At 37.1% G+C, this 52,710-nt stretch carries 30 protein-coding genes; 26 read left to right on the top strand and 4 right to left on the bottom strand.

Features of this window, described 5'->3' with window-relative positions; translation table 11 throughout:
* The 6 genes from ACY651_RS19285 to uxaC all read left to right on the top strand — a co-directional run.
* Positions 1-1,060: glycoside hydrolase family 28 protein (locus ACY651_RS19285; RefSeq protein WP_462255141.1), on the top strand; the 1,060-nt coding region annotated here is incomplete at its 5' end.
* 250 nt (positions 1,061-1,310) lie between these two features.
* On the top strand, positions 1,311-3,209 hold the full coding sequence (locus ACY651_RS19280; protein WP_462255140.1) for a glycoside hydrolase family 88 protein: 1,899 nt from the start codon (positions 1,311-1,313) through the stop codon (positions 3,207-3,209).
* Positions 3,210-3,211: 2 nt separating this feature from the next.
* A complete protein-coding gene (gene pelA, locus ACY651_RS19275) occupies positions 3,212-5,266 on the top strand; it encodes a pectate lyase (protein WP_462255139.1) in 2,055 nt (684 codons plus the stop codon).
* 115 nt (positions 5,267-5,381) lie between these two features.
* Entirely contained in the window at positions 5,382-6,902 is a 1,521-nt protein-coding gene (locus ACY651_RS19270; RefSeq protein WP_462255138.1) for a tagaturonate reductase, read from the top strand.
* A 49-nt stretch (positions 6,903-6,951) separates the two neighbouring features.
* Positions 6,952-8,595 (top strand): UxaA family hydrolase, encoded by a 1,644-nt coding sequence (locus ACY651_RS19265; protein WP_462255137.1) that lies wholly within the window; start codon positions 6,952-6,954, stop codon positions 8,593-8,595.
* A 217-nt stretch (positions 8,596-8,812) separates the two neighbouring features.
* Entirely contained in the window at positions 8,813-10,213 is a 1,401-nt protein-coding gene (gene uxaC, locus ACY651_RS19260; protein WP_462255136.1) for a glucuronate isomerase, read from the top strand.
* An 11-nt stretch (positions 10,214-10,224) separates the two neighbouring features.
* Here uxaC and ACY651_RS19255 read toward each other — a convergent pair whose 3' ends face one another.
* Both ACY651_RS19255 and ACY651_RS19250 read right to left on the bottom strand, forming a co-directional pair.
* A complete protein-coding gene (locus tag ACY651_RS19255; protein ID WP_462255135.1) occupies positions 10,225-10,596 on the bottom strand; it encodes a response regulator in 372 nt (123 codons plus the stop codon).
* Positions 10,586-14,875, bottom strand: coding sequence for a PAS domain S-box protein (locus ACY651_RS19250; protein WP_462255134.1), 4,290 nt, complete (start codon positions 14,873-14,875; stop codon positions 10,586-10,588). The genes ACY651_RS19255 and ACY651_RS19250 overlap by 11 nt, the downstream gene beginning before the upstream one ends.
* Before the next feature lie 255 nt (positions 14,876-15,130).
* Here ACY651_RS19250 and ACY651_RS19245 point away from each other — a divergent pair, with 255 nt between their 5' ends.
* The 5 genes from ACY651_RS19245 (at position 15,131) to ACY651_RS19225 (ending at position 19,600) form a co-directional block, all read left to right on the top strand.
* Positions 15,131-15,691 (top strand): ferritin-like domain-containing protein, encoded by a 561-nt coding sequence (locus ACY651_RS19245; protein ID WP_462255133.1) that lies wholly within the window; start codon positions 15,131-15,133, stop codon positions 15,689-15,691.
* Between the two features lie 150 nt (positions 15,692-15,841).
* Positions 15,842-16,201 (top strand): pyridoxamine 5'-phosphate oxidase family protein, encoded by a 360-nt coding sequence (locus ACY651_RS19240; RefSeq protein WP_462255132.1) that lies wholly within the window; start codon positions 15,842-15,844, stop codon positions 16,199-16,201.
* A gap of 209 nt (positions 16,202-16,410) precedes the next feature.
* Positions 16,411-16,908, top strand: coding sequence for a low affinity iron permease family protein (locus ACY651_RS19235; RefSeq protein WP_462255131.1), 498 nt, complete (start codon positions 16,411-16,413; stop codon positions 16,906-16,908).
* 76 nt (positions 16,909-16,984) lie between these two features.
* On the top strand, positions 16,985-18,004 hold the full coding sequence (locus ACY651_RS19230; RefSeq protein WP_462255130.1) for a ligase-associated DNA damage response exonuclease: 1,020 nt from the start codon (positions 16,985-16,987) through the stop codon (positions 18,002-18,004).
* A 3-nt stretch (positions 18,005-18,007) separates the two neighbouring features.
* Positions 18,008-19,600, top strand: coding sequence for an ATP-dependent DNA ligase (locus ACY651_RS19225; protein ID WP_462255129.1), 1,593 nt, complete (start codon positions 18,008-18,010; stop codon positions 19,598-19,600).
* A gap of 108 nt (positions 19,601-19,708) precedes the next feature.
* Here ACY651_RS19225 and lpdA read toward each other — a convergent pair whose 3' ends face one another.
* A complete protein-coding gene (gene lpdA / locus ACY651_RS19220; RefSeq protein ID WP_462255128.1) occupies positions 19,709-21,097 on the bottom strand; it encodes a dihydrolipoyl dehydrogenase in 1,389 nt (462 codons plus the stop codon).
* Positions 21,098-21,360: 263 nt separating this feature from the next.
* On the opposite strand from lpdA, the gene ACY651_RS19215 reads away from it, so the two are divergent.
* Positions 21,361-22,290 (top strand): redoxin domain-containing protein, encoded by a 930-nt coding sequence (locus ACY651_RS19215; RefSeq protein ID WP_462255127.1) that lies wholly within the window; start codon positions 21,361-21,363, stop codon positions 22,288-22,290.
* A 799-nt stretch (positions 22,291-23,089) separates the two neighbouring features.
* On the opposite strand, the gene ACY651_RS19210 is transcribed toward ACY651_RS19215, so the two are convergent.
* Positions 23,090-24,643 (bottom strand): hypothetical protein, encoded by a 1,554-nt coding sequence (locus tag ACY651_RS19210; RefSeq protein WP_462255126.1) that lies wholly within the window; start codon positions 24,641-24,643, stop codon positions 23,090-23,092.
* Positions 24,644-24,820: 177 nt separating this feature from the next.
* Between ACY651_RS19210 and ACY651_RS19205 the strand changes: the two genes are divergently transcribed.
* The 14 genes from ACY651_RS19205 to ACY651_RS19140 all read left to right on the top strand — a co-directional run.
* Complete coding sequence (locus ACY651_RS19205; protein WP_462255125.1) at positions 24,821-25,993, top strand: 2-isopropylmalate synthase; 1,173 nt, start codon at positions 24,821-24,823, stop codon at positions 25,991-25,993.
* A 72-nt stretch (positions 25,994-26,065) separates the two neighbouring features.
* Positions 26,066-27,466 (top strand): 3-isopropylmalate dehydratase large subunit, encoded by a 1,401-nt coding sequence (gene leuC / locus ACY651_RS19200; RefSeq protein ID WP_462255124.1) that lies wholly within the window; start codon positions 26,066-26,068, stop codon positions 27,464-27,466.
* 96 nt (positions 27,467-27,562) lie between these two features.
* Complete coding sequence (gene leuD, locus ACY651_RS19195) at positions 27,563-28,150, top strand: 3-isopropylmalate dehydratase small subunit (protein ID WP_462255123.1); 588 nt, start codon at positions 27,563-27,565, stop codon at positions 28,148-28,150.
* A gap of 7 nt (positions 28,151-28,157) precedes the next feature.
* Positions 28,158-29,333, top strand: a complete 1,176-nt coding sequence (gene leuB / locus ACY651_RS19190) for a 3-isopropylmalate dehydrogenase (protein ID WP_462255122.1) — start codon at positions 28,158-28,160, stop codon at positions 29,331-29,333.
* A gap of 586 nt (positions 29,334-29,919) precedes the next feature.
* On the top strand, positions 29,920-31,599 hold the full coding sequence (gene ilvD / locus ACY651_RS19185) for a dihydroxy-acid dehydratase (RefSeq protein ID WP_462255121.1): 1,680 nt from the start codon (positions 29,920-29,922) through the stop codon (positions 31,597-31,599).
* 81 nt (positions 31,600-31,680) lie between these two features.
* Positions 31,681-33,462, top strand: coding sequence for a biosynthetic-type acetolactate synthase large subunit (ilvB, locus tag ACY651_RS19180; protein ID WP_462255120.1), 1,782 nt, complete (start codon positions 31,681-31,683; stop codon positions 33,460-33,462).
* 187 nt (positions 33,463-33,649) lie between these two features.
* Positions 33,650-34,297: an acetolactate synthase small subunit gene (ilvN, locus tag ACY651_RS19175; RefSeq protein ID WP_462255119.1), complete on the top strand. Its 648-nt coding sequence runs from the start codon at positions 33,650-33,652 to the stop codon at positions 34,295-34,297.
* Positions 34,298-34,427: 130 nt separating this feature from the next.
* Positions 34,428-35,912: a ketol-acid reductoisomerase gene (gene ilvC / locus ACY651_RS19170; RefSeq protein ID WP_462255118.1), complete on the top strand. Its 1,485-nt coding sequence runs from the start codon at positions 34,428-34,430 to the stop codon at positions 35,910-35,912.
* Between the two features lie 4 nt (positions 35,913-35,916).
* The gene (ilvA, locus tag ACY651_RS19165) at positions 35,917-37,239 is read left to right on the top strand and encodes a threonine ammonia-lyase IlvA (protein ID WP_462255117.1); all 1,323 of its coding nucleotides are present in this window, start codon (positions 35,917-35,919) and stop codon (positions 37,237-37,239) included.
* 268 nt (positions 37,240-37,507) lie between these two features.
* A complete protein-coding gene (gene gltB / locus ACY651_RS19160; protein WP_462255116.1) occupies positions 37,508-42,088 on the top strand; it encodes a glutamate synthase large subunit in 4,581 nt (1,526 codons plus the stop codon).
* A gap of 401 nt (positions 42,089-42,489) precedes the next feature.
* Positions 42,490-43,980 (top strand): glutamate synthase subunit beta, encoded by a 1,491-nt coding sequence (locus tag ACY651_RS19155; protein WP_462255115.1) that lies wholly within the window; start codon positions 42,490-42,492, stop codon positions 43,978-43,980.
* Positions 43,981-44,255: 275 nt separating this feature from the next.
* Positions 44,256-45,650, top strand: a complete 1,395-nt coding sequence (locus ACY651_RS19150; protein ID WP_462255114.1) for an ammonium transporter — start codon at positions 44,256-44,258, stop codon at positions 45,648-45,650.
* A 189-nt stretch (positions 45,651-45,839) separates the two neighbouring features.
* Positions 45,840-46,925 carry an outer membrane beta-barrel protein gene (locus ACY651_RS19145; RefSeq protein ID WP_462255113.1) on the top strand — a complete coding sequence of 362 codons (1,086 nt, stop codon included), beginning with the start codon at positions 45,840-45,842 and terminating at the stop codon, positions 46,923-46,925.
* A 475-nt stretch (positions 46,926-47,400) separates the two neighbouring features.
* Positions 47,401-52,710: glucoamylase family protein (locus tag ACY651_RS19140; RefSeq protein ID WP_462255112.1), on the top strand; the 5,310-nt coding region annotated here is incomplete at its 3' end.

Genomic DNA, 52,710 nt, shown 5'->3' with positions numbered 1-52,710 from the left:
AAAGGATTTCCTCCGTCCCAATATGATCCGTATTAACCAGTGTAAGAATATCCTGATCGAAGATGTGACATTCGAAAATTCGCCCGCCTGGACAACACACCTGATGATGAGTGAGCACATCACTCTAAAAAATTTAAGGGTTAAAAATCCCTGGTATGGTACCAATACAGATGCGCTTGATTTGGAAAGCTGTAAAAATGCGTTGGTAGAAGATTGTAATTTTGATACCGGCGATGATGGCATTACAATTAAAAGCGGCAGAGATGCTGATGGCCGCAAGCGAGGCATGCCAACTAAAGATGTGATTGTAAGAAACTGTGTTGTTTATCATGCACACGGCGGTTTTGTGGTGGGCAGCGAAATGAGTGGTGGTGTAAATAATATGTTTGTAAGCAACTGTACTTTTATTGGCAGCGATATTGGCTTGCGTTTTAAAACTACCCGTGGCCGTGGCGGCATGGTAGAAAATATTTATGTAAACAATATCAACATGAAAGATATACCTGCCGAGGCTATTTTGTTTGATATGTATTACATGGCAAAAGACCCCGTGGTTTTAGCTGGAGAAAAAAGAGAGCCACCTGTTGTAGAAACAAAACCGGTAGATGAAACCACACCGCAATTTCAAAATTTTTATTTTAGAAATATTACCTGCAATGGTGCAGCAAAAGGAATTTTAGTAAGAGGCATTCCTGAAATGCACATTAAAAATATCCTTATAGAAAATGCAGTTATACAGGCCGATGAAGGAATAGATATACAGGAGGCCAGTAACATTACATTGAACAACGTTACTATGCTGAGCAAAAATACCAACCCGGTATTGTATGTTTTAAACAGCAATAATATTACCCTCAATAATTTTAAATACACCGACAGTGCAGATGTGCTTGCAATGGTGCAGGGAGAAAGAACAAAAGCGGTTAATATTTTAAATACTGATATTACAAAAGCAAAACAAAAATTGAAAGCTGGGTTTGGTGTAACAGCAGCACAAGTAAGTTGGGTAGTGCCGCAACCGGTAATGGAGAAGAAGAAAACTAAAGTAAAAAAGAAGTGAGCCCGTAGGGTGGGTGGGTCACTCTTTAAGAGTGGCTCAACCGGCAAAGAAAATAAAAGAAGCATCAAATTGAATGAACACAAAAAATAAAAAATCTGTACTGCTCAATTATGATGTAAAGAACAAGAGTACGACGCCAATGAAGACCAGTAAAGAAAAAATGCTTGTATCACAAACTTATATAAAACAATCTTCTCCGTTTCCCCTTTAGGGGATAGGGGCTAAAAATTTCCCGAAGGGGAATTATAATATGAAAAAGATAATTCTGATTGTACTAATTGCTGTTTGTGCAAATGCTATTGCACAAACACCTGGCGAAAAACTTGCCGCCACAGTAATGAACATTTGGAAAGATACCATACCTATTGGCAGTACTACCAAATGGAGCTACGATATGGGAGTAATTTTAAAAGGCTTTGAAGGTTTATGGATGAACACTGGAAATGCGGATTACTTTAATGCCATTCAAAAGAAGATGGATTATTTTGTAAAAGATGATGGCAGTATTAAAGGCTACGAAAAAGAAGAATACAATATCGATCATGTAAATAATGGCAAGCTGGTATTACTGTTGTATCGTGTTACCGGAAAAGAAAAATATAAAAAAGCGGCAGATTTGTTACGCAGTCAGTTAGCTACACACCCACGCACAAACGAAGGAGGCTTTTGGCATAAGAAAATTTATACCAATCAAATGTGGCTGGATGGTTTGTATATGGGAGCACCGTTTTATGCAGAGTACGCCATGTTGTTTCACGAAGACAGTGCGTTTAATGATATTGCCAATCAATTTATATGGATGGAGCAGCATGCACGGGATACTAAGACAGGATTAATTTACCATGCCTGGGACGAAAGCAAACAACAGCAATGGGCCAATAAAGAAACAGGTACATCACCCTTATTTTGGGCAAGGGCCATGGGTTGGTACAGCGATGCGTTGGTAGATGCACTGGATTATTTTCCTGCCACACACCCAAAAAGAAAAGCGCTGATAGATATTTTAAATCGGTTGGTAAATGCAATAGAAAAGCAACAAGATAAAACAACAGGCTTGTGGTATGATGTAATAAATTATAATGGCCCCGGTAAAGAAAAAAATTATTTTGAAGCCAGTGCAAGCTGCCAGTTTACTTACGCTATTGCAAAAGGCGTTCGCAAAGGATATTTACCGGCAGCAAAAATTGCCATTGCAAAAAAAGCTTATGAGGGTATTTTAAAACAATTTGTAAAGGAAGAAAACGGCCAAACCAATTTACACGGCACGGTAAAAGTGAGCGGACTTGGGGGCAAGCCTTACCGTGATGGCAGCTTTACTTATTACATGAGTGAGCCGGTAATTGTAAACGATCCTAAAGGTATGGGAGCTTTTTTACTGGCCAGTTACGAAATGGAAAATGTAAAAACACAAGCGGTTGGTAAAGGCAAAACCGTTTTGCTGGATCGTTATTTCAACAGCGAAAAAAAGAAAGATGCTACAGGTGCAAGTATATACTGGCATTATGCGTGGGAAGAAAGAAGCCATGGCGGTTTTTATACCTTAGGAAATATTTTTGAAAATAATGGTGCAAAATTAGCATCGCTGGATGTGGCGCCAACTGCAGCTAATTTAAAAGCTGCGTCGGTATATGTAATTGTAGATGCCGATCATAAAAGAGACAATCCTAATCCAAATTATGTAGCTGCAAATGATGTGAAAGCGATTACTGATTGGGTAAAAGCAGGTGGCACATTATTGGTAATGGCTAATGATAGTAACAATTGTGATTTAGTTCACTTGAATTTACTGGCGGAAAAGTTTGGCGTAAAGTTTACCGATAAAAGTTTGAACATGGTGAAGAATGATGTGTATGAACAAGGCGCTGTTTTACCGGGGGCTAACAACCCTGTTTTTAAATCAACAAAAAAAATGTATTTAAAAGAAGTAAGCGCTTTGGAAATAAAAGCACCCGCCGTAGCTAATGCTGTAAAAGAGGGTGATGTAATTATTGCTACGGCTGTTTATGGTAAAGGAAAAGTATTGATTGTTGGAGACCCATGGTTGTATAATGAATATGTTGATAACAGAAAATTATTGCCGGCCGATTTTCAAAATTATAAAGCGGCAGAAGATTTAGTAAAATGGTTATTAACTGCAACAAAAAAATGATCTTGAAAAAATATAAAAATATAGTCTTTCTTTTTTGTTCACTTTTTGCATGGCAATATAGTGTTGCACAAAACGATATTGTGGTGGCACAGGATGGCAGTGGTAATTTTAAAACCATACAGGAAGCCATTAATAGTTTGCCCAGCGATGACAGTAAGGGGCAACGCATTATCCTTATAAAAAAAGGCATTTACAAAGAAAAAATTTTTATTGATAAAAATTCTATTACCCTTCGTGGTGAAGATCCTAAAAATACCTGCGTGACTATTTCGCTGGCAAGAGAAGAGTGGCGCTGCAATAATAAAGATGATTATGGCACTGCTGCAATCAATTTACAGGGCAATGATATTACACTGGAAAATTTATCTTTCATCAATAGCTATGGCAAAGATGCCAAAGCAGATAAAGAAATAGTTTGCCCTAAAGAAGCCGGCAATATGAAAACCATAAAACCCGGTGGCCATCAAATGGCATTGCGTTCTTTTAAAAGTACCCGGCTGATTGTTAAAAATTGCATCTTCCGTGCTTATGGTGGCGATACGGTTAGTCCATGGAATACCTGGGAAGGCATGTATTATTTTAAAGATTGTGTAATGGAAGGTGGCGTGGATTTTTATTGTCCACGAGGCTGGGCTTTGGCCGATAACTGCACTTTTATTTGCCATAATAATAACGCTGCTATCTGGCACGATGGTAGTGATGTACAATCTTCAAAAACGGTATTGATCAATTGTAAATTTACCGGTGATGATGGATTTAAATTAGGCCGGTATCACAGGGATGCACAGTTTTATTTACTCAATTGCAGTTTTGCCAAAAATATGGCCGATGCAGAAATTTATTGGGTACCATCAAAAGAAAAAAGAGATTCTTTAAAATGGGGCAAAAGAATTTATTATTACAATTGCAAAACAAAAGGTGGCGATTATGCCTGGCATAAAAATAATTTGCCAGCCGATTTTGGCATCAACGAGTATAATGTGCCTTGGGTGTTTGATTACAAATGGAATCCGATCAAAGTAGAAGAAAATAGTAATTCTAAAGCTGAAGAGAGTGTATTGGTGCAGGAAGTAATTACCATAAAAGATACAACAGACCCTGTCGCAGATAATATGTTATTGTACCAGCGCAGCAATGGCGGCTGGCCCAAACATTTTCAGGGCGGTAACAAAGTAGATTATAACAAAACACTTACGGCTGATGAATTAAAACAATTAAAAGCCGGTTATGCAGAAGGTATTGATGCTACCATTGATAACGAAGCCACCACCAAAGAAATTAAATACTTAGTAAAATCTTATAAGGCTCATAAGGACGAAAGATATTTAAAAGCGGCAACAAAAGGCATTGATTATTTATTAAAAGCGCAATATACCAATGGCGGTTGGCCGCAGTTTTATCCCGATTTTAGCAGCTACCGCAGCCAGATCACTTACAACGATAATGCCATGATGAATGTGGTAACTGTACTGGAAGATATTGTTGCAGGGAAGAATGATTTTGAGGTAATAGACAGGGCCTATGTTGCAAAATGTAGTGGCGCTGTAAAGAAAGCTATTGATTGTGTATTGAAAACACAAATCAAACAAAAGGATAAACTAACAGTATGGTGTGCACAATACAACGCTAAAACTTTAGTACCCGAAATGGCAAGAAAGTTTGAACTGGCTTCTTTAAGCGGAAGTGAATCGGTGGCCATTGTACGTTTTTTAATGCGCCAGCCCAATCCATCAACAGAAATAATTACTGCTGTAACCAGCGCTGTGGAATGGTTTGAAAAAGTAAAGATTGTTGGTTATGCTGTTAAAGATATAAAAGCACCACAGGAAACCAGTGGCAGAGACAGGGTGCTTGTAAAGGAAAGCAACTCGGTGATATGGGCAAGGTTTTATACTTTACATACTAACGAACCAATATTTGTTGGCCGTGATAGTGAACCTAAAACGAGCCTGGCAGAAATAGAAAATGAACGCCGTGTTGGCTACGCTTACTATGGTATTTGGCCGGCTAAATTAATTAATGAAGAATATCCAAAATGGGCTGCAAAGTGGAAGTGAATTAATAAGTTATAAAAATGAAAGATAAAGTAAATTGTATAATATAAAACCAATCGTCACATTTCCTCTTTAAACAGTACGCTGTGCAGCAGGATAGGGACACAAAACTTTTAAAATGACATTATCAAAATTTACATTAAAAAATATTCAAGCCGGTAAGGTTGAAAATGTGCCTGATGGTATTTTTGAATTGCCGGAAAAAGTTTTGCAATTTGGTACCGGCGTTCTACTGCGTGGGTTACCCGATTATTTTATTGATAAAGCCAACCGCCAGGGAATTTTTAATGGAAGGATAGTAGTGGTAAAGTCCACTGCTGGCGGTGATGCGACTGCATTTGAAAAACAGGATGGGTTATATACTTTATGCATTCGTGGATTGGAGGATGGCGAAGCGGTTAGTAAAAATATTATTTGTTCTGCTATAAGCCGTGTGTTATCTGCAAAGGAAGAGTGGAGTACAATTTCAAAATGTGCACACAACCCCGAAATGCAAATTATTATTTCCAACACTACAGAAGTAGGAATAGAATTAGTGAAGGATGATATTCATCATCATCCGCCGGTTTCATATCCCGGAAAATTGCTGGCTTTTTTATACGAACGTTATAAAGCTTTTGATGGCAGTGCTCAATGCGGAATGGTAATTGTACCAACAGAATTAATAAGCGATAACGGAAAAAAATTAGAAGCCATTGTTTTAGAACTGGCACATTTAAATGGCTTGGAAGAAAATTTTATTGAGTGGCTGGAAAAATATAATCACTTCTGCAGTTCATTAGTAGATAGAATTGTACCGGGTAAACCTGATGCTGCTGCTCAAAAAATATTGCAGGATGAATTGGGTTACAGCGATGACCTGATAACGATGAGTGAAGTGTACAGTTTATGGGCTATTGAAGGCGATGAAAAAATTGCTGACGTATTATCATTTGCCAAAGCAGATAAAGGCGTTGTAATTACACAGGATATTAATTTATTTAAAGAATTAAAATTGCGGTTGTTAAATGGTACCCATTCATTAACCTGCGGTGTAGCATTTTTATCCGGTATTGTATCTGTAAAAGAAGCGATGGACAATCGGGTAATTTCTAATTTTGTAAACGATTTAATGTGCAATGAAATTGCAAAAGCGATCCCATATAATTTATCCGGAGAAGATGCCATAATTTTTGCCGGTAAAGTTTTAGACAGGTTTCGCAACCCGAGTATAGAACATCACTGGATAAATATCAGCCTTAACTTTACTTCTAAATTAGAAATGCGGATTGTGCCAGTTTTATTGCGTTATGCCGAATTGCATAAAACTTATCCGGAGAATGTAACACTCGGGTTTGCTGCGTATTTGGTTTTTATGAAAGCAGTAAAGCAGGAAGATGATATTTTTTATGGTAACTTTAATAACAGCAATTATCCAATAAAAGATCCCAAAGCAAAATATTTTTATGAGCAGTGGAAAAACTATTCCACACAGCAGGTAGTAAAAAATGTATTAACTAACATTTCTTTGTGGAATACAGATTTAACAACTATTCCCGGCTTTGCCGAAAAAGTAACACGAAATGTGGAAGATATTTTGAAGCATGGTATGAAAGAAGTTTTAAATGGAGCAACTATCGCAACTATCGAAAGCGCTTAATTAATAACATCCTAAGTCCCCCTTTAGGGGATAGGGGCAATTACAGATTATGAAGCAACAGGTTTTAAAAGTGCACCCAAAAGATAATGTGCTGGTGGCTTTGGCAGATTTAAAAAAAGGACAAGCTGTTGAGTTTGGCGGAGAAAATTTTATTTTACAAGATGATGTAAAAGCAAAACATAAATTTTTTACCACCGATTTGCAACAGGGCGATAAAGTAGTGATGTATGGCGTATTAGTGGGCACTGCACAAAAATTTATTTCAAAAGCAAGCTGGATGAGTACAGAAAATATTAAGCATGCAGCCGAACCATATTTTTTCCGCCATACTAATTACACATGGGCAGCACCTGATGTTTCAAAATACGCCAACCAAACTTTTAATGGTTATCACCGCAGCAATGGTGATGTGGGCACAGCCAATTACTGGTTGTTCATCCCTACCGTTTTTTGTGAGAACAGAAATTTAGATGTAATTAAAGAAGCCCTGCACAATGAATTAGGTTATGCGGTTGCAGATAAATACAAACAATACACTCACCAGTTAATAGAAGCATTTAAAAAAGGCCAGGCTATTGAAAGTGTAAATATTTTTGATACGCCGCCATCAGCTGTGGTAAACAGGCCATTTAAAAATGTTGACGGCATAAAATTTTTAAATCACCAGGGTGGTTGCGGCGGCACAAGACAGGACGCAGGTATTTTAGGAAAACTATTAGCGTCATATGCTAATCATCCAAACGTTGCCGGCGTAACGGTTTTAAGTTTGGGCTGCCAAAATTTACAGGTAGAAGATTTTAAAAATGATCTGCAAAATTTGAATCCGAATTTTGATAAGCCATTATATATTTTTGAGCAACAGCAATCGCAAAGCGAAGAACAGTTGATTGCACTGGCAATCAAAAAAACATTCGAAGGCTTAATAGAAATAAATAAAATAGAAAGACAGCCTGCACCATTGTCAAAATTATGCATTGGCGTAAAGTGCGGTGGCAGTGATGGTTTCAGTGGTATCAGTGCAAACCCGGCTGTTGGTTACTGCAGCGATTTAATGGTAGCGTTAGGTGGTAAAGTTTTACTGGCCGAGTTTCCTGAATTATGTGGAGCCGAACAAAATTTAATTGACAGGACAATAGATGAAACTGCAGCAAAAAAATTCATTCACTTAATGACTACTTATAACGATCAGGCATTAAGTGTAGGCAGCGGTTTTCACATGAACCCTTCTCCCGGTAATATTAAAGACGGATTAATTACCGATGCCATAAAAAGTAATGGTGCTGCATTAAAAGGCGGCACATCGCCGGTGGTGGATGTATTGGACTATACCGAACCTGCAACAAAACCAGGCTTAAGTTTAGTGTGTACACCGGGTAACGATGTAGAAGCAACAACAGGTAAAGCAGCAAGCGGCGCCACATTAATTTTGTTTACAACGGGCCTGGGTACCCCAACAGGAAACCCGGTTTGCCCTGTAATAAAAGTGAGTACCAACAGCAACCTTACAAAAAGAATGAACGACATTATTGATATAGATTGCGGCCCGGTGGTAGAAGGCGAAAAAACAATTGAGCAAATGGGCGAAATTATTTTAGACTACTGCATTAAAGCAGCCAGTGGAGAGATAATACCCAAAGCAGTATTGCTAAACCAGGATGATTTTATTCCGTGGAAGAGAGGGGTAAGTCTATAATTTTTATAATTTGTGCTTTTGATTATGGAGAATATAAATATTCAATATACAATGTTCAATTCTCAATATTCAAGGTAAGTACAATGCAGCTTTGGCTTTGTTTGTTTTCAGGAAATTATTTGAAATTTAACGCTATGCGTTTCTATTGAACATTGAATATTGAGAATTGATTATTGAACATTTATTTAAAAGAGCATTAATTTAATAGAAAGATATAATGAAAAAATTCTTAGACGAAAATTTTTTACTGCAAAGCAAAACTGCACAAACTTTATATCATGAGTTTGCAAAAGCAATGCCTATTGTTGATTACCATAATCATTTACCTCCCGATCAAATAGCAAATGATGTAAACTTTACAAACCTTACGCAGGTGTGGTTGTATGGCGATCATTACAAATGGCGGGCAATGCGTACCAATGGCATCAACGAAAAATATTGTACCGGTACTGCAAGTGATTTCGAAAAATTTCAGCAATGGGCTGCAACAGTTCCTTATACTTTACGCAATCCATTATATCATTGGACGCATTTAGAATTGCAACGTTATTTCAATATCAATAAAATTTTAAATGCAGATAGTGCAAAAGAAATTTATGACGAAGCAACGGCTTTATTGCAAACAAAAGAATACAGTGTAAGAGGATTGCTTGCAAAAATGAATGTAAAAAATTTATGCACCACCGACGATCCTACCGATACACTGGAACATCATAAAAAAATTATTGCTGATAATTGTGCTGTAAAAGTTTTACCGGCTTTCCGGCCTGATAAAGCCATGAATGTAGATGATGCTGCAACATTTAATGCTTATGTGCTTAAAGTAGAAGCTGCCAGTAATATTTCAGTAAGCAGTTATGGAGATTATTTAACGGCGTTAAAAAACCGCCACGATTTTTTTGCAACAATGGGAGCTGCTGTTTCCGACCATGGCTTAGAACAAATTTATGCCGAAGATTTTACCGATGCCGAAATTGATAGCATCTTTGATAAAGTAAGAAAAGGATCTACCTTAAGCCATACCGAAAATCATAAAATAAAATCAGCCATGCTGATCGAGTTTGCAAAATGGGATCACGAAAAAGGATGGGTGCAGCAATTTCATTTAGGCGCATTGCGTAATAACAATGCAAGAATGTTATCGCAGCTTGGCCCCGATACAGGGTGGGACAGTATTGGCGATTTTTCTCAATCAAAAGCATTGGCTAAATTTTTAAATACATTAGATAGTACAGATCAACTTGCAAAAACAATTTTGTATAATTTAAATCCTGCAGATAATGAATTGATGGCAACTATGGCAGGCAATTATAATGATGGCAGCGTTGCAGGCAAAGTGCAATACGGCAGCAGCTGGTGGTTTTTAGATCAAAAAGATGGTATGACCAAACAAATGAATGCTTTAAGCAACATGGGCTTGCTCAGTAAATTTGTAGGTATGTTAACCGACAGCAGAAGTTTTCTGTCTTTTCCACGCCACGAATATTTTCGCCGCTTACTCTGCAATATGTTTGGCGAAGAAATTGAAAATGGGGAGTTACCTAACGATATAGCATGGACAGGAAAAGTGATTGAAGATATTTGCTATAATAATGCCAAACAATATTTTGGATTTTAACGCAGTAAAAATTATTTTTTCAATGCCTGTTCAACAATTTTTATAAGGCTGTTCATGTCAAAAGGCTTTTCCATAAAATAATCGGCACCGGCTTTAATACATTCTTCCTCTACATGGGAGTGTGCCGATATCATTACAATGGGAATATGAGCAAAGGCGGTATTTTTTCTTAGCTCTTTACATACTTCCCTTCCATCTGCACCTGATAAAAGCATGTCCATTAAAATAACATCAGGCTTTAATTCTTTAATAGAAAATTGCAGCTCTTTAATATTATCTCTTACAGTAACATTGTATCCTTTAATGGTGAGCATAGTTTTCAACATTAAAAGAATATCCTGGTTATCATCAATAACTAAAATATGTGCGCCTTTAACTGACATTTTTTTCGTTTAAATTTTTTGTGCAGGGAAGTGAAAAAGAAAAAATAGAACCTTTGCCGGGTTCGCTTACTACTCCTATATCTCCACCGTGATTACGTATAATTTCCGAAGCAATAAATAAACCAATACCAAACCCTGGAAAAGTTTTTTCATTTTTTCCTTCTACCCTGTAAAAGCGTTCAAATATTTTTTTCTGATCAGTTTTGTTTATGCCAATTCCGGAATCCTCAACAGAAATTATTGCAATATCTTTTTCCACCATACTTTTTATTTTTATGGTACCCGTGCCGGGAGAATACTTTACTGCATTAGAAAGAAAATTGATTAATACCTGTCCAATTCGGCTTCTGTCTGCAAAAACAACAGGCTCATCTTCATGCGAAAAAATTATAGTTGCAGTAGGGTTAATATGCCTTATCTCTTCTGTAATTTCTACAACAAGTTCATTAATTTTAAAACTTTCTTTGTTTAAAGAAAGGCTGCCGGTTTTAATTTTAGAAAGGTCCAGCATGTCGGCAATTAAATCGGTAAGGTTTACAATTTGCTTATCAATAATGCCCAGCGATTTTTTTAAAAAGTCATCTTCGCTGTCGGTATGCATACTTTGTAGTATCTGTACATATCCTTTAATGGAGGTAACCGGAGTTTTTAATTCATGGCTGGCCATGCTTATGAAAAGATCTTTTTGTGCATCCATTTCTTTCATTTCCTGTATATCTGTACTGGTGCCCACCCACATCTGAATATTTCCTGCTGAATCTTTTTGCGGCGTGGCACGGCTAAGTTGCCAACGGTATTCGCCATCGTAACGTTTAAAACGGTGTTCAAATAAAAAATCTTTTCCAGTACTAATAGCGTTTAGCCATAGCCGGGTGTTTTCTTCCCTGTCATCTGGATGAACTATTTGCAGCCATCCGTCTTTATCAATTTCTTCGGCGGTAAGTCCGGTGTAATCATAAACCGATTGATTGAAGTAATTTAAATTTCCTTCTGTATCTCCGGTCCATACAAATTCCGGCATCGAATCTGCCAGTAACCGGAATTTTTGTTCTCTGCCAAGTAACTGCTGCTGATAATTTTTTTCTTCAGTAATGTCCCTCATTGTACCAATTAACTTGTCCGGTTGATTGTTTTCATCGTAAAAAACTTTACCTTTTCCTTCCATCCAGTGAATACTTTTATCGTTCCAGATTAGCCTGGCTTCGTAATGTAAAATTCCTGTAGATAGCGCTTTTTTGAATGCCCTTTCCCTGATACCAAAGTCATCAGGATGAAGATGTTTTATTAATTCATGATGATTTAATTCCACCCTGTTTTTATAACCAAAAATTTCAAGATACCTGTCAGAATAAATTACTTCTCTTGTTTTTACATTTAATTCCCATGTACCTAATTCGCTTGCATTAATTATTATGCTAAGCCTTTCTTCATCCTCCTTTAATTTTTTCTGATAAATTACACGTTCGTGAATATCCATACATGCACCTGTAAAACCATCAAAAATTCCTTCTGATGTAAAACGGGGAACTCCTTTAGCAGATACCCATCGGTAGTCTCCATCATGTCTTTTAAGGCGGTATTCAGAATAAAATTGTACTTTTTTTTCAAAAGCAGTTAGGTATTTATTCAGGTAGGTTTTAAAATCGTCAGGATGAATTCCGGCGGCCCATCCATTACCTTTTTCCTGCTCTAAAGTGCGGCCCGTAAATTCTAACCATGCAGTGTTAAAAAAATATCTCAATTTATCCGTACCGGCCATCCAAATAAATACAGGCGCACTGTTGGCAACATTTCTAAAACGCTGTTCACTTTCCAAAACAGAATTTTCATAATTTTTTTTCTCAGTTATATCTCTGAAGATCCAGGCCCAGGCATAAAATGTTCCATCCAGTCCTTTTACGGGGTAGCCAAAGCGCTCAATAATTTTTCCATTTTTAAATTCAAGTTCATCAATACTAGTTTCTGCAGGGTGGTCATAAAGATAGTTTACACGTTCAATAAATTGTTGTGGATTTACCAATTGATTCATCGCATAATTTAAGGCAGCAACATCATCTTTTTCTTCTACAATGTGTTGCGGCATATTCCAGGCTTCAACAAAGCGTTGATTGTAATTTATAATTTTGCCTTTGGCATCCACTAGCAATATCCCATCAAAACTTGCATGTTGATAAGCTTCCAGCAATGCAGTACGGTAGGCAAGATTTTCTTCAATATTTTTTTGCGTTGTAATGTTGGTGTTGGTACCAAACCAGTGCAATATTTTACCTTCTGCATCTCTTATAGCCGATGCACGGGATAAAAACCAATTATACTCCCCGGTTTTACTTTTAAGTGGAAAAGTATCTTCCCAGTATTCTCCTGTATCAAATGAATGTTGAATTTTTTTAACTACCCTTTCCACATAATCTGGGTGATGAACTTTTTGCCATCCCCAGCCCTGCATTTCTTCTAAGGATGTTCCTGTGTATTCGTACCATCGTTTATTATACCAGTATATCCACCCTTTATCATCAGCCATCCAGGCAAACTGCGACATATTATCTGCAAGAGTACGGAACTGCTCTTCACTTTTTTCAATTTGATACAGAGCATTCACAAGTTCTGCTTCTGCAATCTTTTGATCATTAAAATTTGTAAAAGATCCTATCCACTTTTCAATATTGCCGTTAGCATCCTTTATGGCTTCGCCATGTACATAAAACCATTCGTAATCGCCATTTTTACTTTTTAATCTAAGTTGTGTTCTGTATATATTTCCTGCAGTTAAACATTCAGTCCATGCGTTCACCACATTTTGTAAATCTTCCGGATGAACCATTTTTTCAAAGGAAGTTATATCATAAGGGTCTAAACCTGTATATTCTTTCCATCTTTTTGAAGCAAAAGTTTGATTACCATCTTTATCGGTTGTCCATACCAGTTCGGGTAAGGAATCAGCCAACTGCCTGAATTCTTTTTCGCTTTTTTCAATTTTTTTTCTTGCTTCAACTTTTTCTGTTACATCTATTGCGGTAATTTTTATTCCAGAAATATTATCATCTGCTTCAAATAACGGGGCATATTCAAAATCAACATAAAAATTTTCGGTTACTCCATTGTTTGTAAAGGATATGAATGCTTCAGATTCTGCATGTGCTTTACCAGTTTTATACACCTTATCCAAAAGTGCCGGAAATTTTTGGTTCTTTAATCCAGGAAAGACCTCTAAAATATTTTTACCTGTAACTTCACTCTCTTCTTTTCTCCAGATATTTTGAAGCAATGCCCTGTTAGCCATTTCCACAATAAAATCCGGCCCCTTTAATATTGCCTTAGGCACAGGAGATTGCATAACCAGGTCACGAAATTTTTTTTCGCTTTCTGTTATTTTTTTTGCAGATAATACCTGCGCTGTTATATCCTCCATCGTTCCATTAAAGCGGTAAGCAACCTTTTCATTATTAAACCATGCTTTGCCTCTTGCCAGAACAATTATTTCTTTTTTTGTTACAGGGTTAACTATTCTGTATTCAGCTTCGTAATTACCACCAGAAGAGTAGTCTAATGCTTTTTGTATAGCTGCAATTATTCGCTGCTGGTCTTTTTCGGCAATCACATTTATTGCTTGCCCTAATTCAATTTCCCCTTCAGGTTGTAAACCAAACCATTTCTTTAAGCGTTGGTTACCGGTAAATTTATTTGTAGCAGGATTATAGTCCCAGGTGCCCAATTCTGCAGCTTCAATTGCAAATTCCAATTGATCTTTATTTTCTTTTAATTTTTGCAATGTTTCTACTTTATCAGTAGTTTCATTACAGGTAACAAAAACACCTGCAGGTTTCCCCGATTCATCATTTACCGGGCTGTAACTAAATGTCCAGTAAACATCTTCTATTTTATTGTTTCTGTATATAGGTATTAGCTGGTCTTCGTTCCAGCTTGCTTCTCCGCCGGCAAGTACCTGATCTATTAGTGGTTTTATAATATGCCATATTTCGGTCCAGTGTTCTTCACCACGTTCTCCTAATATATAAGGATGTTTGCCTTCTTTTCCCAGGCTGGGGCGGTAGGCATCATTGTAAAAGCAAATTAAATCGGTTCCCCAAAATAAAAACATGGGAAATTTTGAATTGAGCAGAATGCTTAAAGTGGTACGTAAACTTTGGGGCCATGTTTCAGGATTACCAACACCGGTTTTACTCCAGTCTTTTTCACGGATAAGTGCGCCCATTTCGCCTCCGCCGGAGAGAAAGGAAAATTTGTCTTTTGAGGTAGATTTATTACCGGGGCTTATCATTCGAATTTTAATGCTTTACCAGCTTTCAAAAATAACATATATTTTCTAAAAGTAATTATCTTTTAAAACAGATAAAACAATGCGTTAGCAGGCATTTAACATAGTGGGAATACAGGAGTAAATGCTTACCCTGCAAATTTTAAACTTGTAGAGAAATGTACACAAAAAATTATTGTATAAAGCCAAAAAACAATTGGCATCTATATTGTTCAATATTTTTTGTAAATAAATTATTTTAATCAAAAAAATACTCACATGAAAAGTACAGAAAAAACTAATTCTCCTGCTAAAAGCAATGGGAATAGCACAAAAATGAAAACAATAAAAAGTGATCATGAGCAGTTGCTTAAATTTTTTGAAGATGGCTTAAAGGATATTTACTGGGCAGAAAAAGCATTGGTAAAAGCAATTCCGAAAATGATTAAAAATGCAACAGCCGAAGAGTTGAAAGAGGGTTTAACTAACCACCTTGCAGAAACAGAAGAGCAGGTTAAAAGAGTAGAAGAAGCTTTTGCGGCTGCTAACTTAAATGCGGTAGCTAAAAAATGCGAAGCTATGGCTGGCTTAATTAAAGAAGCAGAAGAAATTATGGCCGAATGTGAAGAAGGTGTAATGCGTGACGCAGGTATTATTGCTGCAGCACAAAAAGTAGAGCATTATGAAATTGCCACTTATGGTACTTTAACCGCTTACGCCCAAATACTGGGCATGCATGATGTTGCAGATCTTTTGCATCAAAACTTAGCCGAGGAAAAAGCTGCTGATGAAAAGTTAACAGAAATAACTTCGGATGTAGTGGCTATGCAGGAAGCATAATAAGTTACTGCCTGAAATATTTAAGCAGTGCCTTATAGTTTTGTAATTAAAAATATACTGTTTAAATATTTCAGGCTTTTTTAACAATCGAAAAATGTATCATGAAAACTAAAATAAATCCCCAAATGAAAATTATAATCCCCTTGCAGTATGAAAACCGGAATTCTTATAACTAAAGAAGGCAATGGAAAATTAAAAGAACATACTATTGTACCAACCCATGTCGATAACGATGGTAATCTTTGGTTTTTTACTAATGAGTGCAGCGATAAAGTAAATCCCATACCTGTAAATGGTAAAGTAAAGATTAGTTATGGTAACCCGAAAGACAATGATTATGTAGTAATACACGGAAATGCAATAATTGTAAAGGATAAAAAGAAAATGCTGGAACTATGGTCGGCTGTTGGTAAAGTATGGTTTGGTAATGGGTTGCATGAAAATGAATTGGCATTATTAAAAATAGTACCACTTAAAATAGAATACACTAAGGAAAATGGAAGGCATTAAGTTAATGCTTAAGTGATACCCCTCCTTATCCAAAAGGTTTATACCAGAAATCAAACGTAAAAAATATTTTACTTTTCATTTTTTTCGGGCTTTGGCGGCAATGGCATTATGTTTAGCCGGGTGAATGCAAATATTATGTGTATTAAATTATAGAGAAGAAAGGTAGAAACACAATATTTTTTTCTTTTAACCATATATAAATATTTGCCATGGAAAAAAAATCTTCGCTTCAAAAAAATAAGAAAAATTATTTCGATAAATTTTCTGCAGTTATAACCCATGCAACCGGCTCACCTGCTGCATTTATAAGTGCTTTAGCTGTCATAATTGTTTGGGCAGTTACTGGCCCGTTATTTAAATTTTCGGATACCTGGCAACTGGTAATAAATACCGGAACTACCATTATTACTTTTTTAATGGTATTCGTTATTCAGCAATCTCAAAACAAAGATACATTAGCCATACAGTTAAAACTAAATGAGCTTATTGCCAGCAGCGAAAAAGCAAGCAACCGCTTAATTGATGTTGAAGATTTAACAGACGAAGAATTAAAATTGCTGAAGAAATTTTATATAAAGCTTGCAGATCTTGCCGAACAAGAAAATGATATCCATATCAGCCATTCCTTAGACGAAGCGTCAGAAATAAGCAAACAAAAAAATAAATCAGTAAATAAAATAAGACCTGCTGAAAAAAAAGACAAATAATTTTTCGTACATTTTAATATGAACAAAACCGGCTTACTGCTGTTACAATATTTGCATTTACGCTATAATTTTAAAGTTGCAACTTATCACATTTACAAACAGGGGAATATTTTGTGCTAAAGGGAATTTTTATATTGATCCCTGGTTGCCTGTTGACCATGCAGTAATAACGCATGGCCATGCCGACCATGCAAGACGGGGAAGTAAACATTATTTGTGTCATAAATTTACTGCTCCAATTTTGCGCCTGCGTATAGATGCCAATTTAAGCATAAGCACTGTGGATTATAATGAAACTGTTTTTATTAACGGTGTAAAACTAAGCATGCATCCTGCCGGGCATATTATTGGCTCAGCGCAAATACGTTTGGAATATGAAGGATATGTTGCAGTAATTTCCGGGGATTACAAAACTGAGTATGATGGATTAAGCACTGCTTTTGAACCGGTGCGTTGTAATGAATTTGTTACTGAAAGTACATTTGGTTTACCCATATACAATTGGCTGCCGCAGCAAAAATTATTTGATGATATTAAAAAATGGATCGCCGGTAACCAGGCACAAAATAAAACCAGCGTTTTTATTGCCTACAGTTTGGGTAAAGCCCAGCGCCTGATGAAAGGGTTAGAAGGTGATGCAAAAATATTTGTACATAATGCTATTAATAATTTAAATACTGCTATTGAAAGTTGTGGTATTATATTGCCTGCAACACAAATTATAAATATGGAGATGAATAAAGCTGATGTGCAAAATAATATAGTGATTTTGCCACCAGCATTATTGGGTACCAACCTGATAAAAAAAATCCCCAATGCTGCTGTTGCAATTTGCAGTGGATGGATGCAGGTAAGGGGTAGCCGAAGATGGCAGGCTGCTGATGCAGGTTTTGCAGTTAGTGATCATGCAGACTGGAATGGTTTATTATCGGCAATTAAAGCTACGGGTGCACAAAAAGTTTTTGTAACACATGGCAGTACTGCCACTTTTAGTAAATATTTAAATGAAATTGGAATTGAAGCTGCAGAAGTTGCAACACAATATGGTAAGGAAGATGAGGAAATGATTGCAGAACCTGAAAAAACTGATGGATAAATTATGGAAAAATTTACAGCTTTTATTCAGCAGTTAGAAATAAGTAATAAAACCAACGATAAGATTGATGCTATTGTACATTATTTAAACGAAGCATCCGATGAAGATAAAATTTGGCTGGTTGCTTTATTTACAGGTAAGCGGCCAAAGAGAAGTATTAATACAGCACTGTTAAAAGAGTGGGCTGTAGAAATTGCAAATATTCCGGTATGGTTATTTACAGAATGCTATCATACAGTGGGAGATTTAGGAGAAACTATTGCACTGATATTACCTAAGCCCACTCAAAGAATTAAAAAAAATATTGCAGCCTGGATTAGTGAACTAGCGGCACTTACAAAACAAAGCGACGAAACAAAAAAACAATATGTGCTTAATGCATGGAGTGGCCTGGAGGTGCAGGAAAAATTAATTTTCAATAAATTAATTGGTGGAAGTTTCAGGGTAGGAGTATCGCATAAATTATTAGTAAATGCCATTGCAAAACAAACCGGTATTGAAGCCAATAAATTAATGCATAGTTTAATGGGCAAGTGGTTGCCCGGCCAAACAAATTATACAGATTTAATTAAAGGAGCTGATAGCGCAACTAATATTTCTCAACCTTATCCTTTTTGTTTGGCTTACCCAATTGAACAGGATATTAATACCATTGGTGCTGCTGAACAATGGCAGGCAGAGTGGAAATGGGATGGCATACGTGGACAAATTATAAAACGTAAAAATGAATTATTTATATGGAGCAGAGGAGAAGAATTGATTACACATCAATTTCCCGAATTGGAAAAATTAATTGATATTTTACCAGATGGGTGTGTAATAGACGGAGAAGTTTTAGCTTTTAATAACGGTCAGGTGCAATCTTTTAACAGCCTGCAAAAAAGGCTTAACCGAAAAACAGTTAGTAAAAAGCAACAGGAAGAAATACCCATCGGTTTTTATTGTTACGATCTGCTAGAATATGAGTATGAAGATTTTCGGGAAAAAAATTTAGCGGAAAGAAGAAGTACCTTAGAAAAATTAATTAACGCTTTACCCGAAAACAAGACAATTTTTTTATCACCTGTGATATCGTTTAATAGCTGGCAAGATCTGCAAATTAAAAGAGAACAATCAAGGGCAATGAACAGCGAAGGGTTAATGCTTAAAAAATTATCTTCTGTTTATAATACCGGCCGTAAAAGGGGCGACTGGTGGAAATGGAAGATTGAACCTTACAGTATTGATGCCGTAATGATTTACGCACAAAAAGGTGCAGGCCGCCGCAGTAATTTTTATACCGATTATACTTTTGCAGTAAAAGATGGCCATAAGTTGGTAAGTATTGCCAAAGCTTACTCTGGCCTTACTGATAAAGAAATAAAAGAAGTAGATAATTTTGTTAAGAGAAATGCTGTTGAAAAATTTGGCCCTGTACGAACTGTAAAACCTGAGCTGGTTTTCGAAATTGCTTTTGAAGGAATTGCAGAAAGCAGCCGTCATAAAGCAGGCATCGCTTTACGCTTTCCCCGTATAAAACGCTGGCGAAAAGATAAAGTTGCCGCTGAGATAAATACCATTGAAGATCTGCGGTTGTTATTAAAAAATTCGAAGTGATTACAATTGAAAACAACCGTCTGATAATGCAAAATAATTCCTCTGGGAACAAAAAAAAAGGATTACATTTTTTGTGTAATCCTTTTTTATAAAATCATTTTTTATTGCTTAAATATCTATCGCTTCCCCGTAAGCCGCAGCAGTTGCTTCTTTCAAACCTTCACTCATAGTAGGGTGAGGGTGAACAGCATTTAATATTTCATGTGCAGTAGTTTCTAATTTACGGGCCACAACAGCTTCAGCAATTATTTCGGTTACGTTCATGCCTATCATGTGACAGCCTAAAAATTCGCCGTACTTAGCATCGTAAATAACTTTTACAAAACCTTCTGTCGCACTTGAAGCAACAGCTTTACCGCTGGCAATAAATGGAAATTTACCTACTTTAACTTCATAACCGGCATCCTTGGCCGCTTTTTCTGTATAACCCACGCTTGCAATTTCGGGTGAGCAATAGGTACAACCAGGGATATTATTATAATCTAAAGGTTCAGGATGATGACCGCTTAAATGTTCTGCTGCATTAATACCTTCTTTGCTTGCAACGTGTGCCAAAGCCTGGCCGGGTGTGCAATCTCCAATGGCGTAAATTCCTTTTACTGCAGTCTGCTGATTGGCATCAACAACAATTTTTCCTTTTTCTGTTTTAATGCCTAATGCTTCCAGTCCAATATTTTCAATATTGGCAACAACACCTACAGCACTTAATAAAACATCGGCTTCTAAAATTACTTCGCCTGTTGCAGTTTTTACTTTCGCTTTTACGCCTGCACCACTGGTATCCACACTCAGCACTTCACTGCTGGTCATAATCGTCATGCCCTGTTTTTTAAATTGCTTTTCCAGTTCTTTACTAATGTCTTCATCTTCTACAGGTACAAGGCGTGGCATAAATTCTACCATTGTAATTTTTGTACCCATGCTGTTATAAAAATAAGCAAACTCACTTCCTATTGCACCGCTGCCGCAAATGATCATGCTTTTGGGTTGCGTAGGTAAGCTCATTGCTTTACGGTATTCAATTATTTTTGTACCATCAATCGGCAGGCTTGGTAATTCTCTTGCCCTGCCGCCGGTAGCGATGATAATATTTTTTGCTTCCTCCACTTTTTTTGTACCATCGGCTGCAGTAATTTCTAATTTGCCGGGAGCAATCAGTTTACCAAAACCCATTATCACATCAATCTTATTTTTCTTCATTAAAAATTGAATGCCTTTGCTCATTTTATCAGCCACACCACGGCTGCGGCCAATTACGCCGCCAAAGTCTGCCGAAGGGTCAGTAATATTAATACCATAATCTTTTGAATGTTTGGCATATTCAAATACCTGGGCGCTTTTTAATAAGGCTTTGGTAGGAATGCAACCCCAGTTGAGGCAAATGCCGCCGAGACTTTCTTTTTCCACAATTGCTACTTTTTTACCTAACTGACTTGCTCTTATTGCTGCCGGATAACCGCCGGGGCCACTGCCCAGCACTATTACATCGTATGCCATTGGTTCGTTAATTTGTTTATTAGTTAATTAGTTAAAACGTTTGCCGCATTAACTGTTTTTATGGAGTGGCAAAATTAACCTGAAATGTGTGATTAGCCAAAAGCTATTTGGAACCCTTTTTCAAAGACTTTTTCAACACTAATTACACGAATTAGCACAAATTAATCCGTGTAAATCCGTGTAATCCGTGGCTAAATTTTATTTAAGGCTTATTTTAACAGGCTGTGTAAACCCAATCAGCTAATTGTATGTATTTTTAAACCATGATTAAAAAGGCTGCTATTGTAATTGCATTTTTTTGTTTTGCTATTGCTGCTGAGGCGCAGCAAATTCCTATATTAAAGATGGCTGATGTAGTAAAAAATTTCAGCAATAAAAATGATACGGTATATGTGATAAACTTTTGGGCTACATTTTGCAAACCCTGTGTGGCAGAAATTCCCGGGTTTATAAAAATCACCGATAAATATAAAAACCAAAAAGTAAAATTATTGCTGGTGAGTTTAGACCTGCCATCTTTTTACCCTAAAAAAATTGCAAGTTTTGCTGCTAAAAATAATTTTAAAACCAATATCGCCTGGCTTGATGAAACCGATGCCGATTATTTTTGCCCGATGATTGATGAAAAATGGAGCGGCGCTATACCTGCAACTATTATTGTAAATACTAAAAAAGGTTATAAGAAATTTTTTGAGGCAGAGTTGAATGGGGAGGAATTTGAGATGGAGTTGAAGAAGGCGATGGAGGAAGTGAAAAAAGATGCTGCAGTAAATAAATTTATAAGCCCAATGAATGATGCAAAAATTATTGAACATAATAAGAAAGTTATGGATGCAGATTTCCTTTCTTATGGAGTTACTTTTAAAGCTAAGGATAGCACCGTCTATTCAATTAATGAAGGAGTAGTTGGTAATTGTTTAATTTTCGAGAATTCACAAGTTGTTATAATTGAGCAGCAAGGTTTTTCTTATTTCTACAATAACTTGAAGAACACGTTGGTAAAAAACGGCGATATAGTTAAGAAAGATCAGGTAATTGGTTTTGCTGCTACCGAATTTAATGAATCTTTGTATACATTAAATTTTAATCTTTTCAAACGAAGCAAACAGTTTCAAATTACAAAAGACGATTTTGTTATGCGTTCAAGTAATTCTAAAGATCACTCATTTGATCCAGTGAATGAGCCGGAGTGATTTTACTAAATCACTCATTTCTCTATCCGGTTAGTAAACCGCTTGTTCTTTTCTAAATTCATTAAATAATTGAATAGGAAGTGTTCCTGAGCCCAAAATAAGTAACAACCTTTACTGACAATAGTTTTATTGTTGAAGCTTATTTCAAAATTACTGTAAGAAGGGTGTGAACCGCAATGTCTTTTTTCAGAAAGTTGTGAAGGCATAGCATAAGATAAAGTGTCCAAAAATTGCTGGAACTCAATTTCCGATAATGTGCCTCTGATACTTTTCTTAGATTTTGTTTTTTGTCTTAGTCCTGAAGTAGTTTCAAGTATTATTTTACCAGAGCTGTCTATCCATACCTTCAGTTTATCGTTGTAATACCCGGTAAAACTGAATTTCTAATATTTGAACCTGGTGATGGTTTCTTTAAGGTGGTCTATGTTGGTAAAAAAGAAGTTGTACTTTTTTAGTAGAGAATATGAAGGTCTTTTGTAGTTGGTTTGAAGTATCAAAGAGTCGTTGTTCCGAAAAAGTATTTTGTACGACTTCCATTTTTCTACATATGTGTCAGGCCCGTTGAAATTCATCAGGGAGTAGCTACTTAAAATACAAATACTGTCCTGTTTAAATGAATATTTTGTAGGCCCATTAAAAGCTGTAATTGAACTGGAAAGCAGGGAGTCATTCATTAAATGCAAATATGCTGAAGGTTTTGTAATAGTATCGATATAGACCAATTCTTTTGATGTTGAATATTGACCAAATATATTGAGTTTGGACAAGATAACTAACGGGATCAAAGCGATTAAGCATTTCATAAATCTTTTTTGTTTTTCAAAAAATACTTTTTCTGCGTAACCTCCTGCACCGGCACATTATTAATCTTACTTTCCAGCCACGATATCACATCTAAATACATAAATGCCCTGGTTTCAAAACGCTTGTTTTCAAACTGCTTTAATTTGTGCAACAGCTTTTCAAATTCGGGTTTTAATTTATTAGCTGATACAGTTAATGCCTTGCGTAAAAATTTAAACATTTCTTCTTCCACCACACTAAGGTTATGCATTTTGGCCATAAAACGGTACACAGATTTGGCCAAATATTCCAGCAGTTGCAGGTTGCCTAATTCGTAATGAGCAATAAGGTGTAATAAACGGGCATAGCATTGCAGGTCGTTGCGTAAATCAACTTTCCAGTTTATTATTTTATTAAGATAATCTATCGTGGTTTCAAAATCGCCGGCACCAAAATACATGCAGGCAATTTTATAATAAATTACTAAAATGCGGTGGCGGTCAATATACAATTCGTAGGCAGTTAATTTTTCTTCAATGCCTTCAATCAGTAATAATCCGTCGGAAAAATTGCCGCTTAAAAAGTATTTGTTTAAAAGAGAAATAGAGTGGTACAAAAAACACTGAATAATATTATTTTGATTTTGCAATACAGTTTTGCTCTTGCAAAATTTTTCAAACTGTTTTAATGTTTCTGTTAATTTTTTATAATTACCTAAATTAAAATGCGATCCCATCAGGTTGTGCATGCCTTTAATATAGTGGCCACTTTCTATAGGAATCATATAAGGTTCTTCCTCAAAAAGATCTACCCATTTTTGTGTGTAACGGTAGTATTGTAAAAAATCCTGGCGAATAAAAGCCTTCCAGCAATAGCATTGGTACAGGTAAAGTTTTTCGTAAAAACTGTTAAGTTGCTGCACATTTTCCGGCAGGTTTGCATTCAAAAAAACTTTTACTGATTCTTCTTCTTCATCATCACGTGCAAAACCATTCTTAATATACCAGCCATACAATTGCAGCGCAAGGTTACTCAGTTTAGATATGTTGGATAAACTTTTATTTACATCATCAGCCTCTATGCTTAATTCCTCGGCCCGGTTTTTAAGGCTACGGGTAATGTATAGTCCTTCAATTTTTTTTTCAAAAAAAAGAGCTTGCTGCAGATAAGTGAGCTGGTTAAAACTCTTTGCCTGTTCTTTTAATTTGTCCAGCACTTTCAGGCTTTGCAGGTACAATCCCTTGTTGTATAAAATCCGGGCATAATCCATCTGTTCGTGCAGTTGAATATCAATATTGCTTTCATCCGTTATCAACCTCAGGCTCGATAAAATTTCTTTGTATAAATGGGCTTTTAAATTGCTGAGCTGTTGTTTTTTTATACTTTTACTTTTCTTTAATATAACAGCTTCATCATAGTCGTCCATTTTATCTAAAGCATCAAAAAGCTGTACAATTTTTAATTCTTCCGACGAAGTGTTTCTTTTAATATAAAGCTTAAAATTGCGCTTTTCACTTTTGCCAAGTGATTTTATTAACTGAAATAAGGTATCTGTATTGCGGTTGGGCATCGTAATTGAAAATCTTTAAAAGTCAATACAGGTAAGCATTTTGGCGAAAATTGCGGGTGTTATAAAACGTAAAAACCTTTCCCTTTTGATTTTCTGCTTAACTGCTGTTGAAGTAAATTTAGGGCAAGTTATTATATAAAATAAATAACCGGTTGTTTTAATAAATTTTTTTAAGCTATGCCAGGCAACAAAATTCATATTTTCGATACTACTTTAAGGGACGGCGAACAAGTACCCGGATGCAAATTAGTTACCAGTGAAAAGTTGGAGCTGGCTCTTCAATTAGAAGATTTGGGAGTGGATATTATTGAAGCTGGTTTCCCTATCAGCAGCCCCGGCGATTTTGCATCGGTTACCGAAATTTCTAAAGTAATTACTAAAGCAACTGTATGTGCATTAAGCCGTGCGGTACAAAAAGATATTGAAGCCGCAGGCGAAGCCATTAAACATGCTAAACGTCCACGGATACACACTGGTATCGGTACTTCCGATTCTCACATCAAAGCAAAATTCAACGCCACACAGAACGAGATTTTAGAAAGAGCTGTTCAGGCGGTTAAGTGGGCAAGAAAATATACCGATGATATAGAATTTTATGCCGAAGATGCAGGCAGGACCGGCAATGAATATTTAGCAAGAGTGATTGAAGCGGTTATTAAAGCAGGTGCAACTGTTGTAAATATTCCTGACACAACCGGTTATTGTTTGCCACACCAGTACGGCGAAAAAATTGCTTACTTAGTAAACAATGTTCCCAATATTGATAAAGCAATTATCAGTTGCCATTGCCATAATGATTTAGGATTGGCAACTGCCAACAGTATTGCAGGTGTAATTGCCGGAGCAAGACAAATTGAATGTACCATTAATGGTTTGGGCGAAAGGGCAGGCAATACATCGCTGGAAGAAGTGGTGATGGTAATTAAGCAGCATAAAGAATTAGGTTTATATACAGATATCAATGCAAAACAATTAAATCCACTTAGCCGCCTTGTAAGTGATATTATGCGTATGCCGGTTCAGCCTAACAAGGCTATTGTTGGTTCCAATGCATTTTCTCACTCTTCGGGTATTCACCAGGATGGGTTTTTAAAAGACACTACCACTTACGAAATTATTGCACCGGAAGAAGTAGGGGCCGACAGCAGCAAGATTGTACTAACGGCACGTAGTGGCCGCAGTGCTTTGGCGCACCGTTTTCAAAAATTAAATTTTCAGTTCGACAGGAATGATATTGATGCTTTATACGAATATTTTTTACAGGTAGCCGACAGTAAAAAGGTGGTGGAAGATGCCGACCTTACTGCAATGGCTTTACAGCATCAAAACAAAATATTAGCTACGGCTTAAAGTTTCTCATGCGTTTTAGTTTAGTTTTAGTTTAGTGGTGGGGGTTTGGCCCCCACTTTTTAAAAAAGAAAAATGGGGAAATCATTATTTGATAAAATTTGGGAAACACACATCGTTAAAAATATTGACGGAGGCCCTGCTGTTTTATATATCGATAAACATTTTATTCATGAAGTAACCAGTCCGCAGGCTTTTACTGGTTTAAATAAAAGAGGGATAAAAGTTTTTCGTCCCCAACAAACCATTGCCACTGCCGATCATAATGTGCCTACATTAAATCAGCATCTTCCTATTAAAGAAGAATTAGGAAGATTACAAGTGGAGGCTTTAATTAAAAATTGCGCTGAGCATAGTGTAGAATTATATGGATTGGGCCATCCTTTCCAGGGCATTGTACATGTAATTGGTCCGGAGCTGGGCATTACACAACCGGGTAACACAATTGTATGCGGCGACTCACACACAAGCACACACGGCGCATTTGGAGCAATTGCATTTGGTATTGGTACCAGCGAAGTGGAAATGGTGTTATCTACCCAATGTTTAATGCAAACCAAACCAAAATTAATGCGCATTAACATTGAAGGCGAGTTAAAAAATGGGGTAGTGTCGAAAGATATTGTGTTATATATATTAAGTAAGATAACAGCCAGCGGTGCAACAGGCCATGCGGTTGAATTTGCAGGCAGCGCTATTACCAGTTTAAGTATGGAAGCAAGAATGACCATTTGCAATATGAGTATTGAAATGGGTGCAAGGTGTGGTATGATTGCTCCTGATGAAACAACTTTCAATTATATAAAGGGCAGAAAATTTGCACCGGCAGCGGCGGAGTGGGATAAAAAATTAGCCTACTGGAAAACATTGTTTACAGACGCTGATGCAAACTTTGATAAAGAAATTACTTTAGATGCCGCCGACATTACACCAATGATAACTTACGGCACTAACCCGGGGATGGGCATTGGGGTAAATGAAAATATTCCAACACTTGCAGAGGTAAATGAAAATGATAAATCGGGCTTGGAAAAATCATTAGCTTATATGGGTTTGCAGCAAGGCTTGCCCATTAAAGGGCAAAAAATTGATTACGTTTTTATTGGCAGTTGTACCAATTCAAGAATAGAAGATCTGCGTTTGGTAGCAAATTTTGTACAGGGAAAAAAGAAAGCTGATAATGTGGAAGTATGGATTGTTCCCGGAAGTAAGCAGGTAGAAAAGCAGGCAATAGAAGAAGGTATTGATAAAATTTTTGAAGCAGCAGGTTTTCAATTACGTCAACCGGGTTGCTCTGCATGTTTAGGTATGAATGAAGATAAAATACCTGCAGGCAAATATTGCATCAGTACCAGCAACAGAAATTTTGAAGGAAGACAGGGTGCTGGAGCCAGAACTTTATTGGCAAGTCCTTTATCTGCAGCAGCAGCTGCGGTTACAGGTTTTGTAAGTGATGTACGAGAAATGCTTGCATAGTCTTGCATAAAACCCTTGGAGGGTTTGCTGGCACTAAAAATATTTGAATTGTTACAAAACCCTCCAAGGGTTTTAGAAAATTGATAAAGATTAATAATGAAAGAAGGTTTCAAAAATATAACCAGCACATTTGTTCCGTTGAAAAACGAAAATGTAGATACGGATCAAATTATTCCTGCAAGGTTTTTAAAAGCCACTACTAAAGATGGCTTTGGTAAAAATCTATTCAGAGACTGGCGTTATGAAAATGATAATGAGGCAACACCTAAAGCAGCTTTTGTTTTAAATCAACCGCAATACAAAGGTGATATTTTGGTTGCAGGAAAAAATTTTGGCTGCGGTTCTTCAAGAGAACATGCGGCATGGTCGATTGTTGATTATGGATTTAAAGTAGTGATATCAAGTTTTTTTGCAGATATTTTTAAAAATAATGCATTAAATAATGGCTTGTTGCCCATAACTGTTTCTGAAGATTTTGTACAAAAAATATTTGCGCAAGAAAACGATGCAACACTTTCTGTTGACCTGGAAGCACAAACCATTACTATTGACGCAACTGGAGAAAAAGAAAGTTTTGAAATAAACAGTTATAAAAAAACCTGTATGATCAATGGGTATGATGATATTGATTATTTATTGAACAGCATAACTGAAATAGAAAATTTTGAAAAACAATCCCTATAAATAATTTATGATTAATAGAGAAACCAAAATAAAAAATGGTAGTTCCTCCCCTTCGGGGAGGCTAGGAGGGGCTAAGATAATTGCAGTAATCGAAGGTGACGGCATCGGGCCGGAAGTAACTAAACAGTCAGTAAAAGTATTGAATGCTATTGCTGAACAATTTGGCCATGAGTTTGAATACAAATATTGTTTGTTGGGTGCAGATGCGATTGATAAAACAGGAACACCGCTACCAACAGAAACTATTGATATTTGTTTAGACAGCGATGCAATTTTATTTGGTGCTATCGGTCATCCAAAATACGACAATGACCCAACGGCAAAGGTTAGACCGGAACAAGGTTTACTTGGAATAAGGAAAGCATTGCAGTTATTCGCCAACATTCGCCCTATTACAACTTATTCTTCGTTGCATCATTTATCTCCGCTAAAAACAAAAAATATTGAAGGGGTAGATTTTATCATTTTCAGAGAATTAACCGGCGGTATATATTTTGGTAAAAAGGAAACCAATGAAGAACAAACTTATGCGTATGACGAATGTGCATACAGCAAAGAAGAAATAGAAAGGGTTGCACATTTGGCTTTTCAATCGGCGCAAACGAGAAGAAAAAAATTAACACTGGTTGATAAAGCCAATGTATTAGAAACATCCCGGCTTTGGAGAAAAGTAGTAAAAGAATTAGCGGTACAATATCCTGATGTAGTATTAGATTTTTTATTTGTTGATAATGCAGCAATGCAGATCATTCTTAATCCAAAACAATTTGATGTAATACTTACCGAAAATATGTTTGGTGATATTATCAGTGATGAGGCAAGTGTGATAAGTGGTTCATTAGGTTTATTGCCTTCAGCCTCTGTTGGAAATAAAACAGCTTTGTTTGAACCAATTCATGGTTCTTATCCGCAGGCCACAGGAAAAGATATTGCTAATCCAATTGGTTCAATTCTTTCTGCAGCCATGTTGCTGGATTATTTTGAATTAAGAGAAGAAGCGGCTTTGGTTAGAGAAGCAGTAGAGTGGACATTGGCGAATCAATTTGTTACTAAAGATATTGAACCCATCAATTTTTATTTTACAACTACTATAGGCGAATTGATCAGTGATTATATTGGTAATAAAATTCCGGGAAGATTGAATAAAGAAAATATTGAGTTGAGAAAATCAACTATTATATAAATATCCACTTTTACAGGAAGGGACAACATTACGAATTGGGCTTTAACGATTGCTTGCTGTTTGAAAAATAAATAATTAACTAGTTCTTTGGTTTTTATTTTTAGTGTAGGTATATTTGTGTAATAACATTCCTTTATGTTGAGCAACAAATTAAATAATGTCATTACCAAAATCGCAGTAATTATTATTGCGGTTGTCATTATTATACCTGCACTGCATGGAGGAGGAGCAAGCTTATAAAATAAAATTAAAATTATACAGCGACCCGCCTCCAAAAAGGCGGGTCGTTTTTTTTACCTCACCTATCCTCTCCTGCAGGAGAGGGAAATGAAGAAGATCATTGCGAAGAATGAAAATGAGGTTATGGTTTAGAATAGTTCCTTAGGAACTTAAGGTGGGTAGAAAATTAGGATATTTTTTTTCAACATCCCGTAGGAACGACAGGTGCTTTTGCAAAACATAATTAAAGCTCAATAAAGAGATACAGTTGAAGAGTGCGACGCCAATGAAGATGAATAAAGAACAAATGATTGTAACAAAATTATTTTAATAAAACACAATTTATTCCCCTTTAGGGGATAGGGGTATGGAATTAAATAAATATTCAAAAACATTAACTCAAGACGAAACACAACCGGCTGCACAAGCCATGTTGTACGGCATTGGTTTAACAGAAAATGATTTAAAAAAACCACAGGTAGGTGTATGCAGTATGGGTTACGATGGTAATACCTGCAATATGCATTTAAACGATTTGGCAAAAATCGCAAAACAAGGCGTGTGGGATAATGATTTGGTAGGATTAATTTTTAATACCATTGGCATCAGCGATGGTATCAGTAATGGAACAGACGGTATGCGGTACAGTTTGGTAAGCCGTGATTTAATTGCAGACAGTATTGAAGCAGTGTGTGGTGGATTTTATTACGATGGATTAATTGCATTACCGGGTTGCGATAAAAATATGCCCGGCGCAATTATGGCCATGGGAAGATTGAACCGTCCATCGATTATGGTGTACGGCGGAACTATTGCTGCAGGGCATTACAAAGGCGAAGAGTTAAATATCATTTCTTCTTTTGAAGCGCTGGGAAAAAAAATTGCAGGCACCATTACGCCGGAAGATTTTAAAGAAATAGTAAAACACAGTTGCCCCGGCGCTGGTGCATGCGGTGGCATGTACACTGCCAATACTATGGCCAGTGCGATTGAAGCATTGGGTATGAGTTTGCCTTATTCTTCCAGTAACCCTGCATTGAGTGAAGAAAAAAAACAAGAATGTTTAGATGCAGGTAAAGCTATAAAAATTTTATTGGAGAAAGATGTGAAGCCAAAAGATATTATGACGAAGAAAGCATTTGAAAATGCGATCACACTCATTATGATTTTTGGTGGAAGTACTAATGCCGTGTTGCATTTAATTGCAATGGCAAAAGCTGTGGATGTGGATGTAACGTTAAATGATTTTCAAATCATCAGTGATAAAACACCGGTGCTGGCCGATTTTAAACCCAGCGGAAAATATTTAATGCAGGAGTTACATACACATGGTGGCGTACCCGCTGTAATGAAATATTTACTGGATAAAGGTTTGTTGCATGGCGATTGTTTAACGGTAACAGGAAAAACTGTAGCAGAAAATTTAAAAAATACTGAGCCAATAAATTTTGAAACACAAAAAATAATTTATCCATTAGAGCAACCTTTAAAAGCAACAGGCCATTTACAAATTTTATTTGGCAACCTTGCCGAAAAAGGAAGTGTTGCAAAAATAAGTGGTAAAGAAGGCGAACGTTTTGTTGGGCCTGCTAGAGTATTTGATGGAGAAAAAGATTTGGTTGCAGGTATTGCCAATGGCAGAGTAAAAAAAGGTGATGTTGTAGTAATAAAAAATGAAGGCCCCAAAGGTGCACCTGGCATGCCTGAAATGTTGAAACCAACAAGTGCCATTACAGGCGCAGGTTTAGGAAAAGATGTGGCATTAATTACAGATGGAAGATTCAGCGGCGGCAGTCATGGTTTTGTGGTGGGCCATATTACACCCGAAGCATTCAATGGTGGTTTAATTGCATTGGTGCATGACGATGATGAAATTGAAATTGATGTGGCTACAAAAAAAATGACGTTGAAAGTGAGCGAAGCAATTATTGCCGAACGCCGAAAAAAATGGCAACAACCAGCTTTAAAAGTTACCAAAGGAGTTTTGTATAAATACGCACAATGCGTAAAAGATGCAAGTTTGGGTTGTGTAACTGACGAAGCTTAGCCTCTCCGCTCCTAAAGGGAAACATTGGAGTCTCAAAATTTTGGAAGTATTAATATAGTTGAAGAGAATTAAATATTTTTTATGGAAGCAGTTCAAGAAATAAAAGAGGTAACGAAAAAACAGAGTGCTGCCAAGTTCCCCCTTCAGGGGGCGGAGGGGGCTCTGGCTATTTCCGGTTCCATTGCCGTCTTAGAAGCTTTGATCGCCGAAGGCCTAGAAACAATTTTTGGTTATCCGGGTGGCGCTATAATGCCCATCTACGATGCATTGTATGACTATAAAGAAAAGTTAGAACATATTTTAGTTCGTCACGAACAGGGAGCCATACACGCCGCACAGGGTTATGCAAGAGTGAGTGGAAAAACGGGTGTGGTGTTTGCAACAAGCGGCCCCGGTGCAACCAATTTAGTTACTGGGCTGGCTGATGCCATGATTGACAGTACACCTGTGGTTTGCATTACCGGACAGGTGTTTGCACATTTATTAGGAACCGATGCTTTCCAGGAAACAGATGTTATAAATATAACTACACCAGTTACCAAATGGAATTACCAGGTAACGGATGCCACAGAAATTCCTGCGGTATTGGCAAAAGCATTTTACATTGCTGGTAGCGGAAGGCCGGGACCAGTGTTGATTGACATTACTAAAAATGCTCAGCTGCAAAAATTCGATTATGAAGGCTATAAAAAATGCGATCATATCCGCAGCTATCGCCCTGCACCAATTGTACGTGCAGCATATATTGAACAAGCTGCCGAATTAATTAATAAAGCAGAAAGGCCATTTATAATTTTTGGACAAGGCGTTATTTTAGGTAAAGCAGAAAATGAATTTATAAATTTTATTGAGAAGAGTGGTATTCCATCTGCGTGGACAATTATGGGTATGAGTGCTATACCAACTTATCATCCGCTGGCCGTTGGTATGTTAGGTATGCATGGTAATTACGGTCCCAATGTTTTAACTAATGAGTGCGATGTGTTGATTGCAATCGGCATGCGTTTCGATGATCGTGTAACCGGCCGCTTAGATAAATATGCCAAGCAGGCAAAAGTTATTCATTTAGATATTGATCCGTCAGAGATTGATAAAAATGTAAAAACAACAGTACCGGTTTGGGGCGATTGCAAAGAAACTTTACCCATGCTTACAGCAATGGTGCAACAAAAAACACATACAGCATGGCTGAATAAATTCAATGAATATAAAAAGAAGGAAGAAGAAAAATGTATTAATGATGAATTAAACCCGGTTACTGATGAGTTGACCATGGGTGAAGTTATTAATCTATTAAATGAATTAACTAACGGCGACGCAGTTATTGTAACCGATGTTGGCCAGCACCAGATGGTGGCCTGCCGTTATGCAAAATACAATCACAGTAAAAGTAATATTACCAGCGGTGGATTGGGTACAATGGGTTTTGCATTGCCCACTGCAATTGGTGCAAAATATGGTGCACCAGAAAGAACAGTTATTGCTATTGCAGGCGATGGTGGTATTCAAATGACTATCCAGGAATTAGGTACTATCATGCAATTTAAAACTGCTGTAAAAATTATTATTCTTAATAATCAATTTTTAGGAATGGTGCGCCAGTGGCAACAATTGTTTCACGAAAAAAGATATTCTTTTGTTGATATCACCAGTCCCGACTTTGTTGCGGTAGCAAAAGGATATTATATTGATGGGCAAAAAGTTAGTGAAAGGCAACATTTAAAAACTGCATTACAAACCATGTTAAATCATAACGGAAGTTATTTATTAGAAGTAATGGTAGGTAAAGAAAATAATGTATTCCCGATGGTGCCGCAGGGCAGGGGAGTATCAGAAATAATTTTGAGTAAAGAAGAACTGTAGGCCCCTGTCCCCTAAAGGGGAACTTGGATTGAAAACTATTTAAAAAAAGGAAAGCTCTTTAATTGTAACTGATAATTATGTAACCGGCGATAGAACTGCTATTTAGCATAGTTGCGTCGCACTCTTGTACTTTTTGTTCTTTATTCAACATTTAATGCAGGCAGTATTAAAAATATAATTAAGTATTATGTCCGAAGAAAAAAATAAAGTAATAACTCAAACTTCCTCTCACATGGAAAAGGCTGTAGGTAAGTTGGAATATACTGTAACCGTATACACCGAAAATCAGATTGGTTTATTAAACCGTATTGCTATTATTTTTTCAAGAAGAAAAATTAATATAGATAGTTTGAATACATCGCCGAGTGAAATTGATAGCGTACATCGTTTTACAATTGTTATCAACGAGTCGGAAGAAGTAGTACGTAAGGTTTGTCGCCAGATAGAAAAGCAGGTGGAAGTTTTAAAAGTTTATTATAATACTAACGAGGAAATTATCTGGCAGGAACTAGCCTTATACAAAGTGCCTACAGAAATTATTGCAGAAGAAGTTAAAGTAGAAAGATTATTAAGTCAGCATGGCGCAAAAGCAGTTGTAATAAGAAAAGATTATACAGTATTTGAAGTGTCCGGACAAAGAGAAGAAACCGATAATTTAATAAAAGTATTAGAACCATTTGGCTTGATCGAATTTGTACGCAGTGCAAGAATTGCGATCATAAAAAACAGCGAAGGCTTTCATAAAAAATTAAGTGAGTTTGAATATAAAGAACCGGGCGAAGAAGCAGTAGAAAACGAATTTTTAAATCAGAACGAAGAAGTGTTTTCGATGTAATTTTCTGGGTGAGTTACCCCCGCAGGGTGACTCACCTAGAAAATTACATGCTTTAGTAAATTAAAAATAATAAATTAAAAACAACTCCATTCACCCCTTTAGGGGATGGGGGTAAAACAATCAACAAAAGATGGGAAATTATTTTAACACATTGCCATTAAGAGAACAGTTAAATCAATTGGGTGTATGTGAGTTTATGGATATCAGCGAATTTTCAAATGGCGTAAATGCATTGAAAGGAAAAAAAATGGTGATCGTTGGTTGTGGTGCACAGGGTTTAAATCAGGGATTAAATTTAAGAGATTCTGGTTTAGATGTTTCTTATGCTTTGCGTCAGGAAGCAATTGATGCTAAAAGACAATCTTGGAAAAATGCAACTGAAAATAATTTTACTGTTGGTACGTATGAAGAATTAATTCCAACGGCTGATTTAGTATTGAATCTTACACCAGATAAACAACACACAGCAGTTGTGGCTGCGGTAATGCCATTGATGAAAAAAGGTGCAACGCTTTCTTATTCTCATGGTTTTAATATTGTAGAAGAGGGAACGCAAATAAGAAAAGACCTTACCGTAATAATGGTAGCACCAAAGTGTCCGGGTTCAGAAGTTCGTGCTGAATATGTACGTGGTTTTGGTGTACCTACATTAATTGCAGTGCATCCCGAAAATGATCCCGAAGGAAAAGGATTGGAGCAGGCAAAAGCTTATGCTGCAGGAACAGGCGGACATAAAGCAGGTGTATTACGTTCATCATTTGTGGCAGAAGTAAAGTCTGATCTGATGGGTGAGCAAACTATTTTATGTGGGTTGTTGCAAACCGGTTCAATACTTTGTTTTAATAAAATGGTAGAGAAGGGAATTGATAAAGGCTATGCTTCTAAGTTAGTACAATATGGTGTGGAAGTAATTACAGAAGCATTAAAGCAGGGTGGTATTACTGCCATGATTGACAGATTATCGAACGCTGCTAAAATAAAAGCGTTTGAATTATCAGAAGAATTAAAAACCATTATGCGTCCGTTGTTTCAAAAACACCAGGATGATATTATGAGCGGAGAGTTTAGTAAAACTATGATGATAGATTGGGCCAACAACGATAAGAACTTATTAGCATGGCGTGCTGCAACAGGCGAAACAGCTTTTGAAAAAACTCCGGCAGGTGATATGAAAATTGCTGAGCAGGAATATTTTGATAACTGCTTATTGTTTGTAGCCATGATACGTGCTGGCGTTGAACTTGCTTTTGAAACTATGGTGGAAGCTGGTATAAAAGAAGAATCTGCCTATTACGAATCATTACATGAAACACCATTGATTGCAAATACCATTGCCCGTAAAAAATTATTCGAAATGAACAGGGTAATTTCTGATACGGCAGAGTATGGTTGCTATTTGTTTGATCATGCCTGTAAACCTTTGCTTGCAGATTTTATGGCAAAAATTGACACTGATGTAATTGGTAAAAATTACAACACAGGTAAGGATGGTGGTGTAGATAATAAAACTTTAATTGCAGTAAACAAAGTATTACGTTCTCATCCTGTAGAAAAAATTGGTACGCAATTAAGAGAGGCAATGACTGCAATGAAATCGATAAGCACCAATGCTTAATATTATGGATACAACAGTGAACACGATATTGAATTTTGCAGATGCTGCCCAACGTTTAAAAAGCGTGGTGAACAGAACGCCGCTTACTTTTAATTTGAATCTTTCAAAAAAATACCAGTGCAATATTTTTTTAAAAAGAGAAGATCTACAGGTGGTTCGTTCATATAAATTACGTGGCGCCTATAATATGATGAGTAGTTTGTCTGCTGAGCAATTACAGCGTGGCGTTGTATGTGCCAGTGCAGGTAATCATGCACAGGGCTTTGCTTACAGTTGTAAAAAATTAAATTGTAAAGGCGTGGTGTTTATGCCGGTGATTACACCCAATCAAAAAATTAGTCAAACAAAAATGTTTGGTGAAGATAATGTTACTGTAAAATTAGTAGGTGATACATTTGACGATTGTGCTATAGCTGCAAAAAAATATACCGAAGAAAACAACATGGTATTCATTCCTCCTTTTGATGATTACAAAATTATTGAAGGACAGGGAACTGTAGGTGTGGAAATTTTAGAACAGTTAAATGAAGAAGAAAATATTTCATATCAATCTTCGGAACGATCTTCTACATATCCCTTCCCCTTGGGGAGGATAGGAGGGGCCGATTTTCTTTTCATTCCTGTTGGCGGCGGTGGATTGAGCGCAGGTGTGGGAACTTATTTTAAAACCTTTTCTCCAAAAACAAAAATTATTGGAGTAGAACCGGAGGGTGCACCCAGTATGTTTGAAGCGTTGAAAGCAGGCCACCCGGTTACGTTAGATAATATAGAACGCTTTGTTGACGGTGCTGCAGTAAAACGTGTGGGTGAAATAACTTTTACTGTTTGTAAAGATGTTTTGGATGATATGCATTTGGTGCCGGAAGGAAAAGTATGCACCACCATTTTAAAATTATATAATGAGGATGCTATTGTTGTAGAACCGGCAGGGGCATTAAGTATTGCAGCACTGGATGATTATGCAGCTGAAATAAAAGGAAAAAATGTGGTGTGCATTATTGGAGGTGGTAATAATGATATCGACCGCATGCAGGAAATAAAAGAACGCAGCCTGCAATACGAAGGGTTGAAACATTATTTTTTAATTCGCTTTGCACAGCGGCCCGGAGCATTGAAGGAATTTGTAAATCATGTGTTAGGCGAAAATGATGATATCACAAGGTTTGAATACATGCAAAAACATAACAAAGAAACCGGCCCTGCATTGGTGGGTATTGAATTGAAAACAAAAGAAGATTACGAAGTGTTGTTAAAAAAATTAGATCAGTATCATATTAATTATACGGAACTGAAAAGTGGAGATAATGCGTTTGGGTATTTGGTGTAGCCCCCTCCGGCCCCCTGAAGTGGGAACTGTGGCGGAGATTGATAAAACTGATTGAAAATAGAAATGGTAAATAAAATAATCCCGAAGGGATGTAATTAATATAGAATTGAATTCGTGTTTATTGGATGGAAACCCTAAGGGGTGGCAGTAGAAAAATAAAAAATTCTGTAATGCCCAATAAATAAATTCAGTTGAAGAGTGCGACGCCAATGAAGCCAAATAGAATTATTTAAGTTCGGCTCAAAAAAATATAAACTGCTTAGTAAAGATGAATGACCAAAAAGAATTAGAAACGTTGAATAACTCCCCGGCTCTTGTCCCGATTTTTTCGGGAGGGGATGGGGGCGGCCTGTATGACTCCCGCTATGAGCATGATGCCTGCGGTATCGGTTTTGTAGCCAATATAAAAGGCAACAAAAGCCACCAGCATATTGCTGATGCATTAACTGTATTGGAAAATATGGAGCACCGTGGTGCATGTGGCTGCGAAAATAATTCGGGTGATGGCGCCGGCATTATGATTCAAATGCCTCATGAATTTTTCTTTGACGAATGCATAAAGTTAGGCGTACACTTACCACCGTTTGGTAAATATGCGGTGGGTGTAATATTTTTCCCCAGAGAAATAAGATTAAGAGAAGAGTGCCGTGCCGTGTTTAACCGTACTGCCGAAAAATTAGGAATGGAAATTCTGGCTTACCGTAAAGTACCGGTGAACACTGAAAATATTGGAGCCACCGCTTTAAGTGTGGAGCCAGAAATGGAACAGGTTTTTATTGCCTGCCCTGATCATGTAAAAAATTTAGAGGAGTTTGAACGTAAGCTTTTTGTGCTGCGTAATTATGCAACACATACTATTAACAGCACCGTAAGAAAAGATGCGGTAGGTTTTTATATTGCTTCTCTTTCTTATAAAACTATTGTATACAAAGGTCAGCTCACCAGTACGCAGGTACGCCATTATTTTGTAGACCTCAGTAATAAAAGATTAGTGAGTGCTTTTGGTTTGGTGCATTCCCGTTTTGCTACCAATACTTTTCCGTCGTGGAAGCTGGCACAGCCCTTTCGTTACATTGCACACAATGGCGAAATAAATACACTGCAGGGAAATTTAAACTGGCTAAAGGCAGTAGAGCAACGTTTTATTTCCACACTTTTTACTCATGAAGAAATGGAAATGTTGTTGCCGATTGTTTCGGGCCAGCAATCCGACTCTGCATGTTTGGATAATATGATCGAGCTATTATTATTGTGCGGCAGAAGTTTACCGCATGTAATGATGATGCTTATACCTGAAGCATGGGATGGTAATGATGATATGGATGCAGTAAAAAAAGCATTTTACGAATTTCATGCTTCTATAATGGAACCATGGGATGGCCCGGCTTCTATTTCGTTTACTGATGGAAAAATTATTGGCGCCACATTAGATAGAAATGGATTACGTCCATCGAGATATTGTGTTACAACTGATGACCGTGTTATAATGGCAAGTGAAACCGGCGCCTTACCTGTTGATGAAAAATTAATAAAAGAAAAAGGAAGATTGCAGCCAGGTAAAATGTTTGTGGTAGATATGGAGCAGGGAAGAATTATCAGCGATGATGAATTAAAACATAGTATCTGCAGCCAAAAACCTTACGACGATTATTTAAATCAATATAAAATACGTTTAGAAGAAATTGATGAACCAAGAGTGGCGTTCACTCATTTATCTGATGCTTCTATTTTAAAATATCAAAAAGCATTTGGTTATTCTACTGAAGATATTGATACCATTTTAAAACCAATGGCGCTGGATGGTAAAGAGCCTATTGGTTCGATGGGTACTGATATTCCTTTAGCAATACTGAGCGATCAGCCGCAACATTTAACCTCTTACTTTAAACAATTATTTGCACAGGTTACTAATCCGCCAATAGATCCTATAAGAGAAAGATTAGTAATGAGCCTTGCATCTTTTGTAGGTAATAACGGAACCCTGTTAGAAGAAAAACCGGAGGACTGTCATACTGTTGCATTAAAGCAACCGATACTCACCAGTACCGAATTAGAAAAATTACGCAGCATTGATACTGGTATTTTTCAAAGTAAAACTTTGCAAACATATTTCAGGGCAGATGGCAAACCCGGTTCTTTGCAAAGAGGATTGGAAAGATTGTGCCGCTATGCAGAAGATGCAGTACATGATGGATTTGAAGTATTGATTTTAAGCGACAGGGCGGTGGATAGCGATCACGCTGCCATACCAACTTTGCTGGCAACAGCTGCAGTGCATCATCATTTAATCAGAAAAGGTCTGCGTGGGCAGGTAGGTATTGTAATAGAAGCCGGCGATGTTTGGGAAGTGCATCATTTTGCATGCCTCATTGGTTTTGGTGCCACTGCAATCAATCCATATTTAGCAATGGCCAGCATCCGCAACATGAAAAATAATGGCACACTGCAAACAGATTTAGAATGGAACGACCTGCGAAAAAATTATATTAAAGCAGTGTGTGATGGTTTGCTGAAAGTGTTTTCTAAAATGGGCATTTCTACTTTACAATCTTACCAGGGTGCACAAATTTTTGAAATATTAGGTTTAAATAAAGAAGTGGTAGATAAATATTTTACCGGTGCCATCAGCCGTATTGAAGGTGTAAATTTGGATGGCATTGCTAAAGAAGCATTGGCCAAACATTATGTAGCATTTAATCAAAAAAATATTCCGGTGGATAGATTGCCCGTTGGTGGTATTTACCAATGGAAACGCAAAGGCGAATTTCATTTGTTTAATCCTACAACAATTCACCTGTTGCAGTATTCTACTAAAATGAATGATTATGCAACGTTCAAAAAATATTCGAAGCATGTAAACGACCAGAGTGAAAAAGCGGCTACGCTGCGTAGTTTGTTTCAGTTTAAAAAGAACAGGCCTTCTATTAATATTGACGAAGTAGAACCGGCACAAAATATTTACAAACGCTTTGCAACAGGTGCCATGAGTTTTGGTTCTATCAGTTGGGAAGCACATACTACACTGGCAGTTGCTATGAATCGTTTGGGCGGAAAGAGCAATACCGGCGAAGGTGGCGAAGATGACAGGCGCTATGATAAATTACCCAACGGCGACAGCATGCGTTCTGCAATTAAGCAGGTGGCTTCTGCAAGATTTGGTGTAACAAGTTTGTATTTAACCGAGGCAGATGAATTACAAATTAAAATGGCACAAGGTGCAAAGCCAGGCGAAGGCGGACAATTGCCCGGTCATAAAGTAGATGAGTGGATTGGAAGGGTGCGGCATGCTACACCGGGTGTAGGATTAATTTCTCCGCCACCACACCATGATATTTATTCTATTGAAGATTTGGCGCAATTAATTTTTGATTTAAAAAATGCTAACCGTGCCGCAAGAATAAATGTAAAGCTCGTAAGCAAAGCAGGTGTGGGTACTATTGCTGCTGGTGTTGCAAAAGCAAAAGCGGATGTTGTTTTAATTTCCGGTCATGATGGTGGCACAGGTGCATCACCCATAAGTTCTATCAAACATGCCGGCTTACCGTGGGAGTTAGGTTTGGCAGAATCGCATCAAACTTTAGTAAAAAATAAATTACGCAGCCGTGTGGTTTTACAGGCCGATGGCCAAATGAAAACTGGCCGTGATATTGCCATTGCAACTTTACTGGGCGCCGAAGAATGGGGCGTTGCCACCGCAGCGTTAGTGGTAGAAGGTTGTATCATGATGCGTAAATGCCATTTAAATACATGCCCTGTTGGTGTGGCCACACAAGACCCTGAATTAAGAAAACGTTTTACAGGTAATGCAGATCATGTGGTTAATTTCTTTATGTTTTTAACGGAAGAGTTAAGGGAGATTATGGCAGAGCTTGGTTTTAGAACCATCAACGAAATGGTGGGCCAGGCTGAATGTTTGGAGCAAAAGGAAAATGTTGCACACTGGAAATATAACAACCTCGATCTGTCTGCAGTATTATATAAAGAACCAGCATCTGCATACACCGGTTTATATAATATGGAACAGCAGGATCATGGATTGAAAGAAGTATTAGACTGGAAATTACTTGAAGCTGCAATTCCTGCTTTGGCAGAACAACAAAAAATTAGCGAATCCTTCAACATAAAAAATACCGACAGAACTACAGGAACAATTTTAAGTAACGAAATAACAAAATTGTATAAGGCTAATGGCTTGCCCGAAGAAACTATACATTTTAAATTTACCGGTACAGCAGGGCAAAGTTTTGGTGCCTTTAATACCAAAGGCGTAACATTAGAATTGGAAGGCGATGCCAATGATTATTTTGGAAAAGGATTAAGCGGCGCAAAATTAATTGTCTATCCATCAAAAGATGCAGGCTTTGTGCCGGAGGAAAATAGTATTATTGGCAATGTGGCTTTTTACGGTGCTACAGATGGCGAAGCATTTATAAGAGGAAAAGCGGGCGAACGTTTTGGTGTACGCAACAGCGGTGCAAACGTAGTGGTAGAAGGTGTTGGCGATCACGGCTGCGAATACATGACGGGTGGCAATGTAATTATTTTGGGTGCAACCGGGCGCAATTTTGCAGCAGGTATGAGCGGTGGTATTGCATATATATATGATGTGCAGCACCAGTTTGCAAACGCATGTAATAAAGAAATGGTGGATATTGATCCTGTTGCAGAAGAGGATATTTCTTTTTTGCACTCCATGATTCAGAAACATTTTGACAATACAAAAAGTACCGTAGCAAAATTTGTGCTGAACGATTTTGAAAATCAGTTGAAAAATTTTGTAAAAGTTTTTCCTAAAGATTATAAGAAAGCGTTGGCAGGAAAAAAGGTAAAAGAAAAAGTTAGTAAATAATTTTTTTGTTGCCAGCTTTTGTTTTTCAATTTTACATTGTTGCGTCGCACTCTTGTACGGCATACCAATGTGGAACTTTTACCGAAGCGTATGGGCAAGCATAATTATTTAAAAGTTCCAAACTAATATCACCCCTTCGGAGTTTTAGAGCTTTAATTTTTGTGAGCTATATTAATGTCAGCCTTTCAGGCTTTAAATCCCGAAGGGATGATATTAATATAGTAATCAAATTTCAGATTAAAATCACAACCCCGAAGGGGTGATATTACAGATTGAAGACTATGATTACCTAAGTGACATTACATTGAAGTGGAAGTTTATAACAAAACATAATTAAAGTTCAATAAAGATTTACTGCACAAGAGTGCGACGCCAATGAAGCTTAATAGAAATAATAAAGCTTGGTTCAAAAGAAAAAAATAAAAATTAAAAGAGCAATGGGTAAACCAACAGGTTTCTTAGAATTTACAAGAGAACTTCCAGCTAAAAGAAAAGTGGAAGAAAGGCTGAATGATTACAACGAATTTATTCAACGCTACACCGATCAAAAGCTAAATGAACAATCGGGCCGTTGTATGAACTGTGGTGTACCTTTTTGTCATAACGGTTGCCCGCTGGGTAATATAATTCCGGAATTTAACGATGCCGTGTACCGTAAAGAATGGAAAGAGGCGTACGATATTTTATCTTCTACCAATAATTTTCCGGAGTTTACCGGAAGAATTTGTCCGGCGCCATGTGAGTCGGCCTGTGTACTGGGTATTAATCAACCTGCCATTACAATTGAAGAAATAGAAAAGCATATTATTGAAATTGCTTTTGATAAAGGCTTTGTACAAGCGAAAAAAAATATTGTTCGGACGGGTAAAAAAATAGCTGTGGTAGGCAGCGGCCCGGCAGGCCTGGCAGCAGCAGCGCAATTAAATTATGCCGGTCATAATGTAATGGTTTTGGAAAGAGATGATTTGCCGGGAGGTTTATTGCGTTACGGCATACCCGATTTTAAATTAGAAAAATGGGTGATTGACAGAAGAATAAAATTTATGGAAGAAGAAGGCGTAGTGTTCCGTTGCAATGCCAATGTAGGAGTGGATGTGAGCATTAATGATTTGCTTAGGGAATTTAATGCAGTGGTTTTAGCTGGCGGTTCTACTATTCCCCGTGATTTAAATATACCGGGCAGAGAATTAAAAGGCGTTCATTTTGCAATGGATTTTTTAAAGCAGCAAAATAAAAGAGTTTCCAACACAGCTGTTGGAGCAGAAGATATTTTAGCCGGTAAAAAAAATGTAGTGGTAATTGGTGGTGGCGATACGGGCAGTGATTGTGTAGGAACTTCCAATCGCCAAAAAGCAAAATCGGTAACGCAATTTGAATTGTTACCCAAGCCACCGGACAGCAGAACTAATTTTATGCCCTGGCCCACTTATCCTATAACGTTGAAAACATCTTCATCCCACGAGGAAGGTGCCAATAGAAACTGGGCTATTGCCACCAAAGAATTTATTGGTGATGGCAAAGGAAGTTTAAAAGCATTAAAAATTGTTGACTTGGAGTGGCAGATAACAGAAGAGGGCAGGCCTGCAAAATTTGTAGAAAGAGCGGACAGTGAAAGAGAAATACCCTGTGAGCTGGCTTTTCTCGCCATGGGTTTTGTACATCCGCAGCACGAAGGATTGGTAAATCAATTGGAGCTTGAATTAGATGATAGAGGTAATGTAAGAGCAACGGAAAAAGAATATCAAACCAATATCTCCAAAATATTTACGGCAGGTGATATGCGGCGTGGTCAATCTTTAGTGGTTTGGGCAATTAGTGAGGGCAGAGAATGTGCAAGAAAGGTTGATGAGTTTTTAATGGGCTCTTCTTTATTAGAAGCAAAGGACAGCTAGCTCTACTTCGGTCATTCTTATATATTTATAGCAAATCTTCTTTGCCTTTTGGTTAAGAAGATTTTTTTTATGCTAAATTTTATATTACAATAAATTTTATGTAATAAAATTTATTTAGAATATCTCTAAAAACGCCAATTGATAACGTTTGCGTTTGATTATTTTCTATTTTTTAAAAAATAATTGAATTTATTTGGGTGATTTGCCTTAACTATTTATATATTTGTTCAGATAGTAACACATATTATTTAAAATAATACAAAAACAATCAAAGCATGAAATCTTTAACATTAAGAAATTTAGCTCCCTTCTTTGTACTGGCAGTTGTTGCAATAGCTGCAATTTTTATCCCGTCTTTACCCAACTTCGATGATGGTAAATTTAACGGAGCAGATGTGGCCTGGATTTTAGTTGCCACTGCTTTAGTGTTTTTAATGACCCCCGGCCTGGCATTTTTTTATGGCGGAATGGTACACCGTAAAAATGTTATCAGCACCATGATAAAAAGTGTGGTAGCTGCAGGTGTGGTTAGTGTACTTTGGGTAACCGTTGGTTACAGCCTGGCATTTGGCGATACTGTTGGAGGATTTATCGGCAATCCAATGACGCATCTTTTCTTTAAAGGTGTAGCATCCGGCGCACCAATTTTGCAGGGTGCTACTTCATCATTAACTATTCCCTTGTTACTGTTTTCTCTGTTTCAATTAATGTTTGCCATTATTACTCCCGGCCTTGTGGTAGGTGCAGTAGCTGAGCGTATCAAATTCAGCGCTTACATTTTATTTATAGTGTTATTCAGTTTACTAGTTTATGCTCCTTTGGCACACTGGACATGGCACCCAATGGGATTTTTATTTAAAATGGGTGTACTTGATTTTGCAGGCGGTACAGTGGTACATATTTCTGCAGGTTGTGCGGCATTGGCTGGAGCCTTGGTTTTAAAAAGAAGACAATCACATATTGATCATAAAGAAATTCCACCAGCTAATATCCCTTATGTATTAATTGGTACAGGTTTACTTTGGTTTGGATGGTTTGGTTTTAATGCAGGTTCTGCATTGGGCGCAACTACTTTATCGGTTAGTGCATTTGCAACTACTAATACAGCAGCAGCAGCAGCAGGTTTAAGCTGGATGTTTTTTGATGTAATGAGAGGTAAAAAACCATCTGTACTGGGCTTTTGTATTGGTGCAGTAGTTGGTTTGGTTGCCATTACACCCGGCGCTGGTTTTGTAGCAATACCACAAAGTATTTTTATTGGATTTTTAGCTGCAATTGTTTCAAACATTGCAGTGTATTATAAATCAAAATCAAAGTTAGATGATACACTGGATGTATTTCCATGCCATGGTATTGGTGGTATGGTAGGTATGATTTTAACCGGTGTATTTGCAACTAAAAATGTAAATGCTGCAGGTGCTGATGGATTATTATATGGCGGTGTGACCTTCTTTTTAACACAACTTAAAGGATTGGCAATAGTTGTAGCGTATAGCTTCACTGTATCGTTCGCTATTTTTAAATTCATCAATTTTATTTTACCAATACGTGTTAGCCAGGAAGATGAATTATTAGGATTAGATGCTTCTCAGCATAACGAAAATTATACTCAGGGTACATTGTTAGTTCAAAACGGTGGAGAAATTAAAGAAACACTTGTTGAAGACTAGTATAAATTATTTATTTGAGATTTGAAACGGAGGTTATTTTTTTAAATTCTTATTAATTCAAAAGCTTCCTTTCAAATCTCAAATTTTAAACTGACTTAAATGTAATAAAAAAGGTACAACCAATAATTATGAGCTTCTCGACAAAGTTCATGGGTTGTACCTCTTATTTAATAATTAAAATCAATTACAATGTTAAGAAAATTATTTTTAGCAGCAACAGCTGCGGTATCTTTTTTTGTGTCTTTTGCTCAGGATTCTACAAAAACGCTTACAGTTTCAGGTTCTATCGACGGTTACTACCGTTACAATTTTGCCAACCAAACCAATAATTTTACCAGCTTCACCAATTCGCAAAGTTCTTTTGAATTGGGTATGGCTTCGCTACGTGCCGATGCTACTGCATTGTCGGGTAAAGTGGGTGCAACTGTTGATTTAGGTTTTGGCCGCAGGGCAGAAGAATTTTCTTACAATGATGGTAGTGATAATGTGGGAACAGGCTCAGACAAAAATGGTTTTTTATCTTTATCTGCAATAAAGCAGGCGTATGTTACTTACGCTCCATCAGCTAAAGTAAAGTTTACTGCAGGTAAATTTGCTACGCATGTGGGTTACGAATTAGTAGATGCTCCGTTAAACAGAAACTACAGTATGAGTTATATGTTTACTAACGGTCCATTTTTTCATACAGGTGTAAAGACAGATATTACTGCAGGGCCAATTGGTTTTATGATTGGCTTAACCAATTATACCGATCAAACAACTGCCACAACAAGTGTTAAAAATTTAATTGCACAGGTTAGTGGTGCTACAAAAAATGGCAAGCTTAAAGCATACCTTAATTATTCTGGCTTTGCCGGTTCCGATGAAGGCGTAAATCCAAGCGGTTTAAAATCATTAAATCAAATTGATTTGGTTGTATTAGGTACTATCAGCAGCAAATTTAATATTGGTTACAATGGAACTGTGCAATCAAGAAAACCTATTGCTGGCAGCACAGGAAGCTGGATAGGTAATGCATTGTATTTAAATTTTGATCCTACAGCTAAACTGGGCATTACTTTAAGAAGCGAATACATAAGCGATGATAAAACAGTTTATTTTCCTACAAAAAGTATTTTTGCCAACACACTTTCTGTAAACTGCAAAATTGGTCCGCTAACTATTATTCCTGAAGTAAGATTTGAAAGTGCACAGAGTACTATCTTCTTAAAGGATGATGGCTCGGGCACAAAATCTACTGCAAGCGCATTGGTAGCAGCAGTGTATAAATTTTAATTATCTTTTTTCATATAGCAAGCAATCGTTAAAAGGGCCTCTATTTCTATAGAGGCTCTCTATTTTTTATGCATCATACTGCTGCATTGTTATCTTAACTGTAAGCAAGTAGCTATCTCCCTTCATTACTACTGTTATTTTTTGCCACCTGTAACATTTTACACTTAACATCTTTTTCAAGTACAATTTTTGGACTACTTATTTTTCAGCAACAGCATATTTTTAAATAATAAAAATGTGATTTTTTGCCGAAGATTTAGAAATAACCTGCTAGTATTTTCTCCTGCTGATTTTTAATTATCACCTGTAAAGCCTTCGCTTGATTATTAAAAAGTTAAGTATTAAACCTGTGTTTTGTATTCTCTAAAAACAGGTACAATTAAAGGCATGATATTAGTATTGAAACTAATAAAAATAGAACGGAAAAACAGCTACAATCGCTTTAAGGTAAAGGGAAGGGTAAATCATTTTAAATATGAAGAGCAACCAAAAATCAAATCAACCAACTGAACTTTTTGAAATGCTGCCGCAGGCAATAGCAGCATTGAAAAAAAATATAATTGATCCCATTTTTGGCGAAAGTAAAACTGATAAATATGCTAACGAAAGACCGCCATTACGGTCGGAATTATTTACCGCAGAACAACTGGAACAGCATGCCAGAGCAATTTCCAGGAAACACCAGCTTATATCGGCACATCCATCTGAGCAATTATTAAAACGCCTTGCCGAAAACGAAAATATTTTACTGGAAGTACATGCGGCATTAACCGATGCTATAAAAAATAATAATCGCATTGTACCGGCAGGCGAGTGGTTACTGGATAATTTTTATTTAATTGAAGAGCAAATTTATACCGGAAAAAAGCATTTACCCAAGGGATACAGCAAGGGATTACCCCAGCTTTTAAAGGGCGAATCGGCCGGTTTACCACGTGTTTACGATATAGCTGTGGAAATAATTTCCCACAGTGATGGCCATATTGACCTTAAAAGTCTCATCAGCTTTGTTACCGCTTATCAAACCAACACATTTTTAAAACTGGGCGAATTGTGGGCCATCCCCATTATGTTAAGGCTGGCATTAATTGAAAATTTGCGCCGTCTTTCTATACAAATTGCCAGCGATATCATTAATAAAACATTGGCCGGTAAATGGGCCGATAAAATGATTGATGCCGCAGAAAACGATCCTAAAAATTTAGTACTGGTTATTGCTGATATGGCAAGAAGTGAGCCGCCAATGGACAGCTCATTTATAGCGGAACTTACCCGGCGTTTGCAGGAAAAAGGTAATGCATTATCGTTGCCATTAAACTGGATTGAACAACGTTTATCCGAAGAAAGCCTTACCAGCAGCGAGCAAATTCACCTGGAAAATCAGAAGCAGGCCGCCGACCAGGTTTCAATTAGTAACAGCATCAGCAGTTTAAGATTTTTAAATACCACCGACTGGAGAGAGTTTGTAGAGAACACCAGCATTGTGGAACTGGTATTGCGAAAGGATATTGACAGTGTGTACCAGCAAATGGATTTTTATACCCGTGATAATTACAGGCATGCGATAGAAAAAACTGCCAAGTACAGTAAACTTACAGAAAATGAAATAGCCGAAATTGCTATTCAACTGGCAAAAAATAATGCAGCAAAGCAAGAACACCTGAGGCAACAGCATGTAGGTTATTATTTATCAGGAAAGGGTTTGGCACAATTGCAGCGGCATGCAAAAATGTGCTGCACAAAAGCAGACTCTCTAAGAAATTTTTTCAACAAAGCCCCCTTTCTGATATATGCCGGCGGTACTGTAATAATAACTTTGTTAATAAGCTGGGGTTTAATTTGTACCATCTTTCATGAAGGATTAAGGGACTGGCAAATGATAATAGTCGGTGTTATTATTTTATTGGCTACAAGTCGTTTGTCCCTGGCCGTGGTTAACTGGTTATCAACCTTGCTTGCAAAACCCTTTTTATTGCCAAGGATGGATTTTTCTAAAGGTATTCCGGCGCAGCACCGAACTATGGTGGTAATACCTACAATGCTTACATCTGCAGCAGGCATTAATGAATTGATAGAAGGTATTGAAGTAAGGTTTTTAGCTAACAGAAACGAAAATTTGCAATTTGGTTTGTTAACCGATTTTAAAGATGCAAAAACTGAAACGCTTCCCGAAGATGAAATGCTGTTATTCAACCTGCGTAATAAAATAGTTGAACTCAATAGAAAATACGACAGGCAAACCAATGATACTTTTTTTCTTTTTCACCGGCCAAGAAAATATAATGCAAAAGATAAAATATGGATGGGCTACGAACGTAAACGTGGTAAGCTGGCCGAATTAAATGCATTGATACAGGGAAGGGGTAAACAATATTTTTCAATGATCATCGGCGAAGAGGTTGTTTATACTGCTGTAAAATATATTATTACTCTTGATACAGATACGCAACTGCCAAGAGATGCCGCCTGGAAGATGGTGGCTACTATGGCGCATCCGCTTAACCAGGCATTTTATTCTGTAAAGAAAAAAAGAGTAACAGAAGGCTACACAATTTTACAGCCCAGGGTTAGCAATAGTTTGCCGTGTAATAAAAGTTCGTTGTATGCAAAAATACATGGTAACGAACCGGGCACCGATCCCTACACAAAAGCTACATCCGATGTGTATCAGGACCTTTTTAAAGAAGGTTCTTTTATTGGTAAAGGAATTTATAATGTTGCTGCTTTTGAAGAAACGCTCAATAATGTTTTTCCTGATAATTCAATTTTAAGCCACGATTTGTTAGAAGGCTGCTACTCCCGTTCTGGTTTAATTACCGATGTGCAATTGTATGAAGAATATCCTAACCGCTACAGTGGCGATATGCAACGCCGGCATAGATGGATACGTGGCGACTGGCAAATAGCCAACTGGATGTTACCCCTTGTACCCGGCCCCAATAAAAAAATATTACGAAACCCATTAAGCTTATTATCTAAATGGAAAATTGCCGATAACATCCGCCGCAGTTTGGTGCCGCAGGCGTTGTTGTTATTGCTATTGTATGGCTGGATAATTTCTTCTATGCCTTTGTTTTGGACTATGGCCGTTTCTCTGATAGTATTATTGCCATCTGTAATTAGTTTTTGCTGGTCTTTATTCACCAGACCGCAGGATGTAATTTTTTCGCAGCATTTTAATTTTTCTTTTCGTTCCGCAAGCGATCAGTTTTACCAGCACCTGATAGAACTTTGTGCATTGCCTTACGAAGCGGCTTGCAATACAGATGCTATACTGCGTACTTTATGGCGTATGTTCATCAGTCATAAAAATTTATTGCAGTGGAATCCCTCTCACAACACTAACAATAATCTAAAAACAATACTGGCTGCTTATGTAGAAATGTGGTTTGGGCCACTCCTTGCCGTTACTATATTTTTATATTTAACTTTATACAATCCTTTTGCATTAATTTTTGCTGTGCCTTTTATAATTGTGTGGATCATTGCACCATTTGCTACATGGTTTATTAGCCGTGTCAGTACTGCTAAAATTGCTACTGTTACAGATACACAAACAATTTATTTAAGAATACTGGGAAGAAAAATCTGGAACTTTTTTGAAACATTTGTTGTGGCACAGGATAACTGGTTACCGCCTGATAATTATCAGGAAGAGCCGGTAGAAAGAATTGCACACCGCACTTCGCCAACAAATATAGGCCTGTCTTTATTGTCAATATTAACAGCACACGATTTTGGTTACATCACTACCGAAGAAGTAATTACCCGATCTACAAATACACTCAATACCATGCAGCGCATGGATAAATTTCGTGGACATTTTTATAACTGGTACGATACAGAAACTTTATATCCATTAGCACCAAGGTATATTTCTACAGTGGATAGCGGTAATCTTGCTGGCCATCTTATAACTATGCAGCAGGGTTTAATGTTGCTGGCTGATAAAAAAGTTTTTACAAAAAAATTGTATGAAGGTATTATTGATACATTAAGAGTATTGATTGAAAAAGCAAAAGACAATAAAACGCTTAGTAACTTTTTACAGGAGCTTGAAAATAATTATCCTCAAAAAACTGATAGCGCCACTGATGCAAAATTATATTTGGATGAACTGGAAACTAATTTTACCAAAATAGTCATCGAAGCTGATTTTGAACCCGATGGTGAGGAAGATACTTGGGCACAAAAAGTTTTAACTCAAATAATAAATATAAAGAAAGAGATAACTGCCCTTATTCCCTGGCTGTTGTTACCGCAGGTGCCCGAAAAATTTCAACACCTTATTCCCGATCTGCCGGCAATACCAACTATAAAACAGCTGGCAAGAATAGAACAAAGTTTATTGCAAAAAATTGTAACTGCATACACAACTGATAATACCGAAGAAGAAAATAAATGGCTGAATCAGTTCAGAACTTTTATTACAGAAGCCGGAAGAAGAGGGAAAGAAATTTTATTAACGCTCGAACAACTGGCTTTAAAATGTATGGCACTCTCTGTAATTGATTACGATTTTTTATACGACAGATCACAGCATTTACTAACTATTGGTTATAATGCAGATGAACACCGCAGAGATAATAGTTTTTACGATCTGCTGGCATCCGAAGCAAGGCTTACCACTTTTGTGGCCATTGCACAGGGAAAACTACCACAGGAAAGTTGGTTTTCTTTAGGAAGACAATTAACTAATTTGGGTACTACACCAATTCTTTTATCGTGGAGCGGCTCCATGTTCGAATATTTAATGCCGTTACTGGTAATGCCTACTTACGAAAATACTTTGCTTGATCAAACGTATAAAGCAGTTATACAAAAACAAATTGATTATGGCAGAAAGAAAGGTGTACCATGGGGCATTTCAGAATCGGGGTATAATATGGTTGATGCTCATTTAAATTATCAGTACAAAGCATTTGGTGTACCTGGCCTTGGCTTTAAACGTGGACTGGGAGAGGATCTGGTGATATCTCCTTATTCAACAGTAATGGGTTTAATGGTAGCGCCGGATGAGGCCTATGATAATTTGCAGGTATTAAAAACTGCAGGCTTTGAAGGTAAGCATGGATTATATGAAGCCATAGATTATACTGCATCCCGTTTATTGAGAAAACAAAAACACTCCATAGTAAAATCTTACATGGCACATCACCAGGGTATGAGTTTTTTATCGCTGGCGTATGTTTTATTTAACCGGCCCATGCAGCAAAGGTTTGAAAGTAATGTGCTGGTAAAAGCAACTTTATTGTTATTGCAGGAACGTGTACCAAGAATAACCACTTTCTATTCACCCAGTGTGCATGCAGGTGATACCAGCATTAATCCTGCTGCAGATACCTCCATGAGGGTGATCAATACACCGCATACCAACATTCCTGAAGTACAATTATTATCTAATGGCAGGTATAATGTAATGGTAACAAATGCAGGTGGTGGTTACAGCAAATGGAAAAATATTGCGCTTACCCGCTGGCGTGAAGACTGCACCTGCGATAACTGGGGTTCATTTTGTTTCATCCGTGACCTGGACAATAACAGCTCCTGGTCAACAGCCTATCAGCCTACACAAAAAGAAGGTGAAAATTATGAAGCTGTTTTCTCCCAGGGCCGTGCAGAGTTCCGGCGTCGCGACTTTTCGCTGGAAACACATACTGAAATAGTAGTATCGCCGGAAGATGATATTGAATTAAGAAGGGTACATATTAACAACCGCTCCCGCAAAAAAAGAACTATTGAAATTACCAGTTATGCTGAAGTAGTATTAACCTCGGCTATTGCT

Source organism: Ferruginibacter sp., assembly GCF_031391665.1.
Taxonomy (GTDB): domain Bacteria; phylum Bacteroidota; class Bacteroidia; order Chitinophagales; family Chitinophagaceae; genus Ferruginibacter.
Note: the sequence above shows the minus strand (reverse complement) of the source record. Positions and strands in the feature narration are given on the sequence as shown.

Coding starts and splice junctions, on each gene's coding strand:
- lpdA (WP_462255128.1), bottom strand. CDS start 21,097: ATGGCATACGATGTAATAGTGCTGGGCAGTGGCCCCGGCGGTTATCCG.
- leuC (WP_462255124.1), top strand. CDS start 26,066: ATGGGGAAATCATTATTTGATAAAATTTGGGAAACACACATCGTTAAA.
- ACY651_RS19205 (WP_462255125.1), top strand. CDS start 24,821: ATGCCAGGCAACAAAATTCATATTTTCGATACTACTTTAAGGGACGGC.
- leuD (WP_462255123.1), top strand. CDS start 27,563: ATGAAAGAAGGTTTCAAAAATATAACCAGCACATTTGTTCCGTTGAAA.
- ACY651_RS19145 (WP_462255113.1), top strand. CDS start 45,840: ATGTTAAGAAAATTATTTTTAGCAGCAACAGCTGCGGTATCTTTTTTT.
- ACY651_RS19215 (WP_462255127.1), top strand. CDS start 21,361: ATGATTAAAAAGGCTGCTATTGTAATTGCATTTTTTTGTTTTGCTATT.
- leuB (WP_462255122.1), top strand. CDS start 28,158: ATGATTAATAGAGAAACCAAAATAAAAAATGGTAGTTCCTCCCCTTCG.
- ACY651_RS19235 (WP_462255131.1), top strand. CDS start 16,411: ATGGAAAAAAAATCTTCGCTTCAAAAAAATAAGAAAAATTATTTCGAT.
- ACY651_RS19255 (WP_462255135.1), bottom strand. CDS start 10,596: ATGTCAGTTAAAGGCGCACATATTTTAGTTATTGATGATAACCAGGAT.
- uxaC (WP_462255136.1), top strand. CDS start 8,813: ATGAAAAAATTCTTAGACGAAAATTTTTTACTGCAAAGCAAAACTGCA.
- ACY651_RS19150 (WP_462255114.1), top strand. CDS start 44,256: ATGAAATCTTTAACATTAAGAAATTTAGCTCCCTTCTTTGTACTGGCA.
- ilvD (WP_462255121.1), top strand. CDS start 29,920: ATGGAATTAAATAAATATTCAAAAACATTAACTCAAGACGAAACACAA.
- ilvA (WP_462255117.1), top strand. CDS start 35,917: ATGGATACAACAGTGAACACGATATTGAATTTTGCAGATGCTGCCCAA.
- ilvC (WP_462255118.1), top strand. CDS start 34,428: ATGGGAAATTATTTTAACACATTGCCATTAAGAGAACAGTTAAATCAA.
- ACY651_RS19265 (WP_462255137.1), top strand. CDS start 6,952: ATGAAGCAACAGGTTTTAAAAGTGCACCCAAAAGATAATGTGCTGGTG.
- ACY651_RS19270 (WP_462255138.1), top strand. CDS start 5,382: ATGACATTATCAAAATTTACATTAAAAAATATTCAAGCCGGTAAGGTT.
- gltB (WP_462255116.1), top strand. CDS start 37,508: ATGAATGACCAAAAAGAATTAGAAACGTTGAATAACTCCCCGGCTCTT.
- ilvN (WP_462255119.1), top strand. CDS start 33,650: ATGTCCGAAGAAAAAAATAAAGTAATAACTCAAACTTCCTCTCACATG.
- ACY651_RS19225 (WP_462255129.1), top strand. CDS start 18,008: ATGGAAAAATTTACAGCTTTTATTCAGCAGTTAGAAATAAGTAATAAA.
- ACY651_RS19240 (WP_462255132.1), top strand. CDS start 15,842: ATGAAAACCGGAATTCTTATAACTAAAGAAGGCAATGGAAAATTAAAA.
- ACY651_RS19245 (WP_462255133.1), top strand. CDS start 15,131: ATGAAAAGTACAGAAAAAACTAATTCTCCTGCTAAAAGCAATGGGAAT.
- ACY651_RS19210 (WP_462255126.1), bottom strand. CDS start 24,643: ATGCCCAACCGCAATACAGATACCTTATTTCAGTTAATAAAATCACTT.
- ACY651_RS19280 (WP_462255140.1), top strand. CDS start 1,311: ATGAAAAAGATAATTCTGATTGTACTAATTGCTGTTTGTGCAAATGCT.
- ACY651_RS19250 (WP_462255134.1), bottom strand. CDS start 14,875: ATGATAAGCCCCGGTAATAAATCTACCTCAAAAGACAAATTTTCCTTT.
- ilvB (WP_462255120.1), top strand. CDS start 31,681: ATGGAAGCAGTTCAAGAAATAAAAGAGGTAACGAAAAAACAGAGTGCT.